We start from the raw sequence: 57,671 nt of genomic DNA, 5'->3' as shown, positions 1-57,671 counted from the left end.
TGAACCAGCAGCCGGTTCAGTCAATCCGAAAGCCCCAATTTTTTCACCTTTTGCTTGTGGAACAAGATACTTTTCCTTTTGTTCTTCATTTCCCCATTGTAATAGTGTCATACTATTTAAACCTGTATGAACAGAAACGGCTGTTCTAAAAGCTGTATCTCCACGTTCCAATTCTTCACAAACTATGGCGAGTGAATTATAATCCATACCACTACCACCGTATTTTTCAGGAATACAAACTCCCATTAGTCCAAGCTCTGCTAAACGATCCAAAATGGCCAATGGAAACTCACCTCGACGATCCCAGTCTGAAATATATGGCATAATTTCTTTATCAACAAAATGCCTTACTGTTTTCCGCAACATGTTTTGCTCTTCGCTAAATTCAAAATTCATTCCGCATTCTCCTTTTCAATTTCATTTATTATTTCTTGAAAAATTTCATCATGATGCTCGCCAACTTCTGGTGGATGATAGCGAACTGAAACGGGTGTCCGTGATAATTTTAAAGGACTTCCAATCATACGAATGGTTCCTGCTACTGGATGGTCATGTTCAATAAACATGTTCCTTACTTGTAGCTGCGGATCATTCATTAATTGTTCTAAATTCTGGATCGGCCCACATGGGATTTGTTTCTCTTCACAAGCCTTAAGCCAGTATGAGGTTGATTTTTTTATAAAGATATTTTCTAATAATGGTATCAATTGTTCGCGGTATTGCACTCGATTAGGATTCGTCTTAAAGCGCTCATCTTTCATAAGCTCAGGCATTTCTAGGATGTGACATAAATCAGCAAATTGCCGATCATTTCCAACGGCGATGACGATATAACCGTCTTTAGTTTGAAATGTTTGATACGGTACAATATTCGCATGTTGATTCCCTAGTCGTTTCGGTATTTTCCCTGACATTAAATAATTACTCCCGATATTAACTAATGAACTAACTGCCGAGTCATATAATGAAATATCGAGCTTTTGTCCTTTCCCTGAAATTGTTCGTTCTAACAGTGCTGCCTGAATACCAATACATGCATAAAGCCCTGTTAGTATATCGGTAATCGCAACACCGAGTTTCTGGGGACCAGATTCTTCTGTACCTGTAATACTCATTAATCCACTCATCGCTTGAATGATAAAATCATAACCAGGTTTATCTTTATATGGTCCTGTTTCGCCAAAACCTGTAATTGAACAATAGACGAGTCTTGGGTTTATTTCTTGTAAAATATGATAATCTAACCCAAAGCGTTCCATTGTTCCTGTTTTAAAATTATGAATGAGAACATCGCTTTCTTGCACGAGTTGTTTGATTTGTTCAATCCCTTTATTTGACTTTAAATCTATCGTGACACTTCTTTTATTACGGTTCGCACAGAGATAATAAGCACTGACTCCATTTTGAAAAGGCGGTCCCCATTTTCTTGTATCATCACTTCCACCTGGTGCCTCGACTTTGATAATATCTGCCCCTAAATCACCAAGAATCATCGTACAAAAAGGTCCAGCTAAAACACGTGATAGATCTAATACACGAATATGTTCTAATGCACCACTCATGTTATGTACCCCCTTTCTAAATCGTATGCTTCTATTTTGAAAGTATTAGAATCCCGCTCGAAACGAATAAAAAAAGCCAGTTCAAATCGTATTGCAAGCATACTGCAAGAACGATTTTGAACTGGCTCATATCTGTTACGTGCGTCTGGCGTTGACGTCAAACAGATTAGGCAGTTAAGCGAACGATTCGATTGTCATTTTAACAAAAGAAATCTTACAAAAATCAACGTTTCGAACAAGATTCTTTAATGTTATTATAAATGATTCGCACAAATTTGTAAACGCTTTCTTTATAGAGAATGCTATTACTTGTATTTTACCGTTTATGTATGATTGTTGATTAATACAATTTCAACTATAATAAAGTGCAAAAGGAGGAGGTAAAGTGACATACCGAATGTATCTTTATATGACATCGATTGCTTTGCTTATTTTAGGATTACCGATTGTTGGTTATATTGTATTTAAAGATATCAGTCATCCAGTCGCTTATGTTGGTGTTATCTCTTATGTCATCATGCTAGCTCTCTTTTTATTCTTTAGTTTCATTTTATTTATGAAACGGTTAAAACATATATCGGCTGAAGATACAAAGAAAATCATAAAGCAATTTATCATTTTGTTTATCTTATTAAGTGTTGTTAATATCATGATTACATATTTGTTTAGTGACGAGAAAGTTCATTTTTTAAAACATTTAATCATGCCTTTTGCTATTTCTGCTGGCCTAACATTTTATGAAATATTTTCCCTTCAAGAAAACAAATAAATTAAAGAGGAGAAAACATTTTAGTTTTCTCCTCTTTAACGGCACACGTAGCCAATTATTTCAATAAATACTATTTAGCAGACTTTTCAAGTTTACTAATCATGCCAACTGCACGCCCTGTTCCAATTGCGACTGCTTCTGAAGGATTAGGTGCTAAATTGACAGGGACTAATAATTCATTAGATAACCATTCTTGCATCCCGTGCAGTAATGAACCACCACCGGTTAAAACAACACCTCTATCAACTATATCCCCACTTAATTCTGGTGGACAGTTTTCTAATGTTGCTTTAATGGCATCTAAAATCTGCTCGAGTGATTCCTTAAGCGCTTCGTATACTTCTCCCGATGTAATGGTAATTGTTTTTGGCAGTCCTGTTACGAGATCTCGTCCACGCACTTCCATGTTTACTTTTTTATGATTAGGGTGAGCATAGCCAATCTCCATCTTAACTTGTTCAGCTGTACGTTCTCCGATTAGGACATTATATTTTTTACGAATTGATTGAATAATTTCTTCATCAAAACGGTCACCACCGACACGAATAGATGTTGAAGATACGACCCCACCAAAAGAAATAATACCAACTTCCGATGTTCCGCCACCAATATCAACAACGACGTTTGCAATCGGTTCTTCAACTGGTAAGTCAGCACCAATAGCAGCAGCTACAGGCTCTTCAATAATGTGGACGGACTTAACACCAGAACTTGCAATTGCGTTATGGATGGCACGACGTTCTACTTCTGTACTTCCAGTAGGTGTACAAACCACAACAACCGGCTTTCTCAGAGACATACCGACTTTTTTACTTACCTTTTTCATAAACGCTTTTAACATTTGTGTTGTTACATCGAAATCAGCTATAACACCTTCTCGTAAAGGACGGATGGGGGTGATGTTTTTTGGTGTTTTACCGATCATTTCTTTCGCTTCTGTACCAACAGCAATGACTTCTTTTGTATCTATATCAATCGCCACTACAGCGGGCTCATTTAAAACAATGCCTTTTGAGTTGGCATAAATAAGAATATTTGCTGTTCCAAGGTCGATCCCAATTTCTGCATTTGAAAACATAATGATTTCCTCCAATGATAGTTTTAACGTTCGTTAAACGATTAAAATCCCAATATATATCATAACACACGTACTATTAAGATAAGAAAAAAATCAACAAAAGACAAGTAACAATTACTTTACAAAATATATGATTTTGTAACATTTGCACGCTGTTTTTCACCTTGTCAATCATAAATTGCTGCCAACTTCAACCAATGTATTAAAATTATCCCTATCTTTCCTAGTTATTGTAAGCGTGAAAGGCATATAAAATAAGGCATTTATTAAGTCATGTAGTTCGTTTTTATTATTGGAAAATCATGCCTTAAATATTACAAAAATAGCATGGTATATTTATTTTGCGACAAGCAAACGAAAAAAAATAAAAGGAGCGTGTTTTATACATGTTAAAAAAAGCGACCAGAGTGACTGCGTTATCAGCCGCTATCTTATTTGGAGGTCATTTAGGAGTAGCAGATGCATCCATTTCATCTCCTGAACAAGCTAAACAACAAACATATACAAAAGTATACTATACATTTAATGGTAAATGGCAACCTGTTAACGGTCAATATAGAACAATTATTAAAAAATATTTTCCAAATATCCAATGGGAAAAAGCAACATCAGAGAATAAAACTGACAAAATAAGCCATAACAACTCAAAAGACAATCAAGTTCAACAGCCACAACAAACAGAAAATACAAAACCATCAGCAACTGAAGAAAAACAACAAACTGAATCAAATAAAGGTGATACTCTCAACCAATATGAACAAGAAGTCGTTCAATTAACGAACCAAGAACGTACGAAACAAGGTCTAAAACCATTTAAAGTTAATGATGAACTCAGTCGTGTTGCTCGTGAAAAATCACGCGATATGGCAGTAAACGGCTACTTTTCACATCAGAGTCCAACATATGGTTCACCATTTGACATGATGAAAAAATGGGGTATTACTTATCGTACAGCTGGTGAAAACATTGCTAAAGGCCAACGTTCACCAAAAGAAGTCGTTCAAGCTTGGATGAATAGCGATGGCCACCGTAAAAATATTTTAAATCCAAACTTTACTGAAATAGGTGTCGGCTATATTGAACAAGGAAATGTTTGGACACAACAATTCATTGGTCGATAAGCCATATAAATAAATAGAATGAAATGATGAAAGACTGGGACATACCCTAGTAATCATTAAAAAAGTGCCTGAAATCAAGATTTGTACATTTGAATTCGGGCACTTTTGCTTTATGAAATAAGCATGTATGATAGTTTTTCTACTTAACGTGCGCAAGTTTTTTAGTAGTGTTAAAGTTCTAGCTTAAAGCAAGCTAAGTAGAGACGTTTAAGCCACCATTTTCGAATATTTCTCCAAAGTTATTGAACCGTATATTTCCGTCTATCTCTATTACAGGGACGATAAAAGCTGAAACGGCTTTGTTCTTTTCAGATACAGAATAAAGCTGTATTTATTATTTTCAGCACTTATTTAATAGTAGGCAGTTCATATGTTGTCCTAGGCTTTTAGATTAAATCGTAAAACATGATAAATTAGTGAACTTCCGTCGATATTCGACAAAAAACATCATTTTTCATATATAATCTAAAAGCGAGGAGGAAAATGCATGATTCGAACAATTAGAATCTATATATATGCAACAATCTATGTAATCGGCAGTTATTTTAGACTATTACAGGTAAAAAAACTAGCTCAGCAGTCCCATCTTCCCCACATTCAGGAAGAAATATTTAAAACGCCCAGTGTCGTATCACAAAAAGTGATTGAAAAGACAAATACAAAAGTATATGTTGAAGGAGAAAACTATTTACCAGACGGACCTGCTTTATACGTAGCCAATCATCAAGGTTTATTTGATATTTTAGCTTTGCTCGGTTATTTAGGTAAACCGGTCGGATTTATCGCTAAAATAGAAATTAAAAAAATCCCGATTATCCGCTCATGGATGAAATTACTTCATTGTGTGTTCATTGATCGCCAAGATCGTAGACAGTCTGTACGTGCGATACAACAAGGGACAAAGAATATTAAAAAAGGCTTTTCAATGGTTATTTTTCCAGAAGGTACGCGAAGTAAAGACGGTGAATTAAATCGTTTTAAAGCAGGGAGCTTTCGCTTAGGTACGAAGGCGAAAGTACCTATTGTCCCCGTTACAATAGATGGAACACGTGAAATATATGAACAAAACAATCATCGTATCCAGCCATCTACAATAAAAATTGTAATTGGACAACCGATTACACCAGAAGAATATAGTAATATGACTGGAAAAGAACTCGCCGAATATACTGAGAACATCATCGCCAAAGATCTAGAGAATATTAGAAAACAAGATTCAAATTCATCTCCGTTAAAAGAGTTACCAATAGAAGTTTAATGTAAAAATCAGGGTAAAATGATAACCCTGATTTTTACATTTTTATTTTTTCAATCGGATGAAAGATAGGTTCTTTCTCTGTAAAAGTTGTTATGTAATTAAAACCAATTTCCTTTAATACATTTAATACGGCAGGAAATTGATAACCTAGTGTCATTTCAGAGTGTGAATCAGACCCTAGTGTAATAATTTCTCCACCTAATTTTTTATAAAGCTTTAAAATATCAATGCTTGGCATCACAGTATCCATACCATAGCGAAAACTAGACGTATTTATTTCGATTCCTTTTCCTTTTGGAATAATTTCCTTAAAAATACTTTCAATCAACGGATGAAAGTGATTCGTGACAACCTCTGACGTATATCGCTTTACCAAATCAAGATGTCCAAGAACAGAATAATAATCAAAGTGTTTTACACAGTATAAAAGTTCTTCGTAATATTGCTGAAAACCTTCCTCAGTCGTCCTATCTTTAAATAGATTCCCATAGTGTAATGTTTTCCTATCCGTCGTATGCATTGAACATATAATAAAGTCAAATGATTCTTTCGTTAATAAATCCTCATATTGTTTCAACAGATGTGGTTGAATGCCTATTTCAATGCCCTTCTTAATTTTAATCTTTTGTCCATAATTATCTTGCATTGCTTTTATTTTTCGGTCATAAGATTTTAAATCAAAATCAAATGTTATGGTAGGATCCGGATAATCATAATCAATATGATCAGTAAAACAAATCTCCGAAAATCCTTTTTCAATCGCTGTTTCAATCGTTTTTTCCATAGGTGTATCACAATCTGCTGAAAAATCACTATGAATATGATAATCAAACATAAAAAAGTCCTCCTTAAAGTTGACATCTATCAATCTATCTATTAGAATACTATATAACTTCATGACAGTGAAGTGATAAAGTGATAAAGTTAAAGGAGAATATTAAGATGTACCAATCCAATATGAATGACGTGCTCAAAGCAAATACTCTGACGTGTGAAAAGAAAGAGAGCATCATCAAGACGGCAAGACAGCTCTTTTATACATATGGATATGATGAAATTGAGACGGCGATTTTTGAACCATATGATCTATATTCTTCTGTAGATGGGATGATTTTACAGGATGATATGGTAAAAGTCATTGGACCATCGGGAAAAGTACTCGTCTTACGTCCAGATGTAACAATCCCAGTTGCACGCCTCGTAACTAAACATGTTGGACATAACGAGAAGATCAAAAGATATTTTTATATTATGGATGTTTTCAGACAAGCTGCCAATCGTGTATTGGCACATAAGCAAATAGGGGTAGAGCTTTTCGGAGATGATTCAACAGAGAGTGATACGGAAGTATTAGCATTAGCTTATGAATTATTAGCCAACTTACCTGTTACTCATTTTACCATCGAAGTTGGACATGCTGGTTTTGTCCAACAAATTTTAGAAGAAACGAACTTACCATATAGTGAACGACAACTTCTAAAACAATATATTCAATCCAAAAACAAAACTGATTTACAAACTTTTTTAATCGAGCATCAAGTTAGTCAGCCATTACAACGAGTTATTTTACAAATAGTTGATTTATATGGCCCTCCAGGACACGTCATAGAACGAGCAAGAACTTTATCACTAAATAAAGAAATGAATCAAGCGATTGATCATCTTGAAAGGATGCATCAGTTACTAGATTTATATGGCATGACTGAAAATATTGTCTTTAACTTAGGTTTAATTAATCATATGGACTATTATTCAGATGTTATTTTTCAAGGTTTTATAGCGCGTGTGGGGGAACCCGTTTTAATGGGTGGTAGATACGATACATTAACTGAAAAGATTGGCATCATGATACCTGCTGTCGGTTTTGGTTGTGATATTCAATTATTGATAGACGGTTTAAAGAAAGAACAACATACAATTAATCGACAGGAAGACATTGTTATCTATTATACGCCTACCAGAATAAGAGAAGCTTATCAATTGATGAGACAATTAAGACATAGATCAAAGCGGGTATTAATCAATCATAAGGAAATAAATGTTACTCATTCAGCTCGTGCTATTTATTTACAAGAACAGCATATTACTGTTTTCAATGGAAGAGAAAAGCGTGTCTATCCGAATATAGACTCCTTTTTGACACAATACCAATTATAAAAGTGAAAGGAGGCTCATGCTTATGCTTACAATTGCACTTGCTAAAGGAAGAACAGCAAAAGATTCAATCGCTTTGTTAGAACAAGCGGGAATTCGGTTCAATAACTTTCATGAAGAGAGTCGGAAACTCATTTTCTATGATCAGACGAAACAAGTTAAAATGCTTTTTGTTAAAGCGGTTGATGTTCCTACGTATGTTGAACAAGGTGCGGCTGATTTAGGTATTGTTGGAAAGGATAATATTTTAGAATCAAATGGTCACTTTTATGAACTGTTAGATTTAAAGTTTGGACAATGTAAGATGGTTGTTGCTGGTTTAAAAGAAAAGCCGTTAAGAACAACTTCCCATCTAACGATTGCTTCTAAGTACCCAGTCATTGCAGAGAAGTACTTTTTAGAAAAAGATATACAGATTGAAACCATTAAATTAAATGGATCTGTTGAATTAGCACCGTTAATTGGATTATCAGATGTGATTGTTGATATTGTCGAAACGGGACGTACATTAAGAGAAAATGGTTTAGTTATTTTTGATGAAATTGAGGCTATTAGTACACGTTTAATTGTAAATAAAGCTAGTTTTGCTCTTAAGCATGACTTGATGACACCATTTATTAACCAAATTAAAACTGTTCTTGAGGTGAAACAATGAAAATCATGACATTATCGGCATTTATAAAAGAAAAGGCAGCTGTTATGAAAAAAAATGATGACCGGAAATTGGATGATGATGTTTTAAATATTATACAAACAGTTAGACGAGAGGGGGACCGTGCGCTATTAAATTATACCCGACAATTCGATCGTGTTGACCTACAAACATTTACTGTTACAGAAGAAGAAATGGCATTAGCAAAACAAGAAATAACAAGTGAATTTCTTGAAGCTTTAAATGGGGCTAAACAACAAATTATTCATTTCCATAAAAACCAATTAGAAAAATCATGGTTTATAGAAGGAGAAGACGGGACATTACTCGGACAAAAAGTAACACCACTTGAATCTGCTGGTGTTTATATTCCAGGTGGTAAAGCCGCTTATCCGTCGACTGTTTTAATGAATGTCTTACCAGCAAAAATTGCCGGTGTTAAACAAATTATTATGGTAACCCCACCAGATGAAGATGGACGCATTCGTTCTGAAGTTCTAGTTGCTGCACATATCGCTGGTGTAGATCAAATATACAAAGTTGGCGGTGCTCAAGCTATTGCCGCACTAGCCTATGGCACAGAGACAATCCAGAAGGTAAATAAAATTGTTGGACCGGGTAACCGTTATGTCGCTCGAGCAAAAAAATGGGTATATGGTGATGTTGCAATAGATATGATAGCTGGCCCAAGTGAAGTTGTTATTGTTGCTGATGATACCGCACCACCGCACTATGTCGCAGCTGACTTATTAGCACAAGCAGAGCATGATGAAGATGCAACCGCTATTTTAATCACTTATAGTAAAAAAATAGCTTTAACAGTTCAAAAAGAAGTTGAAAAACAACTTCAATTATTAGAAAGAAAAGCAATGATCAATGAGTCGCTTGAGAAAAATGGACGAATTATTGTAGTCGATTCGTTGAAAGAGGCCTTGCAATTAGTAAATAAAATCGCACCAGAACATTTACAACTGATGATTGAAAATCCAATGGAAAAGCTACCCCTTGTTAAACATGCAGGTGCTATTTTTCTTGGGAACGACTCACCAGAAGCTTTAGGTGATTATTATGCAGGACCGAATCACACGCTACCAACAAGTGGGACAGCCGTCTTCTCGTCCCCACTCGGTGTCTATGACTTTTTGAAAAAATCAAGTGTCATCTATTATTCAGAAGCAGCACTTAATAAAAGCATCGATTCGATTGTGACACTTGCTAAAGCTGAGGGGTTGACGGCTCATGCAAAATCGATACAGGTGAGGAGGAAAGAAAATGGTAAGAAAAAGTAAACAGATACGAAAAACAAATGAAACAGCGATTAATCTTGAATTAATGATTGATGGAACAGGAAAAGCGACACTTGATACAGGTGTTGGCTTCTTTAATCATATGCTTGATGCTTTTACACGACATGGGTTATTTAATCTTAATGTGACATGTCAAGGTGATTTACATGTTGATGATCATCATACAGTAGAAGATGTTGGAATTGTTTTAGGGCGTGCGTTTCGCGAAGCTTTAGGAGATATGAGCGGAATGACAAGATATGCAACTGTTTCAATACCGATGGATGAGGCGATTGCTCACGTTTCAGTTGATATTAGTGGTCGACCATATCTTGTGTTTCAAGTTGACGGCTTGAAAGAAAAGATTGGGACATTTGATACGGAGTTAGTGGAGGAATTTTTCCGCGGATTTGTTAACCATGCCGGGATTACTTTACACATACAAGTTCCTTATGGGAAAAATAGCCATCATATTGTAGAAGCAATTTTTAAAGGTGTTGGTCGTTCTCTTCGTTATGCAACTGAAATAGATCGTCGTGTCGTCGGTATACCGTCGACAAAGGGGACGTTATCATTTTCTAATCAAGGGGGACAATGATGATGATTTTATTTCCAGCAATTGATCTTTTAGATGGGCGTTGTGTTCGTTTACAACAAGGCCAATATGATAAACAAACCATTTATAGTGAGTCACCTGTTCAGATGGCTAAATATTGGGAGAATAAAGGCGCACCATATTTACATGTCGTTGATCTTGATGCAGCCCGAACGAATGAAATGAAAAATAAACCATATATAAAGAAAATAGCCCAAACCGTGCAAATTCCACTTCAAGTCGGTGGTGGTATTCGCTCTTTGGAGCGCATTAAGATGTATCTTGACGCTGGTGTTACACGCGTCATTATCGGAACAGCAGCGATTACAGATCCGAATTTTTTAAAGAACGCTGTCGATCGTTATGGTGATAAAATCGTCGTGTCAATTGATGCTAAAAATGGTTATGTTGCAACAGAGGGCTGGGAAGCAACGAGTGGTGTTAAAGCAATAAAGCTCGGTTATCAATTGCAAAATATGGGTGTAAAAACAATCGTTTATACAGATATAGCAAAAGATGGTATGCTTCAAGGACCAAATTTTAACGAACTAAAACAAATCAATGAACAAACAAATCTAAAAGTGATTGCTTCAGGTGGTATAACTACACCTAAAGATATAAAAAAATTAAAGCAGCTAAATGTATATGGAGCGATTGTTGGTAAAGCTTTATATGATGGGACAGTCACATTGGAATCATTATTGGAGGTTGTCTAATATGGAAACAAAGACAAAGCGCATTATTCCTTGTCTAGATGTTGATCACGGTAGAGTTGTGAAAGGAAAGAAGTTTAAAGGTTTAAAAGATATAGCCGACCCTATAGAACTTGCTCGAAAGTATGAACAACAAGGTGCGGATGAGCTTGTTTTTTATGATATTACAGCGACGACTGAAAAGCGGGGTATTATTCTAGATATTGTTAAACAAGTGCAATCAGCTATTACGATACCGCTTACTGTCGGTGGCGGTATTCGTACAGTGAAAGATATTGAAGCGGTTCTCCAAGCGGGTGCAGATAAAGTATCCATTAATAGTGCAGCAGTAAAAAACCCAGACCTTATTACAGAGGCAGCAAGTCATTTCGGAAATAATCGAATCGTTTTATCAATTGATGTGAAACAAGTCGGTGAAAAGGAATGGAAAATTTTTACCGATGGTGGTTCCACAGAAACTGAATTAAATGCCATTGATTGGGCAAAAGAAGGAGAAAAGCGTGGAGCTGGAGAAATCGTCGTAAATTGTATGGATGAAGATGGGGTTAGAAATGGTTATGACATACAATTGACTGAAACAATATCCAACGCTGTTGATATCCCAGTTATCGCAAGTGGCGGGGCGGGAGAGATGGAGCACTTCAAAGAGGTTTTTGAACACGGTATTTCAGGTGCTCTCGCAGCATCAGTGTTTCATTATGATGACATTAAGATACCAGATTTAAAGTTATATTTAGCAGATATTCACTTTCCAGCAGATGGGCTTCTTCCAGCGATTGTTCAGGACGTAGAAACAAAACAAGTTTTAATGCTCGCTTATATGAATGAAACAGCTCTAAAAAAGACCATTGAAACGAAAGAAGCGTGGTTTTATAGTCGTTCACGTCAAGAGCTATGGCATAAAGGTGCAACATCAGGAAATAAACAGCTTGTACGTGGCATTCAGTATGATTGCGATGGCGATGCAATTTTATTACAAGTTAAACGATTAGGACCTGCCTGCCATACGGGAGAAGAATCATGTTTTTTTAATTCTCTTATTCAAGGTTCGGAAGGATTAAAGGAAGAAGCGGTTCTTTCACAGCTCATGACAACGATTAAAAAGCGACGAAATAAACAACAAAGTCGTTCTTATACAGCCTATCTATTCCGCGAGGGCTTAGATAAAATATTAAAGAAAATCGGTGAAGAATCTAGTGAAGTCATCATAGGAGCAAAAAATCGTAATAAGCAGGAAGTTATTTGGGAAATAGCTGATTTAGTTTATCATCTGCTTGTCTTGATGACGTATTTAAATATTGATTTGAGTGATATTGAACGAGAATTAAAGAAACGGCATGTTAAAAGAGAGGAATAGTGTGATGCAGACATTTTGGAGTACAATGGCTAAGCGTGCGACACCTTATGTACCTGGTGAACAACTGAATGATCAAAATGTACTAAAACTAAATACAAATGAAAATCCATATCCACCATCACCATCTGTTATACAAGCGATTAGAGATGCGGCAAATGTGGATTTACGTCGATACCCTAGTCCAGATTTAGAACAATTACGTGAAATAATCGGTAAAACATATGATTTAACGAAAGACCAAGTGTTTATCGGGAATGGTTCAGACGAAGTCCTTGCTTTTTCCTTTATGGCATTCTTTGAACCCGGAAAAACGATTCGATTTCCAGAAATCACTTATAGTTTCTATCCTGTTTATGCTCAGCTTTTTGACATTCCATATGAAACAATCCCGATGAAAGCTGATTTTACTTTAGACATTGAACGCTTTTATCATTCTGAGGGTGGCGTTATTTTTCCTAATCCGAATGCACCAACGAGTATAGCAATTGGCATAGATGATATTAGAAAAATATTAGAACATAATCCAACACGTATCGTCATTGTAGATGAAGCTTATGTTGATTTTTCCACTCAATCAGCTGTTTCACTAATTAATAAATATCCAAATCTACTTATTGTTCAAACGACATCAAAATCCCGTTCTTTAGCTGGACTTAGAGTCGGCTATGCTCTAGGAAATGAAGGGTTAATTCAGGCGTTAATTCGGATTAAGAATTCGATTAATTCATATACATTAGATCGTTTAGCGATTGCTGGAGCGATTGCTTCATTTCAAGATTGGAAGTCAACGAAGGAAAATATTAACAAGATTATACAAACGCGTACATGGGTGAGTGAGAAAATGAGAGATTATGGATTTTTTGTCCTTCCATCTGAAACAAACTTTATCTTTGTGACTCATCCTGATTTTTCAGCAAAACAATTATATAAACTTTTAAAACAACGACATGTTCTCGTTCGTTATTTTAATCAGCCGCCGATTAATCAATATTTACGTATATCGATTGGTACGGATAAAGAAATGGAACAGTTTTTTAATTGCTTATCTGAAGTGATGGCATCATGTCACTCATTGAGTTAAACATGCTATAATCAATCATAAAGATGCCAAGAGGCGAGGTGGAAATTGTGTGTGGTCGTTTTACTTTGTTAGCTGATGAAGTTGATATTTTATCACAATTCGGCTTGGAGAATCCGCTACCTAATTATCAACCGAGCTATAATATCGCACCAGGGCAAAATGTACTAGCAATTATTCATGATGGAAAAAACAAACGCGCTGGATACTTGCAATGGGGGCTTATTCCTTCATGGGCTAAAGATGAGAAAGTTGGTTATAAAATGATTAATGCCCGTAGTGAAACAGCACATATTAAACCAAGTTTTAAATCATTGTTAGCGAAAAAGCGTTGTTTAATCATAGCGGATAGCTTTTATGAGTGGCAAACAATTGGAAAGGCTAAGCAACCGAAGCGGATTCAATTAAGGGATAGGGAATTATTCGCATTTGCTGGATTATGGGATAAGTGGGAACGTGGAAATGAAAAGCGTTTTACATGTACGATGTTAACGAAAGATGCCAACGCATTTATGAAAGATATTCATCACCGCATGCCAATTATCTTGCCAAAAGAAATGGAAGATGAATGGATTAAACCACAAGTCTTTGATCCAAATAAATTAAAACAATGGCTCGATGATATTGAAGTCGAACCAATGAAGGCCTATGATGTGTCAACCTATGTTAATAAAGCAAGTCATAATGATGAACAATGTATTGAACCTATCATTTTATAAAAACTATTTGCAGGGAGCTGTCTAATAAGTTTTTTTGACTTTTGACGATTTTTCTTTCTCATGATGCGCTTTTTCTATTAATGAATAATCAATATAAAAAACGAAGCGAAGAAAAAGGATAGCTATTTCTTCGCTTTATGTTATTCATCTTATATAAAACAGCAAAAATCTTCAGTTTTTAAGCAGCATTTGCCTTTTTAGCCTTCTTTTCAGCTTCTCTTTCTTTTCTCGCTACTTTTAAAAATTTATTTGTTTCATGGACGACAACGCCAGATAATCCGAGTAAGCCGATTAAGTTCGGGAAGGCCATTAAGGCGTTCATAATATCAGAAATGTTCCATACGAGGTCTAATTTTTGTACAGCGCCAAACATAATTGCTATAACAAAAACAGCGCGATAGTACGGTACAGCTTTATCTCCGAATAAGTATGAGAAACTTTTTTCACCGTAATAAGACCAACCAATTAACGTTGAAAAAGCAAAAAACACAATTCCAATTGTAACGATAAGCCCACCTACATCACCTAAATAATGTGAAAACGCAGCAGCCGTTAAATCGCCGCCCTTTGGTCCCGTTCCAGCTAATCCTGACATAACAATGGTGATTCCTGTTATAGAACAAACGATAATTGTATCAATAAATACTTGCGTCATAGATACGAGTGCTTGTCTTCCAGGATAGTCCGTTTTTGCAGCAGCAGCAGCAATAGGTGCAGAACCAAGCCCAGCTTCGTTAGAGAATACACCGCGTGCTACCCCGTAGCGAATAACGGTTCCTAACACTCCGCCACCAATAGCTTGACCAGTGAAAGCATCAGTAAAAATAAGTTTAATAACACCCGGTACGATATCGAGATTCATAATCATGATGACGAGTCCACCTGAGACATAAATAATCGCCATGATAGGTACGAAAAATGCTGTCACTTTTCCAATCGATTTAATACCACCAAGAATGACAAGCCCAGCTAAGACTGTCAATGTTATCCCTGTTACCCATTCAGGTATACTAAAAGAACGAGCAACAGCTTCAGAGACAGAGTTGGATTGGACCATGTTTCCAATCCCAAATGCTGCAATAGATGCGAAAATCGCAAAAAGGACCCCGAGCGATTTAGATTTTAAACCACGTTCTAAATAGTACATTGGCCCACCAGACATCTCACCTTTTTCATTGACGACACGATATTTAACAGCAAGCAATGCTTCCGCGTATTTTGTTGCCATACCAACTAATGCTGAAATCCACATCCAAAGAATGGCCCCTGGACCACCAAGTGCGACTGCTGTTGCTACACCGACGATGTTTCCCGTACCAATAGTAGCTGCCATCGCTGTTGTTAATGCTTGGTAATGAGTGATATCTCCTTTTGATTTTTTATCTTGGCCACTAGGACTAAAAGCAAGTTTTAAAGCATATGGTAATGTGCGAAATTGCAGAAATCCGAGTCGTAATGTTAAGAATAGTCCCGTTCCAATGATTAATAATAAAGTAATCGGTCCCCATACGATTTTATTTATCTCTTGAATAAAGTCGTCCAATTTCATCAAACCCTCTCTCCTGTTATATAATAGTTTTGATATGTCTATTTTCTAGATATATTGTCAGTTTGTCAAGGTATTTTTTGAAAAATTTTAATAAATTATTTTCGCTTTCTTGTATATATGTATGAAATTCATAGAAATAAATGAAATTTATTTACCAATAGGGCGTAAATTCGCTATACTATTGATAGTAGGAATAATAGGTGGTGTCATTAGTGGTTCGTGTATTGTTTGTCTGTTTAGGAAATATTTGTCGCTCGCCAATGGCAGAAGCAATTTTTCGGAAAATAGTAGATGATGAGAATTTGTCAGATAAGATTCATGTTGATTCAGCGGGAACGGGGTCTTGGCATGTCGGTGCTCCACCACATGAAGGGACACGTCACATTCTTGATGAAAAAAACATATCGTATGAAGGACAGATAGCTAGACAAGTCCATGTTGGTGATTGGGATACATTTGATTATATTATTGCTATGGATGACCAAAATATGAAAGACTTAAATAAAATCCAGCAAGAAGACAAACACGTCGTTGTTAGAAAATTGATGGATTTTGTCGAACATCCAAAAGAAATTAATGTTCCTGATCCGTATTTTACGGGTGATTTTAATTATACATATGAATTAGTTTCTAATGGATGTCAACATTTATTACAACATATTAAAGAACAACATCATTTGAATTAAAGGAGAGATTATAAATGGGTAAGCGTAAATTTTGGACAGGAATTATTGGTGGAGCAGTTGTAGGTGGTATTGTTGCGCTATTTGATAAAGAAGCACGTCACTACGCCAAAGAAAGATGCACTATTGTTAAAGAGACATCTAGCCAAATGATTAAAAATCCATCATCTAGTATTCGCCAATTACAAACAGCTCTTGAACAAATGAGCGAGAAAGTCAATGTTCAAGCAGAAAACGCGATAAATGCAATTGAACAAGTTGAAGATACCATTGTGAAAGTAACTGGTAAAGGAAAAAGTGAATAAATGATTTATATCCGCTCTTTTTACTAGAAATAGCCGACAAGCCGACCGGATGTGTCTGCTCTGTCGGCATTTATTATATACGGCGTTTTTTTTCTAATATATGACTGGAGATCTTATAGAAGAGAAGAGCGTGTTAAGTATACGAATATTTGTCGCAATACATTTAATGTAGTTATGTCTGTCATTAATGCGGCATGTACAAAATGGTGATGATTAGCTTTGAATAATGTTAACGTTATCGCGCAAAAGGAATGAAGCTATATGAAACAGGTGATTCGTTTTTTAACATACTTGTATGAAAGGATCATGGATGGCGATGTTTTTGGCTTAGCTGCTCAATTAGCTTATTTTTTTCTATTATCATTGTTTCCGTTATTAATCTTAGTTATGACTTTAATCGGTTATCTCCCGTTAGATGAGCAGTCTATTTTAGATGCTTTAAGTTCTGTTATCCCTAGTGAGAGTATGGCTTTTATCGAAGCTAATATTCGAATGTTATTGAATCAACAAAATACAGGATTGTTATCAATCGGTATATTAGGTACATTATGGTCGGCTTCAAACGGTGTTAACGCAATTATCCGAGCCTTAAATCGTGCTTACCAAGTTGAAGAAACACGTCCATTTCTTGTTTCTCGTTTTGTCGCGATCATTTTAATGTTTGCTATGATAGCTGTCATTGTAGTTGCTTTATTACTGCCTGTATTAGGACGGATGATCGGCGTTTATATTTTTTCGTTTTTCGGTTTGTCAGATGATTTTATTCAGTTTTGGAACACTTTCCGTTGGGTTATTTCAGCTATTGTATTTTTTATCGTCTTTTTAGCACTATATCGTTTAGCACCAAGTAGAAACATTCACCTCAAAAATGTCGTGCCTGGTGCTCTATTTACGACATTAAGTTGGCAATTAACTTCATTAGCATTTTCATATTATGTAGAAACAATCGGTGATTATTCTGCTACTTATGGGAGTTTAGGAGCAGTTATCGTTTTAATGATATGGTTTTACATGTCAGGAATCATTATTATCATTGGTGGTACGATTAATGCGGTAACTGAAGAATGGTTCGAAATGAAAGAAGAAGATTAAAAGTAGAGGATTTTATCAAATATGCATTAATCAAGATATGTCAATGAGTTCATACATAGTAATGCTCTTCCGTTTTTTGTAAGTTTCATTCATTATGAGAATCCACACAGATTCTATTAGCCCATATCTTCTACGAAAATAGTAGTATATGGTGATTAACATTGTTAATATTTTATACTTTAAAACTAAACAAGCTGAGAAAAGACTAAGTTTTCTCAGCTTGTTGTATCACATATAAAATCATGATCTGAGCAACCGTAACCCATTAAGGATAACTAAAATCGTACTTCCTTCATGGCCAACGACACCAAGTGGTAAATCAATCACTTGTAGGAAGTTAGAAACGATTAATACAACGATGACAGATAAAGAGAAAACAATATTTTGCTTCACGATTCGATTCATTCGTTTGGATAAATCGATGGTATTCGTAATCTTTTCTAAATCATTTTTCATTAAAACAACATCAGCCGTTTCAAGCGCGACATCAGTACCTTCTCCCATAGCAATACCTGTGTTAGCAGTAGCTAAAGCAGGTGCATCATTAATTCCGTCGCCAACCATAGCGACGTTTCCATACTTTTCCTTCAAATCTTTAACATGATGAACCTTTTCTTCAGGTAAACAGTTAGCGATATAGTGATCAATACCCGCTTCATCAGCAATGACTTTAGCGGTTAACTCATTATCACCAGTTAAGATAACAGGATGAATGCCTTTATTCTTTAACATTTGAATGGCGTCTTTAGTATTATCACGAATTGTGTCCTTTAAAGCAAATACAGCAACAATTGTATCACCAGCAAGGGCACAAACGATTGTTTTTCCTTCACTAGCTAATTTTCCAGCAATTCCGCCATGAAACTGATTGACGAGTTCTTTACCGGCGAAATCAATATTTCCTACTTTCCATGTGACACCATCAACAACGGCTGTAACCCCTTTTCCACTTACTGTTCGCATATCATCAATAGGTGGATTGTGACGCTCTAAAGCTTCACGTCCATATGCTTTAATTGCATTGGCAAGCGGATGCGTTGATTCTTCTTCAATTGCAGCAATCGTTGCTAGCACTTTATCTTCATCTGTTCCATCTGCATAATAAGCATCTGTTACAACAGGTTTTCCATTCGTTAATGTTCCAGTTTTATCAAAAGCAATCGCTTTGATTTGGCTTAAATTTTCAATATGAACGCCACCTTTAAAGAGAACCCCATGTTTTGCACTGTTAGAAATCGCTGATAAAGTAGCTGGCATGATTGAAGCAACTAAAGCACATGGTGACGCAACAACAAGAAGAACCATCGCTCGATAAATACTCTCAGATAATGACCATCCAAAAAGGAGGTACGGTAAAAACATCATCACTGCCACGACAATTAAAACGACTTTCACATACGTACCTTCAAACCGTTCGATAAATAATTGGGATGGTGATTTCTCATCTTGTGCTGATTGCACCATATTAATTATTTTCTGGAATAATGTTTCACTTGCAGGCTTGGTAATTTCCATCATTATTGTTCCATCAAGTGCAACTGTACTAGCATAAACTTCTTCATTAACTTGTCTTTGTACAGGAATGGATTCACCTGTAATCGCTTGTTCATCAACAGAAGAAGACCCACGAATAATGACACCATCAGCTGGGATACGTTCACTTGCACGAACTAATACGATGTCACCTACTTGTAATTCACTTGCTGGAACAACTTTTTCGTTTCCATCTATAATGACTGTCGCTTCTTCAGGTTGTAAATCCATTAATGAAGAGATTTCTTTATTACTTTTATTTAATGTATACGTCTCTAATGCACCAGATAAGGCGAAAATAAAGATGAGAACGGCTCCTTCTGTCCAATACCCTATCATGGCAGAGCCGATCGCTGCAAAAATCATTAATAATTCAACATTTAATTCTTTGTACTTAATCGTATCTTCAATACCTTCTTTAGCTTTAGCAAACCCACCAATAATAAATGCTGTTATATGCAGAATGACAAATAAAGAATGTGGAATTGAATCTTTATAAATCCATGCCAATAATACGATAGCACCGCTTAATAAAGCGGCAATTAATTCTAAGTGTGGTTTTAATTTATGAAAGAATGATTGTTTCCTTTCTTCCTTCTTTTTCTCGTTAGGTACAAACTCACATGTTTTGATATCCATTATCAATACCTCCGTTTTAAATGAGAATAATAATTGTTATCATTTAGCGTATTTTTTGTCATTAAACACTGATAATACAGGTTTTATCTAATTGATAAAGATTATCGTTTAGATTATAATAATTATAAACTACTACTTGTTATTATAAAGGTTTAATTTTTAATGTCAAGCAGAATTTACTTTGCTAATGAATGATTTTATTGCTACAATACATAGGATTGAATAAACGGAAGGATGTTTTTTATGAAAAAAATCATACTCGCATTATGTCTCATGTTATTGCTCGCATCATGTGGCAATAAACAGACATCTGAAGAAAAACATGTTAAAAATGATGATCCGATTTGGGAAAAGGTACAGAAAGATGGGGTCTTGGTCGTTGGAACATCTGGAACATTAATAGCTGCTTCTTACTATGAAGGAGAAGGTGAGAAGAAAGATAAACTTACTGGCTATGATGTTGAGGTCATTAAAGAAGTTGCCAAACGTTTAAATGTAGATGTAACGTTTGAGATAATGGGAATTGATTCCATGTTACCAGCGATAAAAAGCGGCCGAATAGATGTTGCAGTAAATGATATAGAAGTAACAGATAAACGAAAACAGCAATTTGCCTTTAGTCAACCATATAAGTATTCCTATGCAACGATGGTTGTTAGAAAGAAAGATAATTCTGGAATCGAAAGTTTAGACGATTTAAAAGGAAAAAAGGCAGGTGGTGGGGCAACAACGATTTATAGTCAAATTGCTGAACATTTTGGTGCAGAAATCGTTACATATGGCAATGCTCCAAATGAGGCATATTTACGTGATGTTCATAATGGACGAACTGATGTCATTATTAATGATTATTTTTTAAGCAAATTTGGAGTAGATGCATTTCCGAATTTTGACATCCATCTCCATCCAAATTTGAAATTTCATCCATCGGAGCAAGCGGTTATTATGCCGAAGAATGCTCATAAGTTAAAGAAAGAAATAAATCATGCATTAGAAGCTATGCGAGAGGATGGAACATTATCCGAGTTAGCTAAAACATTTTATCTAGAAGATGCATCACAGAAACCTGAAGGAGAGTTTACGCCAATTGAAGGATTGGATTTATAATTGACGAATAAAGGTAGATCATCGATGATGAGGTAGTGAAAGCACATGCTATACATAACATATTATTTCGGCGAATTATTTGACGTGAAATTAGCATGGGAGAGCTTGCCATTTGTTTTGAGTGGTTTACCAATGACTTTACTCGTGTCCATTGTCAGTATGTTAATTGGTCTTATGTTAGGAATGTTTTTAGCTCTTGCAAGGACATCGAAAAACATCGTCATAAATATCCCAGCACGTATCTATATTTCTTTTATGCGTGGAACGCCGATTTTAGTCTTTTTATTTATATTATATTTCGGATTACCTGTTTTCGGTATTAAGTTATCTGCTCTTGTGGCAGCTTGTCTTGGTTTTGGTTTAAATAGTGCTGCTTATATTGCTGAAATTAATCGTTCGGCCTTAAATAGTGTTGACCAAGGTCAATGGGAGGCAGCGCGTGCATTAAGCTTGTCGAAACAGCAAACATTGATTGGAATTATTTTTCCACAAGCTGCCCGCATCGCTGTACCACCGTTAACAAACGTTTTCTTGGATATTGTTAAAGCGACATCTTTAGCAGCTGTTATCACTGTGCCTGAATTATTTCAAAAAGCACAAATTGTTGCAGGTAGAGAGTATGACAGTATGACATTATATATTTTAGTTGCGCTTATTTATTGGCCAATTTGTTCTATGATTGAATGGTTACAAGAAAAGTTAGAGAAGAGATTAAGTCAATTCGTCTAAGGGAGCCTTATGGTTCCCTTTTATTGTAAGGCAATACATAAATAGATATAATTTTAGAAATACACTTAAAATCTTGAGGTGATTTCATGGAGTTTAAAATGTCTGAAAATGGTATGGATGTCGACTTAGAATACGGTACATTACACATATCAGGAAAAAGTGAATTCGGATTTCGTCCATTTCAATTATTAGTCGCATCAATTTCATCATGCAGTGCAATGGTTTTTCGTAAGATACTTGAAAAACAACGAATAACAATTGATGATTTACGTGTAAAAGCAAATGTTACACGTAATCCAGATAAGGTAAATCGTATTGAAAAAATTGAACTTCACTTTATTGTGATTGGTAAAAATCTTAATGAGAACAAATTAATAAAAAATCTTCACTTAGCTCGAAAAAATTGTGCCATGGTACGTTCGGTAGAAGATAGTATTAACATCGAAGAATCACTTGAATGTGTTCATGTATAAAATTTGCTTAGTCGAAAAAAATAAAGGCAAAAAGAGAGGACTGTTTATATGAAGACATTATTTCGTAGCACTCTTTTTGTTGCTTTATTAATCGTTTTTGCACCTATGATATGTAGTGAAGCAAAAGAGAAAAATAGTAAGAAGCAAGACAATGAATTCAGTGTTCCAAACCACGTTCTCAATATTTCTAAAGAAAATACATTTCCTAATACCCATGAAGAACAAGAAATGATGGAGCCAAGTGAATCAACGAAAGAACTTTTGGAAGAAACGAATATACCGATTGAAAATCCAGAATTAATTAAAATGTTAAATGAAACAACAGTTAATCCATCGCCAGTTGGTATTGGCTATCGTGGGATGATTTTTCTAGGTAGGTGGGCGTTACACTATGAATCAATAGATACAACAATTAATTGGGAATATCAAAAGATAAATACGAATGAATTGAATAATCATGGAAGTGATGCAGTCCAAAAGCTTAGTTATCATCAAGAAAATCAAAAAGAAGTTAAAGGTGCATTGACTAATAAGATTGCTCAGCCTGAACAAGTAAAAAGCATGATTTTAATGAAAACAAAAGCTAAAACAAAACTTCCACTATCCTATCAAACCGTTATTGGCAGTGGAACAAAACAAGAACAAATCTATCATGTACCCGTAGATAAAACAGGTTATCTTCATGCTTTTACTCCTGCAGTAAGTGAAAAAGGGCAGATTACTTTTGGTGAAGTATATCTTCAGCTTAAAGGATGGAACAAGAAAATCGTTATTAAAAACATAACAAAGCAAGGGATAGGTGCTTGGTTACCTATCCAGGATCATGTCGCTTTTAGTTTTCAATTACAATAAATATTAAAGAGTGTCTTAGCCTATGTGCTTAGATGCTCTTTTAATTTTCTTCCGTATTGCAGTGTACTACATTCATATGAATTGTGAGATATTTGCCCAGTGCTCGAGATATATTGATATCACATTAAAGCGTTTGAGGCTAGATAACTTGTGGCGTAAGAGAACGATTGTTTTTTTACATTGAATCTTTGAACTTGAGTTAAATCTGGAAGGAAAGAAAAGTCGTCTTATTTATCATTGAATATTTAATACATATAAAAATACCGATATAGATGGGTATCATTTGCGTTAATACCCCTTTCTTAAGTATTTATTAATTACTACATAATCTTTAATAAAAGATTGATTTGAACAACAGTAATTACATAGCATCGTCTCTGAACCTACCCTTTTTGAAATTTTACACAAAAATACTTAATAGAGAAATGACATGCAAACTTGACAAAAATACTTTAATGCTTTATTATAATAAAGTATTGAAGGTGAACAGTTTTGACAGGGGAGAAACGAAATGGAATGGGTTGTTATTGTATCTGTTTTAGTTATGACAATATTAAGTTTATTACGTGTTAATGTTATCATTGCAATCATTATTGCTGCACTTACAGCAGGCGTTATGTCTGACCTTTCAATTGTTGAATCGATTGATATGCTTGTTGAGGGAATGGGTGGACAAGCAAATACAGCTCTCAGTTATATTTTACTAGGTGCATTTGCTGTTGCCATTAGTTATACAGGAATTACAGCCGTGTTAGTTAATTATTTAATTAAAGTTCTGACAGGTAAAAAGACAATGCTCGTATTAACGATAGCTGGGGTCGCATCTCTATCACAAAACTTAGTTCCAGTTCATATTGCTTTTATTCCAATTTTAATTCCACCATTATTAAAGTTATTTGATGAGATGCGTTTAGATCGCCGAGCAGTAGCAACGGCCTTAACGTTTGGCCTTAAGACACCGTATATGGTCGTTCCAGCAGGATTTGGTCTTATATTCCACGAAACGATTGTCAATGGAATGATCCAAAATGGTGCTGAATTAACAATGAAAGAGGCAGCTTTATCGATGATTATTCCTGGATTAGGAATGGTTTTAGGACTTTTGATCGCAATATTTATAACATATCGTAAAGAGAGAGAGGCAATTCCTGGAGCGGGTGGTACTGGTAGTATAATAAATGTTCCAGATACGACAGACATGACCTTTAATCGCCAACATGCCTTAACATTAGTCGCTATTGTTGCGGCTTTAATCGTTCAAATAATGACGAAAAATTTAATTGCTGGCGCTTTAACAGGACTTATATTAATGTTTGTCTTCTTAGTTGTACCATATAAGAATGGAGATAAGATCGTCGCTGAAGGCGTATCCATGATGGGAACCATTGCATTCGTTATGTTAGTCGCAAGCGGTTTTGGAAATGTTTTACAACAAACGGGAGCTGTAGATGCTTTAGTTGAAGCTTCATCTGGATTGCTTAGTAGTAGTAAACTCATGATTGCATTTGTATTATTATTAGTTGGGCTCGTTATTACGATGGGAATTGGTTCTTCATTCGGTACCATTCCAATTATAGCTGCTTTATTTGTACCTATATTAACAACAGCAGGATTTTCTCCATTAGCAACGGCTTCACTTATCGGAACTGCTGGAGCTCTTGGTGATGCAGGATCACCAGCATCAGACAGTACGCTCGGACCAACTTCAGGACTAAATGCCGATGGTAAACATAACCATATATGGGATACGTGCGTACCAACGTTTATACACTTTAATATTCCATTATTTATTTTTGGATTAATAGCTGCAATGGTATTATAAATTTAAAAAATCACTTTCTCGTTGTATATAGAGGAAGTGATTTTTGTATATTTTTTGTCTAAATATAAGAGTTCTGACAAGTCGAGACTATTTAATGATAAAAAAGTAAAAACCCTAACTTCTTACCTATTGACAAATATCAGAAAATATTATACTTTAAAATCAGGTCATCTGATGACTATAAAACTATTAACGACACGCTTTATGAAAACGCTTTAAAAATGAATAGCAGAGGGGATAGGAGACGATGTTATTACTTGTTGCATTAAGTGCAATAATTGCACCATTTCTGTTTCTTGTTATTATGCGAATGCCTGCAGTTAAAGGAATGCTGTACAGTGCAATAATTGTCATTGTATTAGCCTTTCTAGTTTGGGGAATGGAAGTAAATGTTATTTCGGCATCAGTTTTGCAAGGTGTCCACAAAGCATTAACAATTTTACTTATTTTATTCGGTGCTATCGTGTTATTGAACACACTTACACACACCGGAGCCGTGGATCGAATTAATCAAGGGTTTCGTAATATTTCGGGTGATATGCGTGTCCAAGCAATCATTGTTGCTTTTCTGTTCGGTTCACTCATTGAGGGAGCTGCTGGATTTGGTACGCCTGCAGCAGTGACAGGTCCACTCTTAGTTGCATTAGGATTTAATCCAATGGCAGCAGCTGCTTTAGCACTTATTTCAGATAGCACATCTGTTTCATTCGGTGCTGTTGGTACACCCGTCCAGGTTGGGTTAAGTAATATTCCAGGGGCGGATTTAGCGTTTTTTAAAGAAATCGGAATTAAAATAACGACAATTGATTTATTTGCTGGAACGTTTATTCCGTTTATTTTAATTATTATATTGACGCAATTTTTTGGTAAAAAGAAAAGCTTTTCCGATGCGTTAGCACTTCTGCCGTGGTCATTATTGATAGGTCTTGTATACACTGGATCAGCTTTTCTTTATGCAACATTATTTGGCCATGAATTTGTCTCAATTTTGGCTTCACTTACAGGGCTTGCAATTGCTACTTGGACGGCTAAAAAAGGTATTCTCTTACCAGAAGAGGCGTGGACAGACGCATTAAAAGATGATTTTGAAATCAGTGAAAAGAAAGCAGATATGAGCTTAATGAAAGCATGGTCGCCATATTTAGTCGTTGTTGGACTACTTCTTTTAACAAGGATTGTGCCACCTGTTAAAGAATTTGCTTTAACTGCTATTGATCTAACCTGGACAAATATTTTGGGAGTCGAAGGGATTACATCAGCTTGGGAGATCTTATATTCACCTGGTACAGTCCTTATTATCGCAGCCCTTAGTGCGGTCTTAATTCAGGGTAAATCACTTACAAATTTTACTAAGGCATCTAAGGAAGCATTAACATCGATAAAAAATGCTGGTCTTGCTCTTATTTCAACTTTAGCACTTGTTCAAGTGTTTACTAATTCAGGTATGAATGTCAATGAGTTAATTAGTATGCCACAATATATTGCAAATGCGTTGGCAAATACGTTTGGCTCAATGTGGGTTTTTGCAGCACCATTTTTAGGTGAATTAGGTGCATTTATTACAGGAAGTGCGACAGTATCAACGTTAACTTTTTCACCGATTCAGTTTAATATCGCCAATGAAACGGGTATTAATTCCGATGTTATTTTAGCACTACAAGTCATTGGAGGTTCAGCAGGAAACATGATTTGTGTGCATAATGTTGTAGCAGCTTCAGCTGTTGTTGGTCTATCTGGTAAAGAGGGAGACATCATTCGTAAGACATTAATTCCAGCACTTTTATATGGTGTACTAGCAGGTATTGGCGGATTTATATTACTTCAATTTTTATAAATGAATGATCATTGGAAGGATATAACCCCTTTTCACTTAGATTTTTATCCTATAAAATAATAAATACGTCTTATAAATGGAGGAGAAGGGGTTATATGGTATATGAACCGATTCGCTCAAAAAAAATTTATGAAAAAGTTTCAGATACGATTATTGAAAAAATAAAATTAGGAGAACTTAAACCTGGAGAAAAGCTCGATTCTGTTGAACGATTAGCAAATCAGTTTCATGTTAGTCGTTCAGCTATTCGAGAAGCATTAAGTGGTTTAAGAGCTGTAGGAATTGTTGAGATAAAACACGGAGAAGGAACATTTATAACTGAATTTGATCCATCTAAATTTTCCTTACCAATTACAACTGCATTAATAGAAAAAGTAGAAGACATAAAAGAACTATCCGAAGTACGAAAAATATTAGAAGTTGGTGCTGCATCATCTGCTGCATTGAACCATAAAAAAGAAGATTTAATTTTACTGGAAAAATCACTTCGTGCGATGGAACAAGCAAAAGGAAAAGGTGAACTTGGAGAAAAAGCAGATTTAGAATTTCATATTGCTATTGCGAAAGCAACACATAATAAAATGTTAATGAATTTAATGAAAAGTGTGTCTGGTTTTATGATTGAATCCATGCGTGAAACGAGACGGCTTATACTTTATTCAGAACAAAGAAATGAACTTCTTGTGCAAGAACATTATCGGATTTTTCAAGCGATAAAAAATAGAGATGAATACGAAGCGCGTCAAGCTATGTTCGATCATCTCGTTGAAGTTGAAAAAGTATTAGCAAATCATCTCGATTAAAATGAGGTGTAGTAACCAACAGACGCAATTGGAGGCGAAGTAGATGAAAGTTTCGCTATTTATTACATGCATGTGTGACATCTTTTCTCCACATGTTGGTAAACATACAGTCGAATTATTAGAACGTTTTGGGTGTGAAGTTGATTTCCCTAGTCAACAAACATGTTGTGGACAACCAGCTTTTAACAGTGGCTATTTAACAGAATCAAAAGTAGCAATGAAACAAATGATGCGTGCTTTTAAAGATGCGGAATATGTTGTAGGTCCATCTGGTTCTTGTGTTGGCATGATAAGAGAATATCCTAAAATATTTGCCCATGATCCTGAGTGGAGGGAAGAAGCAGAAAAACTAGCGAGTAAGTCCTATGAAATAACACAGTTTCTAGTCAATGTTTTAGGTGTGAAAGATGTTGGATCAACTTTTGAAGGAAAGGTGACGTACCATCCATCTTGCCATATGACTCGGATTTTAGGTGTGAAAAACGAACCAATCACATTGTTAAAACACATTAAAGGCATTGAGCTGAAGGAGCTACCGATTAAAGAGGATTGTTGCGGATTTGGTGGAACTTTTGCTGTGAAAAACTCAGTAATTTCTAGTGAGATGGCTAGTGAAAAATCAGAACATGTATCTGAAACTGAAGCAGAATATCTGGTTGGTGGAGACATGGCCTGTTTAATGAATATAGGTGGTCGGATGCAACGTGAAGGAAAAAAGGTGAAAACCCTTCATATTACTGAAATACTTAACCACCGTGAATAACCATTCGACTTAAATAAAAAAATTACGATAATAATACGAATGGAGGTCGGCCGTCAATGACATTAAAAATAAGTGATTTATCTTATGAAGAACGTGTACAAGAAGGGATAGAGAATGATTTCATGCGACAAGCCGTCGCTTCTGCTCAAGGACGTTTTCGTAGTGGAAGAGAGACACGAGCTGAAGAAATTGGAAATTGGGAGGATTGGCGTGCATTAGGTGAAGAAATTAGGCGCCATACATTAAATAATCTTGACTATTATTTAGAACAATTAAGTGATGAAGTCTCAAAACGAGGTGGACATGTTTTTTTTGCTGAGAAAGCTGAAGATGCGAATGCGTATATACAAGATATTGTGAAAAAGAAAAAAGCAAAAAAAGTTGTAAAATCAAAATCGATGGTGACAGAGGAAATTGGTTTGAATCAAGCATTAGAAGAAGTCGGGGCTGATGTTGTTGAATCGGATTTAGGTGAATGGATTTTACAATTAGATGATGATCCACCATCACATATTGTGACACCTGCTCTTCATAAAAATAAGGAACAAATCCGTGAGACATTTGCAAAAAAACGTGGCTACACAAAATCGGAGAAACCTGAAGAACTTGCTCTATTCGCAAGAGAGCAATTACGTGAAGAATTTTTATCATGTGATATTGGAATTACTGGTTGTAATTTCGCTGTTGCAGAATCGGGTGCCATAACATTTGTAACGAACGAAGGAAATGCTCGAATGGTGACGACAATTCCTGACACGCAAATTACCGTCATGGGGATGGAAAGAATTGTACCAACATGGGAAGAGCTTGATATATTAGTTAGTCTACTAACACGCGCAGCTGTTGGGCAGAAAATAACTAGTTACGTTACTGCGATTACTGGAACACGCTTGGCTGGAGAAACGGATGGGCCAGAAGAATTCCATCTAGTTATTGTTGACAATGGGCGGTCTAAAATATTAGGAACCGAATTTCAATCAACACTTCATTGTATTCGTTGTGCAGCATGTATTAACGTCTGTCCAGTTTATCGTCATATTGGGGGCCACGCTTACAATTCGATTTATCCTGGTCCAATTGGTGCTGTTTTATCACCTTTATTAGATGGTTACGAATCACATCAAGAATTACCATATGCTTCAACATTATGTGGGGCATGTACTGAAGTGTGTCCTGTAAAAATCCCACTTCATGAACTATTAATTCTACATCGGAAAAAAATGGTTGAAGAAGAGAAAATGAGCCCTAAACTAGAGCAACTAGCGATGAAAGGTTATGCAAAATGGGCTTCGAATGCTGCGGCTTATAAAATGGGAGCAGCTCTTGCAAGACCAGCTCTGAAGCCATGGATTAGACAGGAAACGATTAAGAAAGGTCCCGGTCCATTAAAGGAATGGACTGTGAATCGTGATTTCCCTGCACCAGCTAAAGAAACATTTCGTGCGTGGTTTAAAAAGCGGAATAAGGAGGCGCCACATCATGACGAAGATTTATAATCGTGATGCCTTTTTAGAAAATATTGCACGTCATTTAGGTAGAAAACGTCAAACGAAAAAAGTAGAACGTCCCAATTGGCATGTTTCACCTCAGCACAGCGTTCTTCGAGGGTTAAGTCAAGATGAACTTGTTGATATATTAGAAAAGCAATGCCAAGAAATTCATACAGCATTTAAACGGACAAATATAGAAAATTTACCAAAGACATTGCATGATGTATTATCAACTTATAAGACAAAATCGATGGTTGTTGCAAATGATTCACGTCTTAAAAGATTCGGTTTAATCCCCTTATTTAATTCGCTAAAAGATGAAATAAATATACATTTATGGGAAGAAGCAAATGGAAAGAAGAATCAATTAATAGCCGAACAAGCCGATGTTGGTATTTCGTTTAGTGAGATAACATTAGCTGAATCAGGTACCGTAACATTGTTTATTAATAAAAATCACGGCCGTTCCATTAGTTTGATGCCTAAATCTTATATCGCTCTCATACCTAAAAGTACACTCGTACCACGGTTAACTCAAGCAACTGAACGGATTCATAATCAAGTGAAGAACGGTGAACAAGTGCCTTCATGTATTAGTTTTGTAACAGGACCAAGTAATAGTGCTGACATTGAAATGAATTTAATTGTCGGTGTTCATGGTCCAATGCATGCCACGTATATTGTGATAGAAGATGCCTAATATGTTAAGGGTGGGGAATGCTTATGCTTAATCAAGAAATAGTTAGGAAGTTTTATGATATTGTAGAGAAAGAGAATGTCGTAATAGATGAAGCGAGTTTACTAGCTTATTCATATGATTCAACACCACAGTATCAAGCAATGCCAGATGCGGTTATATCGCCAAGAAACACGCAGGAAGTTGCTGATATCGTTTCAGTTTGTAATCAATATAAGATCCCGATTGTACCACGTGGATCTGGAACGAATTTATGTGCAGGTACAACACCAACTAATGGTGGGATCGTCTTATTATTTAAACATATGAATCAAATATTAGAAATCGATGAAGAAAATTTAACAATAACTGTCCAACCAGGTGTGTTTACAAAAGAAATTAATGATCGTGTTCAAGAAGTTGGCTTATTTTATCCACCAGATCCAGGTTCTATGCATATTTCACAAATCGGTGGCAATATTAGCGAAAACTCGGGTGGATTACGTGGTTTAAAATATGGTGTCACACGAGACTATGTGATGGGGTTAGAAGTTGTTTTAGCTAATGGTGACATCATAAGAACTGGTGGAAAACTAGCAAAAGACGTGGCTGGTTATGATTTAACCCGTTTAATTGTTGGATCAGAAGGTACATTAGGAATAATAACTGAAGCAACACTCAAATTAATTCCAAAACCAGAAACAAAGAAGACAATGCTTGCTTTATATTCTGATTTAGAATCTGCAGCTGAATCCGTTTCAGCAATTATTGCAAATAGAATTATTCCAGCTACTTTAGAGTTTTTAGATCAAGCGACATTAAAAGTCGTTGAAGATTTTGCCAAAATAGGATTACCGACAGAAGCGAAGGCTGTTTTACTTATTGAACAAGACGGTGCGCCAGAAATAGTAGAACGTGATATGAAGAAAATTGCCAAACTTTGTCGAGAAAATGGCGCATTTGACGTATCAGTTGCTAAGACGGAAAAAGAAGCAGAGGAATTAACAGCTGCTAGACGAACAGCTTTATCGGCATTATCACGTCTTAAGCCAACGACGATTCTTGAAGATGCAACTGTTCCACGCTCGGAAATTGCGAATATGGTTCGATCTATTACTGAAATAGCAGATAAGTATCAATTAACAATTTGTACATTCGGTCATGCAGGTGATGGCAATTTGCATCCGACTTGTTTAACAGATGCACGTCATCAAGAAGAAATTGAGCGCGTTGATAAAGCTTTCGCAGAAATATTTGAAAAGGCAATTGAATTGGGTGGTACCATTACAGGAGAACATGGTGTCGGTGTGATGAAACTGCCATATTTACATTTAAAAGTCGGAAAAGCAGGTATTGACGTGATGCGCCAGATTAAAAAGGCACTTGATCCGAATAACATATTAAATCCTGGGAAAATATTCGTCCAAGAACCTAAAGTAGAAAGTCGGGTGAGTGAACAATAATGGATGTATTAGAAAAAGAACGGATTCAACAAGCGTTCAAAGAGAAAATGGATTACGACGAACTTATGAATTGTACGCGCTGTGGTTTTTGCTTACCTAGTTGTCCTACATATATAGAAACGGGGCAAGATGAAGTCCATTCACCGCGTGGACGTATAGCGTTAATGAAAGGTCTCGTTGATGGGAAAATAGAACCTAGTGAAGAAGTGAAAGCCTCGATTGATTTATGTTTAGGTTGTCGTGCTTGTGAAACAGTTTGTCCATCAGGTGTTAAGTTTGGTAGACTTTTAGAACAGGCAAGAGATGCGATTTATCAAGCGAATAAACAATCATTTTTAGAAAAATTTATGCGCCACGCCTTTTTAAGAAATGTATTTCCATATCATAACCGTATGATTGGTTTAACTGGATTATTGAGATTTTACCAACGTTCGGGAGCGCAAACATTAGCTCGTGCGACTGGAATTATGAAATTGTTTCCTGAACATATGCGTGTTATGGAACGTGTCTTACCAGAAGTTCCAAAACGAAAAGAAATGAAAAATCGTCCACATCATCTTATGCCACTAATAGAGAAGAAAACGAAAAAAGTCGCTTTCTTTTCTGGTTGCTTAATGGATACGATGTTTATGCCGACAAATGATGCAACGACGAAGCTTCTCCAATATGCTGGTTGTGAAATCGTTATTCCAGAAACACAAAATTGTTGTGGTGCATTACATGGTCATAGTGGAGAAGTAGAAGATGCAAGAGAATTGGCAAAGCGAAATATTGAAGCATTCGAGCAAGCAGAAGTAGATTATATTATTACAAATGCAGGTGGTTGTGGTGCTTTTCTCGTTGAATACGGTTATTTGTTAAAAGATGATCCACAATGGCATGCTCGTGCAAAAGCATTTTCAAACAAAATAAAAGATATTACGAGTGTATTAGTTGAATTGGATTTCCATAAACGACCACTTCAGTTAGAAGAGCAAGTTGTGACATATCAAGATTCATGTCACTTAAAAAATGGTCAACAAACATTTATCGAACCACGTGAATTATTAAAAGCAATTGATGGTGTTCAATATGTAGAAATGAAAGATGCTGATCGTTGTTGTGGTTCAGCAGGAATTTATAATCTCGTTGAAGCAGAAATGTCTATGCAAATTTTAGATTATAAGATGAAGCAAGCTCAGAAGACAAAAGCGAAGACGATTGTCACAGCCAATCCAGGCTGTCTTTTACAGATGAAACTCGGGATTGAAAGAGAAGGCTTAAGTGAAGAGATGCAGGCCGTTCACATTGTAGATTTCTTACTAGAAGCTTATGAAAAAGCGAATAAATAAATACATTTAATAGCATATTTCATGTTTCTTAGGGGAACATAAGGAAAAAAAGGATTGATTTAATTGCGCACTTTATGCCTTTTGTTCTTCAGTTTTATATTAATCATTAGCTTCCCGATTGAACAAGTAAGCGGTTATGGTTGGGGTTACAAGAAAAATAACGAAAATAAACTGCCTGATGTTGGAAAATATGGTGAAATGATACAGCCATATGATGCATATTATGCTGATTTATCAGGTGAAAAGTATATTTACCTAACATTTGATAACGGCTATGAACAAGGCTATACAGCTGATATTTTAGATGTATTAAAAAAAGAAAAAGTTCCAGCTACCTTTTTTGTAACTGGACATTATGTCAAAACAGCATCAGACTTAATTAAACGAATGGTAAAAGAAGGGCATATTATTGGGAACCATTCGTATACACATCCAGATTTTACAATCATGTCTAAAATGGAAATGGCTTATGAATTAATTAAGCTAGACAAAGCTGTTAATGAGATAACTGGTACAAAACATGCACTTAACTACCTTCGTCCTCCAAGAGGTACTTTTAATGAGCGTACATTGAAATGGGCGACTGAACTCGGTTATATTCATGTGTTTTGGTCGGTAGCTTTTCGCGATTGGAATCTTAATGAACAAAAGGGATGGCGCTATGCCTATGATGAGGTTATGAAGCAAATCCATCCAGGAGCAATTGTTTTATTACATGCAGTTTCCTCTGACAATGCTAAAGCGTTGTCGAAAATGATAAAAGAATTAAAAAAACAAGGTTATACATTTAAAAGTTTAGACGACTTATTAATGAAAGATTTGCTGCCTCATTTTATCCTTGGGTTAGAATGAAAAAGTATTATTGTTTATAAATTTTTTTCAGGGTTTAGTTTCGTTATCAAACGATCCTTCGTATTCTTTAGATAGATGACATATATATGTGGTTAAAGGGAAATTCGTGATAAATTTCATGAATTTCTCTTTTTTGTAGATACGGAAAAGTAAATGACTTTTGAATAAAAATAAAGAAAATCACGAAAGCTGTTTCATAAAATTTAAATGTTTACTACCAGTTCATCAAATCATCCTATAAAAGATTTTCAATCAACAAATATAAAATACATGAAACAAACCGCTTTAAATATTAACAATATTTGATATAATGAAATAAAAAAAGGAGTGAACAAATTGAATCAAATAAATTTAGTAGCACCAGACTCGTATAATATGACAATTGAAATTGAGAAACATGCTGAAAACCCGAAAAAGAAAGCATTGATTTGGTTAGACGATGAAGGCAATAAAAAAGAGATCACATATCAAGAACTCATAAAAAATGTGAACAGAATTGGTAACGTTTTCATTGAAAGTGGATTAGAAAAAGGCGATAAAGTCCTTGTAATGGTTCCACGGATTATTGACGCTTATGAAATTTACTTAGCAGCTTTAAAACTTGGAATTATCATTATACCGAGTTCCGAAATGTTAAAGACAAGTGATTTACAATATCGTATTCGCCATGGAGAAGTGCGAGGTGTTGTCAGTTACTATCCCTATGTCGATCAGTTTAAGGATGTAGATGAATATGACAGTCTAATCAAATTAGTTGTTGGTCGAGATATGGCTGATTGGATTTTTTTAGACGAATTAAAGGAACTAGCTTCTGACCAGTTATCTGGCGGAAGAACAACAAAAGACGATATCGCTTTTTTACCGTACACTTCTGGAACGACGAGCCATCCGAAAGGCGTTGTACATACGCATGCATGGGGATATGCTCATCTTCGGACAGTTGCAAAAAGCTGGTTAGGAATTGATAAAGACGATATTGTATGGGCAACAGCTAGCCCAGGCTGGCAAAAATGGATATGGAGTCCATTCCTAGCAGTCTTAGGTTCAGGTGCAACAGGTTTCGTTTATAACGGTCGTTTTGATGCAGAGAAATATTTACAAATTCTTGAAGATGAAAAGATTCAAGTTCTATGTTGTACACCTACCGAGTACCGTTTAATGGCAAAAGTCAATGATTTAGAGAAATATAACTTAACGGCATTACGTAGCGCCGTATCAGCTGGTGAGCCACTTAACGTTGAGGTGATTGAAACGTTTAAAAAACACTTTAATATCGATGTTCGTGATGGTTATGGTCAAACGGAAAACACATTACTTATAGGTATTACTGAAGATATGGAGTTAAAGCCTGGATCTATGGGAAAGCCAACACCAGGAAATAATGTCGACATTATTGATGACTTAGGACAAGTGGTAGATGTCGGGGTTGTAGGTGATATCGCGGTAAAACTAGATAGTCCAGCACTTTTTCAGGAATATTATAAAGATCCGGAACGTACTCTTATGTCAAGACGTGGAGATTACTATGTAACGGGAGACCGCGCGTATAAAGATGAAGATGGTTACTTTTGGTTTGAAGGCAGGGCTGATGATATTATTATTAGTTCTGGATATACGATAGGACCATTTGAAGTAGAAGATGCATTAGTAAGACACCCAGCTGTACAGGAATGCGCTGTTGTTGCAAGTCCAGATGAAGTTCGAGGATCAGTAGTAAAAGCATTTATTGTCTTAAAAGAAGGTAAAACATATGATAAAGAACAACTAAAAAAAGAACTGCAACAATTTGTTAAAGAGCAGACGGCACCATATAAATACCCACGTAAGATTGAGTTTATTAAGGAATTACCAAAAACAACTTCGGGTAAAATTCGCCGTGTAGCATTAAGAAACAAAGAAAAAGCAAAGTCGAAATTTTAATTAGAACGTAGGAGTAGTTGTAAATGATTTTAATTAATGAAGCGGAGAAAATGTGATTGTTTTCTTCGATTTTTTTTTGCCCATGTTTTTAATTTCAATGCTAAAGATATATTTGTGATTGAATGCACTGTATCACCTTCATATATTCTCTTGAGAGCTCAGATTGGTGTTCAACGTTCTCTCTCGCATGAAGAACATGAATTGAGACATGACATTGAGAGTATCAACGTATTCTCTCACGTGAAGAATATAAATTGAGACCTCACATTGTACTTTAACGTGTTCTCTCTTATGAAAAATTACCTTGAGATATTGCGATGAAATCAACACGCATAAAATTTCGTCTCTTACATTGTATATTATTAAATTGAAACCTCATTATTTCCCGAACGATACGCATAAATAAGATAATAAGTTTTTTAAGCAAACGACTTGAAAGTCAAAGAAGGTCAGAGTATAATATAGTCAGAAGGTCAAAGATAGTCAAAGTCAAAAGCAGATAAATTTAGTCAATAGTTGTTAGTTAAAGTCAAACGTATAATGAGCAGTCAATAGAATAAAAAAATTTACAAGGAGGAGTATATTTATGAAATGTCAAAAATGTGGAGTTAATGAAGCGAATGTCAATGTTACAATGCAATTGAATCACCAACGTACGGATTTACGTCTATGTCAAACATGCTTTAAAGAAATTCAAGGAAAGATGGTTAATCCGACATCGTTTTTCTCTGATTCATTATTTGGAAATGCTGATGATTTCGCAAATCAATTCTTTCAAGGTCATGGACCTAGTAAAGGTGCGGGAACACGTACTCGAGAACAAACAAATCATGGCAATGGATTATTAGATCAACTTGGTAAAAACTTAACTGACGAAGCACGGAAAAATCAAATTGATCCCGTTATTGGACGCGATAAAGAAGTTAAGCGTGTGATTGAGACATTAAATAGAAGAAATAAAAATAATCCTGTCTTGATTGGTGAACCAGGTGTAGGTAAGACAGCAATCGCTGAAGGATTAGCTTTAAAAATTGTTCAAGGTGACGTCCCTGCTAAACTGATTAATAAAGAAGTATACTTACTCGATGTTGCTTCTTTAGTTGCAAACACAGGGATTCGTGGTCAGTTTGAAGAACGGATGAAACAACTTATTCAAGAGTTGCAATCTCGAAAAGATGTGATTTTATTTGTTGATGAAATCCATCTTTTAGTCGGTGCAGGTACAGCAGAAGGTTCACAAATGGATGCTGGAAACATCTTAAAACCAGCTCTTGCTCGCGGTGAGATGCAATTAATTGGTGCAACGACATTAAAAGAGTATCGACAAATTGAAAAAGATGCTGCTCTTGAACGACGTTTTCAACCAATTATTGTAGAGGAGCCGACGATTGAAGAAGCCATTCAAATTTTAAATGGTATTAAGGACCGTTATGAAGCATTCCATGAAGTCCGTTACTCTGATGAAGCTATACGTGCCTTTGTAACTTTATCAGCTCGCTACATTCAAGATCGCTTCTTACCTGATAAAGCCATTGATTTAATGGATGAAGTCGGCTCACGCTTGAACTTAGAAAATGCTAGTAAAGATTCTGGACAAATTGAAAGTCGGCTAGCTGAAATTAAGAAGGAAAAAGAAGCAGCGGCTGAAAGAGAAGATTATGAACGCGCAGCGAATCTTAGATATCAAGAAATTCAATTAGAAAAGCAACTTGAAAAAGCTAAAGGAAAAGAGCAAGTCATTCATGTTGATATTTCCGATATTCAACTATTAGTAGAGGAAAAAACAGGCATACCTGTTACGAAACTACAAGCAGATGAACAAGAACAGATGAAGAACTTAGCAGCAAATCTTGGTAAAAAAGTTATTGGTCAAGAAGAAGCAGTTGAAAAAATTGCTAAAGCAATCCGTCGAAGTCGTGCTGGATTAAAGGCAAAAGATCGTCCAACTGGATCATTCTTATTCGTTGGACCAACAGGTGTAGGTAAAACAGAATTAACAAAAGTGCTTGCTGAAGAGTTATTTGGTTCACGTGATGCGATGATTAGACTTGATATGAGTGAATATATGGAGAAACACTCTGTTTCAAAAATTATTGGCTCTCCTCCAGGTTATGTAGGTCATGAGGAAGCAGGTCAATTAACCGAACAAGTGCGCCGAAATCCTTATTCAATTATCTTACTAGACGAAATTGAAAAGGCACATCCAGATGTGCAAAATATGTTCCTACAAATCATGGAAGACGGTCATTTAACAGATTCACAAGGTCGAACAGTGAGCTTTAAGGATACCGTTATGATTATGACAAGTAATGCTGGTACTGGAGTGAAAGAAGTGAATGTCGGTTTTAATAATGAGGGCCATGAATCGATTTCAACCCTTGAAAGTTTAAGTGACTACTTCAAACCAGAGTTTTTAAACCGTTTCGATTCGATAATTGAATTTAATACCCTTGAAGAAGAACATCTTGTACAAATAGTCGATTTGATGCTTGATGATTTGCAAGATAGAATTGAAGATCAAAACATCACATTTACCATTACAGATGAAGCGAAGAAAAAGCTCGCACAACTCGGTTATGACAAACGCTTTGGAGCAAGACCACTTCGTCGTGTCATTCAAGATAAGATTGAAGATCCATTAACAGATTTAATACTTGAATACGGCACGATTGAAAATGTCCATATCGATGTAAAAAACGATGAAATTCAAGTGCATAGAGTATAGATTAAATCATAACAGAAAGAACGTTCAAAAAGTCATTTTGACTATTGAACGTTCTTTTTTTATCTTCTATTCGAATATTAAAATGTAATTCATTATTCTACATATGCTTGATCAGATGGGCCAATATGATTAATTAATGATTTATGGTTAAATCAATTGATCATTCACATTTATTTTTTATAGAAGTAAACGGTGTATCCGCGAGAATTTAGGATTTACACACTTACTAGTAGGAAAATGAACGCTTAAAAAATAATAAAAAACGCAGAAACAATTAGTTATTCTACGATTTTTTTTGATTGGAAGAAAGTGATAGAACCGATTAATAAAAGAAGACTCGCAGCAATTGTTATAATTGCACTCATTATCAAATCGGTACTGATATGATTTGTAAGTAACATATCCTCAATATGTTGGGATAGTTGACTAGGACTCCAGTTAAAATATTTCCCTAATACACTTGTTAATAAATTTAAAGCCATCACAACTACGATTGTTAAGAAGAGGATGATCCCTTGACTTTTAACTATTGTATTAAAAAAGATAGATAAGCTAATGATAAACATAAACCATAAGCTATAAAAGGCAAATACTTTTAATAAATCAATAAAATTCAAATCACCAAATAGGAGATTCGTATAGTACCAAGAGCCAATGAGACCGACAAAAAGTGAAGCTAAGCTAATAAGGATAAAACTCGCCCATTTAGCAGTGACGTAATTGGAATAACTCACTGGTTTTACCAAAATGATTTCAGATACGCCACTTTTTATTTCACCAGTAATCGTCTGCATGGACATTAAGATGATGACTAATACACCTAATGTATTTAATTGTGATAAACTCATCATGATGGATTCGACAGGACTTGGTGTTGGCATTTTAAAGACAGCTCCCTCTGGAAGATTACCGACTGCATCTAATATTTCAGGCATATAATAAGTTGTAATCGGGTCCATAATTGATAATAGTAAAATGACGAGTGGAACCCATACCCACTTAAAATTTCGCCAATTTTCAAGCATTTCTTTTTGAAAAATGGTGTACCACTGTCTCATTTTGTCATCACCTTCATAAACAAATCTTCCAACGTCGAATGATTCATAGTCAATTGTGTAATCGGCCATAATTCAAGAGCGGCTTTCTGTATCACTTCATCACGTGCTTGTTCAACATCTGTGACAGAAATATGAAGTACATCCCGTTTATTGATGACATTTGTTACAGAAGGTAGTTCCAATAATTTTTGTTCATACAAGGCTATATCTCCAGTAAACTGTAGTTCAATCATTGCCGTTTGATATTTTTTTCGTAAATCATTAATTGGACCTGATTCAAGTAAATGTCCCTGCTTTAATAATAGTAATTCATCACTTATTTCATCAGCGTCTGATAAAATATGTGTAGAAAATAAGATTGTCATGTTCTCCTTTAGCTCTTCCATTAAGGTTAATACATCTCGGCGTCCAATCGGGTCTAATGAAGATACGGGTTCGTCAAGCATAAGAAGTTTTGGCTGATGAATAATTGCTTGAGCAATGCCTAGCCGTTGTTTCATGCCACCTGAATACGTGTGAATCCGTTTATGACGCGCTTCATATATACCCGTCTTCTTTAGCAAAAGGTCGGCTTTTTCCAGTGCTTCCTTTTTTGAAAGAGAATGAAGTTGCCCACTATAAATTAAAAATTCTCTTCCTGTCATCCAAGAGTGAAATGCAGGATATTGTGGAAGGTAGCCAATTTCTTTTCGAATATCTTGATTTGGTTTATAACCAGAAAAAGTAATCGACCCTGTGCTCGGAGCTAATAAACCAGCGAGCATTCTTAAAATCGTTGTTTTTCCTGCTCCATTTGGACCAAGAAGTGCGATACATTTGCCTTTTGTTAATTCAAAGCTAACATGTTTAACAGCGGTGTGACTGCCATATGTTTTCGTTAAATCTTTAACGGCTAATAAAGTCATTTAATCGTCACGCCTTCCAAAGATAAAGTAGAAGATAGGACCAAGTGTCGTTACGAAAATAATGATAAGTAACCATAACCATTTTGGACCATTTGTCACTTCCCTTTTAGACCAATCAACAAGCGCAATAACCATTAAGATAAGCTGAATGACTATAAGCGGTGCAATAATCCCCCAATTGATTTGTTCTAAGCCTTCGAACATCTCTTAACCTCCTCGTAAAAATTTATTTAATCACTAAAATTAATATAATTGGCACTAAGATAATAATAAGAAAGATGATCCATGAAGCGGGATGTCCCCAGTTATTCGTCCATCCTATACCGAATCGTTTTTCAATAAAAATACTCGGATCGTTTCGATTTACATAAAAGATACCCCATTTCCAATGTTTATCATCATCTCGATGAATGACATGACCATCTTTATGTGATAAATTACCAGAGGTTGTATTTTTTAGACGGCTGCCACCTTGACCAGTTGTAAAGGATAGAAAGAGCGCCCAAATGATGACAATCGTAATGAAAATAATAAGCATCATCGCAACAAGCTGTTGATTAATAGGAATCATTAAAGCAAGTTGTAAGAGGGTTAATAAGACGATAAGTCCTGTTCCGTTTATTATCGTAAACAATGACCATCTTTTTCGAAAAGTGATATTTCGTTGTAAGGATGTTTCCGGTTCAGTATGTTCCACTTGTTGTTTAGCATTTTTTATAACGGTGTTTATAAAAAGGAATAGTAGCGTCATATAAATTTGTAAAATAGGCAAAAGGAGGGCAGAACGATATGTTTTAGGTACAGTTTCTAATATGTCCCCATTAAAGTCATATCTCGTTGGTATATCATTAGGAAGATAATCATATCCAATCAAGGTTACAACAATTGTTATAAAAGAGATAGTAAAAGCAAGAATAAACCATTTATTAGAATAGGTAAGTTTGTTTTTACGAAACGATGTATCAACTGTTATAATATTTGACTTAGTGTGCCATTCAGGTTGAGCTTCTTTAAGTTCACGCATTTTTTGAAAAAAGGGTAAATAAATAAACGCATTACCGACGATATAGAGAATGATAAGCATAGGGTATAAAATGCCAGCTGTTAACTCATCGCCAATAAAAGAAGCAACAAGAAAGGCAACTGTGACAAATAAGGCAAAAATACTCGAAATAAGGACATAACTTTTCCGCATCTTTTTAATCTCAGGATGATCATATGCATTTCTTGGTATCGTTACTCCGAAACTAACTGTTTTTCGTGTCCAAAACGGCATACAAACAATAGCAATAAAAATAGGAATCATCGTTAATAATAATGTAAGACTAAGTGTTAACTTCATGATGTGTTATCTCCTTTCTTGTGTAATGACAAATATATTTCTTGACATATAGTAGTGAATTGTTCATAGGCAATACCGCGACATTTCGCTTCAGCAATTATTGGCTTTAAAACATTTGTAAGTTCATGCAAGTAACGATCATCTGCTTTTGGCACGCCTCCAGGATGAATAAGTGCTCCCTTTTGTCGTTGTATGATAAGAAAACCTTCCTGTTCTAACTGTTTATATGCTTTATTAACCGTATGCAAATTAATTCCAATGTCTTGGGCTAATGTCCGTACTGATGGAAGTGCATCACCTGGTTTAAGTTGATATGAAGCAATCCCCTCTACTATTTGATTTCTAAGTTGTGTATATAGTGGCTCTTTAGACTCCATATCGAGTTGAATTAACATATCCGTCATCCTTTTGCTCCGTAATAACTGTTATATATAATATATAACAGACATATAAAAAATACAACATTTTAAAAAAGACCTTTATGAGCCCTTAATAATGTTGTCATTATCTTTCTTATGTATGCATGAATTATTCTAAGATTTTTAATCCAATAGCTCCTGAAATAATTAAAAGTAAAAAAACAAGCCGTTTCCAGTCAGCTGATTCACGAAAAAATACAATACCTATTAAGACAGCGCCTGCTGCACCTAATCCTGTCCATACAGCATAAGCTGTTCCTAATGGGATTCCATTCATAGCTAATTTTAAAAATAAAAAACCGAAACTAAATGTTATTACGACAAGGAAAAGACGGCTCCACGATTTTTTTTGTAAATATAAGTTGATACTTGCTACTCCGAATATTTCACCAAAGCTCGCTATCACTAAATAAATCCAATACATTCGTTATTCAGCCCCTGTGACGTGTTCTTTTTCAGAATCCTTTTCATCAGAAGTCAGTTTAATACCGATGACACCAACAATAATAAGCATAATAAAAAATAATTGATAAAATGAGAATGTGGCCTTGAAAAAAATAATATCTATACATACAATTGCAGCAGCGCCTGAACCTGTAAATACAGCGTACACTGTACCTGAAGGAAGTTCTTCACAAGCTTTGATAATAAAATAGAAACTCAAAATAATAGCGATAATTGTTCCACCCCAGTGAATGAGACTTTCCGAAAATCGAAGACCAAGCACCCAAACGACCTCAATAATCGCAGCAAACAAAACATAAATCCAACCCACATTCATACACTCCTATCATATGAATCATCGACTTTATTGTATCTTAAACAGCCTTAAATAACACGATATTTAAAAAGTATATAAAAATAAAAAACCAGATTTATATCTGGTTTACACTTGTTCTATTTCATCGATTAAATCAGCGAGAAGTCGATGAATGGATATTTGTTTTTGGATAGGTAAATTTTTCAAACGTAAGATTTGTTTTTTTAATTCAGGGTGTGTCATGATATAGCTAATTAATTCAGCAACTTCATCATCAAAAGACTGATTCTTAGATCCATATACACGTTTAAATTCCTTCAGTAATTCGTTATGGTATGTGTCTGTACCGACTAAATGATCGAGTGTAATACCAAAAATATTACTTAATTTAACTAAAGAATTAATGTCAGGTGTCCCAACCTTCGTTTCCCATTTTGTAATCGTTGATCTTGAAACATGCATTTTATCTGCCAATGTTTGCTGTGACCAATTTTGTTGTTCGCGAAATATTTTAATATTATGTGCTATCCGTTCGACTATCATTTAGTATCACACTCTAATATAGTTTTTGTTAGAAATTGTATTATATTTCATGGTAACATGTGGAAATCTCAGCCTTTGTTCTAAAGGGGAACATATGTTAAAATGTAACCAAACAGAACATAAGGGGAGTGGAAGCATGTATGATTAGTTGTTTAGTGTTATACCATCCATCGGTAACAGTCCTTACAAAATCAAAGATATTGAGAATGATGTTTTGCGATTTTGACTTTTCAATTCATGTTGGTAAGATGCAGACAGTCACAATATTTATAAAAGATATAGAAATAGAAAATATTTGGCAAGCGGCGGCTCTTTTCGGATCGACTAATATTTTAACTGGCTATGGCTTTGGTAAATCTGAAAAAGAAGCAGAAATAAAAGCGTGGCAAATTATTTTGAAATTAGTCGAAGATAGATAATAAATATTTATTCACAGGGTTACACACAAATTTATATTAGATAATGACATAAATATAAACATATTAAAGATCATATCCACAATATCCACAAGCAAAAACAACTTATCAACAAGAAGGATGTGAATAAAGATAACACTGATGTGTCTCTTAAGCAAATAAAAACAGAGTTCTAAGCTTTCATTCATGATACTTAAAACTCTGCTTCTCATTTATTTCCTACGAACTTACCCAAATGTAAACATCCTCTTTTAATTTTTCAAATATGTGAAAAACTGACTATCTACTACACATTAGCATTAGTTTGCTCTTACCTGTGAATGAGTTATTTGTGTCATTTGCTGATAAGCGAAATAACCTTCTTTATGAATAACAAACAAATCATACACATATTCTGATTGGGCATTTATTTGTTCATATTGTACTGGATATAGAAAGTTGGCCTTTTCAACATATGGTAATTTTTGTACGGCGCGTAATGACCGAGCATTCGTATGACGAACTTTTAATAAAATTTTTTGAATATGTGTTTCACTAAATACTTCATTAAAGAACTGTGTCTTAGCAAGTCCGTTATATCCTTTACCGAAATAAGGTCGACCAATCCAAGTTGCTAGAAAACCGTAATCGTTCGCAATATCAAATAGGTTAATTGTTCCTATCGGTTGGTACTGTTCATCGAGAATAGTCCGCGAAATGAGTTCCCCCCTTTCTTCTGCTTCAATTGTTTGTTTGGTGATGAAATAAAATTCATCAGCTGTTGTTGCCTTCTGTCTCACATAAGGGAAAACCTCTGGATGAGACATTAACTCAAATAATACCGGTACTTCGTGAAGATCACGTTTTTTCAGCATAAAAAAACCCTCCCTTATTTTTAGCGGGTGGGTTTGCAACGTTATTGTAGGGAAACAGTAGGCAATCCCACACCGCGAATTTTTATTAAACTTCAAACAAAAATTCGGGGTAGGAATCGAACCTACTAGAACCAGTCAAACTGGTGGCGCACCATTTGCCTTCCCAATAAACAAACGACTTTGACGTCCGTCTGTAAAATGTTTCTCATCAAGCTATATAATTTTAGGTTGATTAGCGTATTTATAAAACCTCTTTTCTGAATTATATTTTACAATGTTTTATTCAAAAAGGGAATCCTTTTTTACAAAAAATAATGTACAAAAATTGAATTGTTCATGAACGTGTGCACTGAGTTGTTTTTTAGCATAAGAACTTTATTAAAATGGTCGTTTAATATCGTATTCATATGACATTGAAGAAGCCTGTAAACTTTGTGTTTATTTCCTTAGATTCGACATCATAAATCATACATGCAATGACATGAAAAACCCACCCCTAAGCATAAGAGGTGGTTCATGATCTTAATCGCTGGTAAACGATTGCTTCCTTTTTAACAAATGATTTAAAGCGTCTTCTAAGTGTGGGTATATAAACTTAAATTGATGTTCCATCGCTTTTTTAGGTAGTACGTATTGCCCTTCTAGTATGAGAAAGCTCATTTTTCCAGTTGCAGCACGAAATAAAAAAGCGGGCGTATGCAACCAATAGGGACGTTTCAAAACATCGGCTAATGTTCTCATAAAATCTTTATGTCGAACGGGATTTGGTGCGGTTACATTAATTGGTCCACGAATACTTTCATCATTAATGATGTGCATCATAAGACGAGCGGCATCTTCAACATGAATCCATGATAACCATTGTTGACCGTTTCCAATATTACCACCGAGACCGAATTTCACTGGAAGAGCCATGAGGGGAAGTGCACCTTCTTTGCCAAGTACGATACCAAAACGTGTGAAAACAGTACGGACGCCGAACGTTTCTGCTTGTTGGGCAGTTTGTTCCCATTCTTTAACGACCTTTGCTAAAAAATCATTACCAGCATCAGTCGTGTTTTCTGTAAACATATCATCATCTGATGTTCCATAATAACCGATAGCTGATCCGTTTATAAGTAGCTTTGGTGCTTCATCTAACTGCTTAATGAATGTGATAACCCATTCAGTCGTTTCTATCCGACTCCTTATAATTTTTTCTTGTTTATCTTTCGTCCAATAACCGAATAATGATTCTCCGGCTAAGTTAATGATGACATCAACTTTGTTTAATTGCTCATGTGCGTCATCATAAGATAAGTACGTAGCTAAAGAATGATTATGATATTGATACGGTGTTCTCGTTAGAACATACGTGTGATACCTTTCTTTATGCAGGTGTTTCATCAGCTGGGTTCCGATAAAACCCGTTCCACCAGTTAATAAAATCTTCAATTGAAACCCCTCCAAAATTAACAAATCAAAGCATCTTATTATTCTTATCATAACATAACCATGTTATGATAAATAGAAGAAGGAAAGGAAGATAATATGTTTAAAATTTCACGTATTTCTGTCCAGAAAAAGAATGCATCTCGCTACAATATTTTTCTTACAGACGGTGAAAGAGAAAGGTATGGCTTTAGTGTTGATGAAGATGTGCTCGTCTCACATCGATTACATAAAGGTAAACAATTAACTGATGCGACCATTGCTCTTCTAAAAGAGCAAGATGATGTTTCAAAGTCTTATCATCTGGCGATTCGGTATTTAAGTTATCGTATGCGGACAAAGAAAGAAATAGAAGATTATTTAAAGAAGAAGGAAGTAAATCCTGAGCATATCGATCTCGTAATGGAACAATTAAAGCAAGAACGATTAATTGATGATCTCAAGTTTGCAGAAAGTTATATTCGCACAAAAGTGAAAACAAGTATGAAAGGTCCGCTCTTACTAAAACAAGAATTGATTCAAAAAGGTGTTTCAGAAGCAGAAGTGATGACTGCAATGAAGGAATATCCGAAAGAACAACAAATCGAACAAGCAATGAAATGGGCTCAAAAAACATTCGCTCGTACTGGGAAGCGTTCATATCGGATGGAATTAAACAGAATTAAAGCAGGTTTAATGCAAAAAGGCTTTTCAAAAGACATTATTTCAGAAGCAACACGATATTTATCAGAAGAACAAGATGAGAAAAATGAGTGGAGCGCATTAGTTTATCAAGGTGAAAAATTATGGAAGAAGCAAGAGCGAAAATATGATGGCTATGAATTAAAAAATAAAGTAAAAGCAGGATTATATCGTAAAGGATTTTCTTTTGATATGATTGAACAATTCGTTGATAATTATTCTGATTATGATGAATGAAGTGAGTAAAAATTCATTTAAATTGTCCAATTGATTGATTCACTTTAAAATATATATAAAGGAGATGCAATGAATGAAACCAATAAAAATTAGATATAGTGATTACACAGTTGAACAATTACGAGAAATAGTCGGTGAGTTAAAAGAAAAATTGCAAAAAGCAGAGCAGTTTGGTCATATTAGTGAAGTACAAATTCTTGAACGTAAAATGCAAGTGGCTTTAGCCTATATGATGAATCCAGATGACTATAAACCAAAGGAAACGTATGAAATGAACGGTGATCCAGGGCATCATTTTCGGATAGATTATATTGACGGTGTTTTTGCTTGGGGAAAACGGATTAATCTACTAGGTGAAGAATATGAAGAACAAGAAGCAGTCCCTATTTCACTTTTAGGTAAAAAAATAACAAAATAGAAGAAAGCAGCAGAATAATCGTCTGCTGCTCTTTTACATTTATAACAAAGGGTCACCGATATAAAGTTTTCTTTGTAATTTATGCTCTGAGAAAATCCAGCCTGTATATGAGCTCATAATCTTCATATCTTTATTAATTTGCACGACAGCAACAAAAGGGTAATACGATTTAGAGCGATAACGTAAATCAATAAAACGAACCTCTGTATAATCTTCCATCTCGTTCAATTCCCAACGATAAACTGGTGAAAAAGAGAGAAAGGCTGCGATGTTCTTATCTTTTTTAGCAATATTAATGAATGGTGAGTTAGGTAAAGATGCTCTAACAAACTCATCAATAATTTCAACATGACCATTGCTAACTGTTCCTACAAAAAAACGGTCAGTAGTCGTAATAGCAACACGCCATTCATTATGTTTAATCGTAGGTGAAGTAGCGATGTCGATCGTATTCGGAATATGTTTTTTAATAATATGAACGATTTCTCGTTTATCCATATATCGCTTGATATAATAGAGAATGAGAATCGTATAGATTATGAACCATGTATATCCAGGATGTGCACCAAGGATCCAAGCGATAATTCCGATTATGTGCAAACCAAAAATATACGGGTCAAATGTATTAATGAAACCAAATGCAATCCATTTATTAGAAATAGGACGCAATGCTTGTGTGCCATAGGCATTGAATAAATCAACAAACACGTGAATACATACGGCTAAAAATGTCCAAAACAATAAGTGCCAATAGGACACTTCTGGTACAAACGCATATATAAGAGAACTGACGAGTACTCCCCAAAAAGCAATGGCAGGGAGTGAATGTGACAGACCACGATGATGGCGAATATACGTTGCGTTGTTTCGTAATTTTAATACCGTATCGAAATCTGGTGCGTGTGAGCCAATAACCGTTCCAGCGAAGACAGCATGAAATAGAGTGGGATCGTTTTGTATAGCAGGGTCAAATGTTGCTAATCCAGCTAATGCCACGCCCATAACGATATGGGTGCCAGTATCCATTTAAATAATTTCCTCCTCAGGAATGACGCATTAATATTTAGTAAGAATAGCTAAAAAGACGATGTTCAATAGTATTATTGTATCACAAAGGGTGACAAATTATGATAGAAAAGCTTATAGAAGGTTTTGATACAACTCGATTCCAAATTGATTTAATAGAGTGGTATAACAAGTATAAAAGGGATCTTCCATGGCGTAAAGATCAAGACCCGTATAAGATTTGGGTATCAGAGATTATGCTTCAACAAACACAAGTAGATACAGTTATCCCATATTTTCAGCGATTCATTGAACAATTTCCAACCCCTAAAGCACTTGCAGAAGCAGATGAACAAGATGTCTTAAAAGCTTGGGAAGGTTTAGGATATTATTCTCGAGCCCGTAACCTACATACAGCGGTTAAAGATGTCGTTATTCGTTATAATGGACGTGTACCAAATGACGGTAAACAGCTGCTAACATTAAAGGGAATAGGCCCATATACACGTGGAGCTATTATGTCGATTGCTTTTAATGAGCCATATCCGGCCGTAGATGGAAATGTTATGCGTGTATTCTCACGTGTTTTAAAGATAGAAGACGATATTGCACAAGCAAAAACAAGACGTTTATTTGAAAAGGTTGTAGGTAAAATTATTTCAAAGGAAAATCCATCTGCTTTTAACCAAGGAATAATGGATTTAGGTGCAACAATATGTACGCCAAAATCACCACAATGTTTATTATGTCCTGTACAATCACATTGTCGCGCCTATGCAGAAGGGATAGAACAATGGCTTCCAGTAAAATCAAAAGCAAAAAAGAAAAAACGTATATCATATATTTCTTTATTAATTCAAGATGAACATGGTCAAATTATGATTGAAAAAAGACCGAACGAAGGTTTATTAGCTAATTTATGGCAATTTCCAATGATACCGATAAAAGAAGTGTGTCTAAAACATTTACCAAAATATGTTTATGAAAAATATGGCATACATATACGTTTAGAGAATAAGCAAGGTGAATTACGTCACGTGTTTACACATCTTATTTGGGATATTGAGATTTTTCAAGCAAAAACGACTGATAAAGTAGAGAATGACCGTTTGAAACAAGTTTCTCAAGAAGCATTAGCTGACTATCCGTTTCCTGTTCCGCATCAAAAGATGATGCAATATATTTAAGGGGTAAACGTCTTTTTACCTCCAGCAAAAAAAGTGGATAACATTTTATTAAATGGACAGATTAGAACATGTGGAGGTGAAAAAAGGATGGCTAACAAATCAAAAAAGTCGAAAGCAGGCACAAATGTACAAAAGGTGAAACAACAAAACCAACAAGCAGCACAAGGACAATCTCAAGGACAGTTTGGCACTGAATTTGCCTCTGAAACAGATGTACAAAATGTAAAGAAGCAAAACCAAAAGTCACAGCAAAACAAACAATAGTCTCCCCAATCCACATTTTAAAGGGCTTTCTTCCCACTAGAAAGCCCTTTTTCAATTTAAGATTTCTAAAAGTCGTTCAAGTGGAAGAAAAAGATATATTTCGTTATGATATGATAAACACCTGTTAGTTAGGAAGGGTGACCTCATTATGAATGCGCCAAAAATCGGGTCATGGGTTGAAGTTCAAAGTTATAAACATAATGGTACATTACATCGTGTTTGGGAAGAAACGATGATTTTACAATCGACAAAGAAGTTTTATATCGGTGTTAATGACAAAACAAAAGTAACCGAATATGATGGTTACACATGGAGAACAAAGGAACCAGCAGTATGTTATTTTCATTCGAATTACTGGTTTAATGTCATTGGTACTGTTCGAACGGATGGTGTTCATTACTATTGCAATATGAGTTCACCAATATTATATGATCAAGGTGCTTTAAAATATATTGATTATGATCTTGATATAAAAGTATACCCTGATATGACAATTAAATTATTAGATGAAGATGAATATGAACTCCATAAAGAACAGATGAATTATCCTGAAATCATTGAACGAATTTTATTTGAGCAAATCGATATTTTAAAACAAATGATCTATCAGAAAAAAGGACCGTTCGTTCCGGGATTTCTTGACTATTGGTATGAACGATTTTTGACTTACCGATCATAAGAGTTATTTCATGATATAATGACATATATATCACAAAAACATCAATTCCTTGTTACATAACTTGTAGCAAGGCTTTCTTATTGTAAGAATAAAGTGAAGAGAGGGAAGAATACTTTATATGAATAGTGTTAAACAATATTTGCAATTCGTTAAACCATATAAATGGCGCATTTTTTGGACGATAATAATAGGAATTATCAAATTCGCTATTCCACTTTTGTTACCACTCATATTGAAATATGTGATTGATGATATTATTGGGGCTGAAGCCTTAAACCATGCAGATAAGCTATCTCGACTTGCTTGGGTGATGGGATCAGCATTCATTATTTTTCTTGTGTTACGTCCACCAGTAGAGTATGCACGTCAATATTTAGCGCAATGGGTAGGCAATCGAATCTTATTTGATATACGTGATAAACTATTTGATCATATACAGCGTCTAAGTTTGTCGTTTTATTCTCGAACAAAGACAGGCGAAATCATTTCCCGGGTAATAAATGATGTCGAACAAACGAAGAACTTTGTTGTAACAGGTCTAATGAATGTTTGGCTTGATCTTATTACGATATTAATCGCTATTTTTATTATGTTGAAGATGAATGTTAGTCTAACAATCGTAGCTATTGCACTGTTTCCGTTATATGGCTTTGCTGTTAAATATTTCTTCTCTAAATTAAGAAAGGCAACACGAGAGCGTTCACAGGCTTTAGCTGAAGTACAGGGACATTTACATGAGCGTGTCCAAGGTATATCAGTAACACGAAGCTTTGCTTTAGAAGATTACGAACAAGAGCAATTTGCTGAACGAAACGAACACTTCTGGCAAAAATCGATGAACCAAATTAATTGGAATGCAAGAACATTTGCTGTTACAAATACAATTACCGATTTAGCACCGTTATTAGTCATTGCTTTTGCGAGTTATCAAGTCATTTCAGGAGATTTAAGCCTTGGTACAATGGTCGCTTTTGTTGGCTTTATGGATCGTGTTTATAGTCCACTTCGTCGATTAATTAATTCTTCAACGGTTTTAACACAGTCCATTGCTTCAATTGACCGTGTGCACGAACTGTTAAACGAACCGTATGACATCGTAGATAAAGATGATGCTGAACCGTTGAATGAAGTTAAAGGTGATATTGAGTTCGATCAAGTTCATTTTTACTATGAATCAGAAGAACAAGAAGTCTTAAAAGGAATAAATCTTAATGTGAAAGCAGGCGAAACAATTGCACTCGTCGGCATGAGTGGGGGTGGAAAATCAACGATTGTTAGTTTGATACCCCGTTTTTATGATGTGACAGGTGGTGCCATTCGTATTGATGGGAAAGATATTCGAGATGTAAAAGTCCGTACATTAAGAGATAAAATAGGAATGGTTTTACAAGATAATATTTTATTTAGTGAATCTATTGCTATGAATATCCGCATGGGAAATCCAAGCGCAACAGACGAAGAGGTCATTGCTGCTGCTAAAGCAGCGAATGCCCATGACTTTATTATGAATCTACCACATGGTTATCAAACATTGGTCGGTGAAAGAGGAGTAAAGTTATCTGGTGGACAAAGGCAACGTGTAGCCATTGCACGTGTCTTTTTAAAAAATCCTCCGATTCTTATTTTCGATGAAGCAACATCTGCGTTAGATTTAGAAAGTGAACATATGATTCAAGAAGCGATGGAGAAGTTAGCTTCCAATCGGACGACTTTTATCGTTGCTCACCGTTTAGCGACGATAACCCACGCTGATCGAATTGTTGTTATAGAGAATGGAGAGATAGTTGAAGTCGGTTCACATGAACAACTAATGGAAAAACGTGGTAGTTATTACGATTTATATCAAGTTCAAAATTTAAAGAACGAAGCAACGGTACCCGTTCATCATGTTTAAGAAAAAAGACATACAAATTGATTGTTACGGCATGTTTTACGCTGTATGAATGCTAATATTTAAAATGACATGTTGGCGTTTTTAAATATTACAAAACGAGACAAGTACATTACGATTCTTAAACAATGAATAAAAGGAGTGAAACAACTTATTTAATTGATTCAATCCTTTTCTGTGATACTTTAAAATACTGTTACTAAGATATTTAATAACAAAAAACGGTTTTAGCTCTTTTATATTGAGCTAAAACCGTTTTAATTAATCACTTTGGTTACAAGACACTTGTTGATTATTTAGAAAAGACTGATATGAACCAATTCCAAACCGCTTTAAAGAAGTTGACGATCGCGTCTATTATACCTTTACCCTCTTCGCTTGATACGAAATCATCCCATTTGTCTTTAGCTGATTTCAATGTATCGTTTACTTTATTCCAATCGATATTTAAGTCTTTTATTTTTTTAAATAGCTCAACAAGTTTGTCTAATAGTTGGTCATCTAATGTAATACCTAATTCTTTCGCGACTTCTTGAATAATTGTCCGAATATCTTGATCAGATTTTGGATTTTCTTCAGAAATTCTTTCCTTTACTTTTCTAAAAAATTCCGTAGCGTTTTCCTCATCAACACCGTCTTTCACGAGGTCTGATGTTAATACCATTTCTTCATTTGCTATTAATTTTTGCTCTTCATCAATCTTTTCACCACTTTGAACTTCATAAGCCTTGATGATGCCTGTTAATGCTCCCGTACCTGAAACTTGGAAAGGTGCTGAAATTTGAATTTTGGCATCTTCTATCCCAGCAGTTGCAAGAGCATTAACGTACATATCATTTGAAATATATGTGATGTTTTTAGTCTCAACGACAATTCCATCACCTTTATTTCCTATTGTAATTTTAGCGGATGAAATAGCATTCGAACCTATTTGACTGGCGGGAATAAATTCACCTAAATATTTATGTTCTTCTTCATTTGTAACGTAAACGATGTCCACATCATTTTCAGAAATACCGAATTCATCTAACATTTTTTGCTTATCGCTTGGTGATAAATCTTCACCTAAAGTGATAATCTCTTCTCCAGCAATTAAATCAGCTGATGCAGTTATTGGAAAAAGTAATAATGCTACAAGTAAGATAAGCCAGAAACGTCTTTTTCTCATTAACAAAACCTCTTTTCTTGTATCATGGTGATACGTTTTGAACAAGCGTTGTTATTCAATTTTATTTTATCATACCTTATTGCTTTAAAAAAATAAACAATTGATCGTTATACTTATTCCATATTGAGTGGGCATGTCCGTCTTTAATGATATTATGTCATTTTTCTAGGAAATAGAACATGAATACGTTATGCTTTAATTAGATAAGATATGGAGGGATTCATGATGACACTTGAAGTAGGTAAACAAGCACCTGACTTTTCTTTATTAAACCAAAACGAAGAAAGAGTAAGCCTGTCACAATTTAAAGGAAAAAACATCATACTATATTTTTATCCAAAAGATATGACCCCAGGATGTACAACACAGGCGTGTGATTTTCGCGATCACTTCAAGGAATTTAAAGAAAGCGATACAGTCATTATCGGTGTAAGTCCAGATCCAGTTGAGCGTCACCAAAAGTTCATAGCAAAACATGATTTACCGTTTATACTTTTAGCGGATGAAGATCATGAAGTTGCAGAGTTGTATGGTGTCTGGAAATTGAAGAAAATGTTCGGACGCGAATATTACGGTATTGAACGTTCAACTTTCATTATTGATAAAGAAGGTACTCTAAAAAAGGAATATCGCAAAGTCAAAGTGAAGGACCATGTCAAAGAGGCACTCCAATATGTAAAGGAACACCTATCATAACATTAACAACGAAACAGCTCTTTAATGGAGCTGTTTTATTATATGGATCATAGTTGTCCATTTTATGTAAACATGCCAGAATATAAGAAAGAAAAAATGATAATGATTGAAAAGGGAGATGAAGCAAAATGATTTTAATAACCGCAAAGATTTCCGAAAAACATCATCGTCATCTCATACAAACATTCCCGAATGAAACGTTTATATTTTGTGATGATATATCTAAAGCTGTATCTGATTTGCCACAAGCTGAAATTATCGTTACATTCGGGGAAGACTTAACGAATGATTATATTGAGATGGCGAGTCAGTTGAAGTGGATTATGGTTTTATCGGCGGGTGTTGATAAATTACCACATGAAGCAATAAAAAAACAGAACATTCTCGTTACAAATGTTCGTGGTATTCATAAAATCCCGATGGCTGAATATGTAATAGCAATGTTATTACAAGTTTATCGCCAAGCAAAAACATTAATCACAAATCAAATGAAAACAACATGGGATCGTTCAATTAAAATGCAAGAGATAAGTGGGCGAACAATGGTAATATTAGGAACAGGTGCGATCGGACAAGAAGTCGCTCGATTGGCTAAAGCTTTTCACATGAAAACAATAGGAATTTCAAGAAGTGGAAAACGCGTAGATTTTTTTGATGAGACATATCGAACTTCAGAACTAAATCAGCAATTACCATATGCTGATTTTGTTATCTCAGTTTTACCTAGTACACCAGATACGAAATATTTATTAACAGACGAATCGTTCCGTCTATTACCAAACCATGCAGTATTTTTAAATATGGGAAGAGGAGATTTGGTGAAGAGCGACGTCCTTCTTCAAGCAGTACGAAATAAAGAAATTGCTCATGCTATACTAGATGTATTTGAAGAAGAACCATTACCAGAACACCATCCATTTTGGAAAGAGGAAAACATTACAATAACACCACATTTGTCAGGTATATCACCACAATATGTGCCACGAGCCTTAGATATATTTAAAGATAATTTGAAGAAGTATCGCTCAAAGGATCAACCTTTACTAAATGAAGTAGATGTGACAAGGGGATATTAACAATAATATTATTATATAGATTACAATATATTATTTAGTAATAATTATTATCACTTATAAACAAGATAATTGACAGAAATACAGTTTCTTAGGTAAACTATTTATAAGGATTATAATATAATAAATATAATTAGGAATTATAAGTGAAAGCGAGGTGCATGACGGTGGCAGAAAACAAATTACAAGAATCTATAGCAACATTAAAAAAAGCTGGTGTCCGTATAACACCACAACGTCATGCGGTGCTTGATTATTTGCTAAATTCAATGACACACCCAACTGCTGATGACATTTATAAAGCACTCGAAGGTAAATTCCCTAACATGAGTGTTGCGACTGTTTACAACAATTTACGTGTATTAAAGGAAGTCGGGTTAGTGCGTGAATTGACATACGGGGATTCTTCAAGTCGATTTGATTGCAACACATCCGAACATTACCATATTATTTGTGAAAAATGCAACAAGATTGAGGATTTCCATTATCCATCACTTGATGAAGTAGAGAAGTTAGCAGCACAAGTAACCGGCTATGATGTGTCGCATCATCGACTAGAAGTCTATGGGATTTGCCAAGAATGCCAGCAACTTGATAAAGAAAAGCAATAATTTCTATGAAAAAATCTCGATTAGATAGATGGACTAATCGAGATTTTTTATTTATAATTATTCTTTTATGTTTTGTTCCTTCGACTTTTTTACTTCTTTTAAGTATGTCCGTTTATTATATCGTTCATCAAACTCTAGACCTTCTAAGTCTTTATCTAATGTAAGTGGTTGTTTACAATGCATACAAGCATCAACACGTCCTAACATTTTAGTCGGCTTTTCGCAAGTTGGACAAATGATTGGAACGGCTTTAAGTGAAAGCATACCAATCCATAAATAAATAACCACACTTAAAATAACACTTATAACACCTAATACAAAAAATGTAAGCATAAGCCATTCTGTCTTCTTAAAAAGAATACCAATATACATCAGAATAATTCCAGCGAAGATAAGAATCAAGGCAAAAGTTCTTATTTTATTTATTTTACTTGAATAGACGAGCTTTGACATGTCAGAAGTCCTCCTAATTTTATATAGCTATAGCATAAATATATTATCAATTGTTACTAACTCATGTTATATCCTACATCTATTTGTACCTTAATGTAAATAGATTTACTTTATCTTTGTTATTTATAGAGACGTATTTTTATATTTTTCATAATTAAATAGGATTATTGATGAACATATCTATAATGTAAGGGAGTTATAAAACAAAATGTTTGGAAGAGCGATGTAGAAAATAAAAAAGCTGTTGACTTTCCATTTCAATCATGATAAAGTCTTATTTGTCGCCAAAAAAAGCGAATTATAAATTAAAAATAAAAATGCTTTTAAAAAACTCTTGACTTTGCTCAGTGAAGTATGCTATTATATAAGAGTCGCGCTTTTAGAGCGAGAAGAAATTGCACTTTGAAAACTGAACAGAACAACCAGTAATGTCAAGAAAAACAACCCTGTTTTTCTTTAATTAAATTGCTAAGATAAACGTTTATACGTTTAAAATAACTCTTTTTTTGGAGAGTTTGATCTTGGCTCAGGACGAACGCTGGCGGCGTGCCTAATACATGCAAGTCGAGCGCGGGAAGCAGAAAGATTCCTTCGGGA

Annotated in this window: 58 protein-coding genes and 1 rRNA gene (1 of these 59 running past the window's edge); 40 read left to right on the top strand and 19 right to left on the bottom strand. The window is 35.1% G+C overall.

Annotated elements, in window-relative coordinates; translation table 11 throughout:
• Both HNQ35_RS09210 and HNQ35_RS09205 read right to left on the bottom strand, forming a co-directional pair.
• Positions 1-396 carry the start of an acyl-CoA dehydrogenase family protein gene (locus HNQ35_RS09210; protein WP_146937480.1) on the bottom strand. Its footprint begins 810 nt before the window's first position, so the window shows 396 of its 1,206 coding nt (coding positions 1-396); it begins with the start codon at positions 394-396; its stop codon lies beyond the left edge, outside the window.
• On the bottom strand, positions 393-1,562 hold the full coding sequence (locus tag HNQ35_RS09205) for a CaiB/BaiF CoA transferase family protein (protein WP_146937478.1): 1,170 nt from the start codon (positions 1,560-1,562) through the stop codon (positions 393-395). The genes HNQ35_RS09210 and HNQ35_RS09205 overlap by 4 nt, the downstream gene beginning before the upstream one ends.
• A 385-nt stretch (positions 1,563-1,947) precedes the next feature.
• On the opposite strand from HNQ35_RS09205, the gene HNQ35_RS09200 reads away from it, so the two are divergent.
• Positions 1,948-2,331: a hypothetical protein gene (locus HNQ35_RS09200; protein ID WP_146937476.1), complete on the top strand. Its 384-nt coding sequence runs from the start codon at positions 1,948-1,950 to the stop codon at positions 2,329-2,331.
• 70 nt (positions 2,332-2,401) lie between these two features.
• On the opposite strand, the gene mreBH is transcribed toward HNQ35_RS09200, so the two are convergent.
• Positions 2,402-3,409, bottom strand: a complete 1,008-nt coding sequence (mreBH, locus tag HNQ35_RS09195; protein WP_146937474.1) for a rod-share determining protein MreBH — start codon at positions 3,407-3,409, stop codon at positions 2,402-2,404.
• A 386-nt stretch (positions 3,410-3,795) separates the two neighbouring features.
• Here mreBH and HNQ35_RS09190 point away from each other — a divergent pair, with 386 nt between their 5' ends.
• Together HNQ35_RS09190 and HNQ35_RS09185 are read left to right on the top strand one after the other, a co-directional pair.
• Complete coding sequence (locus tag HNQ35_RS09190; RefSeq protein WP_146937472.1) at positions 3,796-4,530, top strand: CAP domain-containing protein; 735 nt, start codon at positions 3,796-3,798, stop codon at positions 4,528-4,530.
• Positions 4,531-5,017: 487 nt separating this feature from the next.
• Positions 5,018-5,788, top strand: a complete 771-nt coding sequence (locus HNQ35_RS09185) for a lysophospholipid acyltransferase family protein (RefSeq protein WP_146937470.1) — start codon at positions 5,018-5,020, stop codon at positions 5,786-5,788.
• Between the two features lie 34 nt (positions 5,789-5,822).
• On the opposite strand, the gene HNQ35_RS09180 is transcribed toward HNQ35_RS09185, so the two are convergent.
• Positions 5,823-6,623 (bottom strand): histidinol-phosphatase HisJ family protein, encoded by an 801-nt coding sequence (locus HNQ35_RS09180; protein ID WP_146937468.1) that lies wholly within the window; start codon positions 6,621-6,623, stop codon positions 5,823-5,825.
• A 107-nt stretch (positions 6,624-6,730) separates the two neighbouring features.
• Here HNQ35_RS09180 and hisZ point away from each other — a divergent pair, with 107 nt between their 5' ends.
• From hisZ to HNQ35_RS09140, 8 genes are read left to right on the top strand one after another with little or no spacing between them, the layout of a single operon-like run.
• Positions 6,731-7,945, top strand: a complete 1,215-nt coding sequence (hisZ, locus tag HNQ35_RS09175) for an ATP phosphoribosyltransferase regulatory subunit (protein WP_146937465.1) — start codon at positions 6,731-6,733, stop codon at positions 7,943-7,945.
• Positions 7,946-7,967: 22 nt separating this feature from the next.
• Positions 7,968-8,597 carry an ATP phosphoribosyltransferase gene (gene hisG, locus HNQ35_RS09170; RefSeq protein ID WP_307724223.1) on the top strand — a complete coding sequence of 210 codons (630 nt, stop codon included), beginning with the start codon at positions 7,968-7,970 and terminating at the stop codon, positions 8,595-8,597.
• Complete coding sequence (hisD, locus tag HNQ35_RS09165; RefSeq protein ID WP_146937461.1) at positions 8,594-9,883, top strand: histidinol dehydrogenase; 1,290 nt, start codon at positions 8,594-8,596, stop codon at positions 9,881-9,883. The genes hisG and hisD overlap by 4 nt, the downstream gene beginning before the upstream one ends.
• Positions 9,867-10,478, top strand: coding sequence for an imidazoleglycerol-phosphate dehydratase HisB (hisB, locus tag HNQ35_RS09160; protein ID WP_146937458.1), 612 nt, complete (start codon positions 9,867-9,869; stop codon positions 10,476-10,478). The genes hisD and hisB overlap by 17 nt, the downstream gene beginning before the upstream one ends.
• Before the next feature lie 2 nt (positions 10,479-10,480).
• Positions 10,481-11,191, top strand: coding sequence for a 1-(5-phosphoribosyl)-5-[(5-phosphoribosylamino)methylideneamino]imidazole-4-carboxamide isomerase (gene hisA, locus HNQ35_RS09155; RefSeq protein ID WP_146937506.1), 711 nt, complete (start codon positions 10,481-10,483; stop codon positions 11,189-11,191).
• Position 11,192: 1 nt separating this feature from the next.
• A complete protein-coding gene (gene hisF / locus HNQ35_RS14425) occupies positions 11,193-12,545 on the top strand; it encodes an imidazole glycerol phosphate synthase subunit HisF (protein ID WP_170226652.1) in 1,353 nt (450 codons plus the stop codon).
• Positions 12,546-12,549: 4 nt separating this feature from the next.
• Positions 12,550-13,626, top strand: a complete 1,077-nt coding sequence (gene hisC / locus HNQ35_RS09145; RefSeq protein WP_146937454.1) for a histidinol-phosphate transaminase — start codon at positions 12,550-12,552, stop codon at positions 13,624-13,626.
• Positions 13,627-13,673: 47 nt separating this feature from the next.
• Positions 13,674-14,342: an SOS response-associated peptidase gene (locus HNQ35_RS09140; RefSeq protein ID WP_146937504.1), complete on the top strand. Its 669-nt coding sequence runs from the start codon at positions 13,674-13,676 to the stop codon at positions 14,340-14,342.
• Between the two features lie 178 nt (positions 14,343-14,520).
• Here HNQ35_RS09140 and HNQ35_RS09135 read toward each other — a convergent pair whose 3' ends face one another.
• Complete coding sequence (locus HNQ35_RS09135; protein ID WP_246118072.1) at positions 14,521-15,891, bottom strand: alanine/glycine:cation symporter family protein; 1,371 nt, start codon at positions 15,889-15,891, stop codon at positions 14,521-14,523.
• 212 nt (positions 15,892-16,103) lie between these two features.
• On the opposite strand from HNQ35_RS09135, the gene HNQ35_RS09130 reads away from it, so the two are divergent.
• From HNQ35_RS09130 to HNQ35_RS09120, 3 genes are all read left to right on the top strand, one after another.
• Positions 16,104-16,577: a low molecular weight protein-tyrosine-phosphatase gene (locus HNQ35_RS09130; protein ID WP_146937452.1), complete on the top strand. Its 474-nt coding sequence runs from the start codon at positions 16,104-16,106 to the stop codon at positions 16,575-16,577.
• A gap of 14 nt (positions 16,578-16,591) precedes the next feature.
• Positions 16,592-16,879: a YtxH domain-containing protein gene (locus tag HNQ35_RS09125; protein ID WP_146937451.1), complete on the top strand. Its 288-nt coding sequence runs from the start codon at positions 16,592-16,594 to the stop codon at positions 16,877-16,879.
• 261 nt (positions 16,880-17,140) lie between these two features.
• Positions 17,141-17,971, top strand: a complete 831-nt coding sequence (locus HNQ35_RS09120; protein WP_146937449.1) for a YihY/virulence factor BrkB family protein — start codon at positions 17,141-17,143, stop codon at positions 17,969-17,971.
• A 240-nt stretch (positions 17,972-18,211) separates the two neighbouring features.
• On the opposite strand, the gene HNQ35_RS09115 is transcribed toward HNQ35_RS09120, so the two are convergent.
• A complete protein-coding gene (locus HNQ35_RS09115; RefSeq protein WP_146937447.1) occupies positions 18,212-20,143 on the bottom strand; it encodes a heavy metal translocating P-type ATPase in 1,932 nt (643 codons plus the stop codon).
• A gap of 243 nt (positions 20,144-20,386) precedes the next feature.
• Here HNQ35_RS09115 and HNQ35_RS09110 point away from each other — a divergent pair, with 243 nt between their 5' ends.
• The 15 genes from HNQ35_RS09110 (at position 20,387) to HNQ35_RS09040 (ending at position 38,983) form a co-directional block, all read left to right on the top strand.
• A complete protein-coding gene (locus tag HNQ35_RS09110; RefSeq protein ID WP_146937445.1) occupies positions 20,387-21,250 on the top strand; it encodes a transporter substrate-binding domain-containing protein in 864 nt (287 codons plus the stop codon).
• 45 nt (positions 21,251-21,295) lie between these two features.
• Entirely contained in the window at positions 21,296-21,979 is a 684-nt protein-coding gene (locus HNQ35_RS09105) for an amino acid ABC transporter permease (protein WP_146937443.1), read from the top strand.
• Positions 21,980-22,065: 86 nt separating this feature from the next.
• Positions 22,066-22,452, top strand: a complete 387-nt coding sequence (locus HNQ35_RS09100; RefSeq protein ID WP_146937441.1) for an OsmC family protein — start codon at positions 22,066-22,068, stop codon at positions 22,450-22,452.
• A 48-nt stretch (positions 22,453-22,500) separates the two neighbouring features.
• A complete protein-coding gene (locus tag HNQ35_RS09095; RefSeq protein ID WP_146937439.1) occupies positions 22,501-23,304 on the top strand; it encodes a YfkD famly protein in 804 nt (267 codons plus the stop codon).
• A 511-nt stretch (positions 23,305-23,815) separates the two neighbouring features.
• The gene (locus HNQ35_RS09090; protein WP_146937437.1) at positions 23,816-25,126 is read left to right on the top strand and encodes a Na+/H+ antiporter family protein; all 1,311 of its coding nucleotides are present in this window, start codon (positions 23,816-23,818) and stop codon (positions 25,124-25,126) included.
• Positions 25,127-25,373: 247 nt separating this feature from the next.
• Positions 25,374-26,960 (top strand): L-lactate permease, encoded by a 1,587-nt coding sequence (locus HNQ35_RS09085; protein ID WP_146937435.1) that lies wholly within the window; start codon positions 25,374-25,376, stop codon positions 26,958-26,960.
• A gap of 95 nt (positions 26,961-27,055) precedes the next feature.
• A complete protein-coding gene (locus HNQ35_RS09080) occupies positions 27,056-27,763 on the top strand; it encodes a FadR/GntR family transcriptional regulator (protein ID WP_146937433.1) in 708 nt (235 codons plus the stop codon).
• A 43-nt stretch (positions 27,764-27,806) separates the two neighbouring features.
• Positions 27,807-28,526 carry a (Fe-S)-binding protein gene (locus HNQ35_RS09075; protein WP_146937431.1) on the top strand — a complete coding sequence of 240 codons (720 nt, stop codon included), beginning with the start codon at positions 27,807-27,809 and terminating at the stop codon, positions 28,524-28,526.
• A gap of 56 nt (positions 28,527-28,582) precedes the next feature.
• Positions 28,583-30,022: a LutB/LldF family L-lactate oxidation iron-sulfur protein gene (locus HNQ35_RS09070; RefSeq protein ID WP_146937429.1), complete on the top strand. Its 1,440-nt coding sequence runs from the start codon at positions 28,583-28,585 to the stop codon at positions 30,020-30,022.
• A complete protein-coding gene (locus HNQ35_RS09065) occupies positions 30,006-30,716 on the top strand; it encodes a LutC/YkgG family protein (protein WP_146937427.1) in 711 nt (236 codons plus the stop codon). The genes HNQ35_RS09070 and HNQ35_RS09065 overlap by 17 nt, the downstream gene beginning before the upstream one ends.
• A gap of 23 nt (positions 30,717-30,739) precedes the next feature.
• Positions 30,740-32,155, top strand: coding sequence for a glycolate oxidase subunit GlcD (gene glcD / locus HNQ35_RS09060; protein ID WP_146937425.1), 1,416 nt, complete (start codon positions 30,740-30,742; stop codon positions 32,153-32,155).
• Entirely contained in the window at positions 32,155-33,486 is a 1,332-nt protein-coding gene (locus tag HNQ35_RS09055; protein ID WP_146937423.1) for a (Fe-S)-binding protein, read from the top strand. The genes glcD and HNQ35_RS09055 overlap by 1 nt, the downstream gene beginning before the upstream one ends.
• 63 nt (positions 33,487-33,549) lie before the next feature.
• Complete coding sequence (gene pdaA, locus HNQ35_RS09050; protein ID WP_146937421.1) at positions 33,550-34,338, top strand: delta-lactam-biosynthetic de-N-acetylase; 789 nt, start codon at positions 33,550-33,552, stop codon at positions 34,336-34,338.
• Positions 34,339-34,674: 336 nt separating this feature from the next.
• Complete coding sequence (gene mbcS / locus HNQ35_RS09045) at positions 34,675-36,258, top strand: acyl-CoA synthetase MbcS (RefSeq protein WP_146937419.1); 1,584 nt, start codon at positions 34,675-34,677, stop codon at positions 36,256-36,258.
• 586 nt (positions 36,259-36,844) lie between these two features.
• Positions 36,845-38,983, top strand: a complete 2,139-nt coding sequence (locus HNQ35_RS09040) for an ATP-dependent Clp protease ATP-binding subunit (RefSeq protein WP_146937417.1) — start codon at positions 36,845-36,847, stop codon at positions 38,981-38,983.
• Between the two features lie 278 nt (positions 38,984-39,261).
• Here the strand turns inward: HNQ35_RS09040 and HNQ35_RS09035 are convergent, their stop codons facing one another.
• The 8 genes from HNQ35_RS09035 to HNQ35_RS09000 all read right to left on the bottom strand — a co-directional run bounded on the left by HNQ35_RS09035 (position 39,262) and on the right by HNQ35_RS09000 (position 44,010).
• Positions 39,262-40,041, bottom strand: a complete 780-nt coding sequence (locus tag HNQ35_RS09035; RefSeq protein ID WP_146937415.1) for an ABC transporter permease — start codon at positions 40,039-40,041, stop codon at positions 39,262-39,264.
• On the bottom strand, positions 40,038-40,946 hold the full coding sequence (locus HNQ35_RS09030) for an ABC transporter ATP-binding protein (RefSeq protein WP_146937413.1): 909 nt from the start codon (positions 40,944-40,946) through the stop codon (positions 40,038-40,040). Before HNQ35_RS09030 ends, HNQ35_RS09035 begins: the two co-directional genes overlap by 4 nt.
• A complete protein-coding gene (locus HNQ35_RS09025) occupies positions 40,947-41,150 on the bottom strand; it encodes a PLD nuclease N-terminal domain-containing protein (RefSeq protein WP_146937411.1) in 204 nt (67 codons plus the stop codon).
• 22 nt (positions 41,151-41,172) lie between these two features.
• Positions 41,173-42,288, bottom strand: a complete 1,116-nt coding sequence (locus HNQ35_RS09020) for a DUF1648 domain-containing protein (RefSeq protein WP_146937408.1) — start codon at positions 42,286-42,288, stop codon at positions 41,173-41,175.
• On the bottom strand, positions 42,285-42,683 hold the full coding sequence (locus HNQ35_RS09015) for a GntR family transcriptional regulator (RefSeq protein ID WP_146937500.1): 399 nt from the start codon (positions 42,681-42,683) through the stop codon (positions 42,285-42,287). Before HNQ35_RS09015 ends, HNQ35_RS09020 begins: the two co-directional genes overlap by 4 nt.
• Positions 42,684-42,816: 133 nt before the next feature.
• On the bottom strand, positions 42,817-43,131 hold the full coding sequence (locus HNQ35_RS09010; RefSeq protein ID WP_146937406.1) for a DMT family transporter: 315 nt from the start codon (positions 43,129-43,131) through the stop codon (positions 42,817-42,819).
• 3 nt (positions 43,132-43,134) lie between these two features.
• Positions 43,135-43,482, bottom strand: coding sequence for a DMT family transporter (locus HNQ35_RS09005; protein WP_174771668.1), 348 nt, complete (start codon positions 43,480-43,482; stop codon positions 43,135-43,137).
• Positions 43,483-43,593: 111 nt separating this feature from the next.
• Positions 43,594-44,010: a helix-turn-helix domain-containing protein gene (locus tag HNQ35_RS09000; RefSeq protein WP_146937402.1), complete on the bottom strand. Its 417-nt coding sequence runs from the start codon at positions 44,008-44,010 to the stop codon at positions 43,594-43,596.
• A 140-nt stretch (positions 44,011-44,150) separates the two neighbouring features.
• Between HNQ35_RS09000 and HNQ35_RS08995 the strand changes: the two genes are divergently transcribed.
• On the top strand, positions 44,151-44,429 hold the full coding sequence (locus HNQ35_RS08995) for a hypothetical protein (protein WP_146937400.1): 279 nt from the start codon (positions 44,151-44,153) through the stop codon (positions 44,427-44,429).
• A gap of 296 nt (positions 44,430-44,725) precedes the next feature.
• Here the strand turns inward: HNQ35_RS08995 and HNQ35_RS08990 are convergent, their stop codons facing one another.
• Positions 44,726-45,280 (bottom strand): GNAT family N-acetyltransferase, encoded by a 555-nt coding sequence (locus tag HNQ35_RS08990; RefSeq protein WP_146937398.1) that lies wholly within the window; start codon positions 45,278-45,280, stop codon positions 44,726-44,728.
• A 522-nt stretch (positions 45,281-45,802) separates the two neighbouring features.
• Entirely contained in the window at positions 45,803-46,714 is a 912-nt protein-coding gene (locus HNQ35_RS08985; protein WP_146937396.1) for a TIGR01777 family oxidoreductase, read from the bottom strand.
• Between the two features lie 96 nt (positions 46,715-46,810).
• On the opposite strand from HNQ35_RS08985, the gene recX reads away from it, so the two are divergent.
• Positions 46,811-47,629 (top strand): recombination regulator RecX, encoded by an 819-nt coding sequence (gene recX, locus HNQ35_RS08980; protein WP_146937394.1) that lies wholly within the window; start codon positions 46,811-46,813, stop codon positions 47,627-47,629.
• A gap of 82 nt (positions 47,630-47,711) precedes the next feature.
• Positions 47,712-48,047, top strand: a complete 336-nt coding sequence (locus tag HNQ35_RS08975) for a YfhH family protein (protein WP_146937498.1) — start codon at positions 47,712-47,714, stop codon at positions 48,045-48,047.
• Positions 48,048-48,086: 39 nt separating this feature from the next.
• Here the strand turns inward: HNQ35_RS08975 and HNQ35_RS08970 are convergent, their stop codons facing one another.
• Entirely contained in the window at positions 48,087-49,073 is a 987-nt protein-coding gene (locus tag HNQ35_RS08970) for a metal-dependent hydrolase (protein WP_146937392.1), read from the bottom strand.
• A 101-nt stretch (positions 49,074-49,174) separates the two neighbouring features.
• Here HNQ35_RS08970 and mutY point away from each other — a divergent pair, with 101 nt between their 5' ends.
• The 4 genes from mutY (at position 49,175) to HNQ35_RS08950 (ending at position 53,076) form a co-directional block, all read left to right on the top strand.
• Positions 49,175-50,239 carry an A/G-specific adenine glycosylase gene (mutY, locus tag HNQ35_RS08965; protein ID WP_146937390.1) on the top strand — a complete coding sequence of 355 codons (1,065 nt, stop codon included), beginning with the start codon at positions 49,175-49,177 and terminating at the stop codon, positions 50,237-50,239.
• Between the two features lie 87 nt (positions 50,240-50,326).
• The gene (locus HNQ35_RS08960; protein ID WP_146937388.1) at positions 50,327-50,503 is read left to right on the top strand and encodes a gamma-type small acid-soluble spore protein; all 177 of its coding nucleotides are present in this window, start codon (positions 50,327-50,329) and stop codon (positions 50,501-50,503) included.
• Between the two features lie 148 nt (positions 50,504-50,651).
• The gene (locus HNQ35_RS08955) at positions 50,652-51,182 is read left to right on the top strand and encodes a DUF402 domain-containing protein (protein WP_146937386.1); all 531 of its coding nucleotides are present in this window, start codon (positions 50,652-50,654) and stop codon (positions 51,180-51,182) included.
• 118 nt (positions 51,183-51,300) lie between these two features.
• A complete protein-coding gene (locus HNQ35_RS08950) occupies positions 51,301-53,076 on the top strand; it encodes an ABC transporter ATP-binding protein (RefSeq protein WP_146937384.1) in 1,776 nt (591 codons plus the stop codon).
• A gap of 289 nt (positions 53,077-53,365) precedes the next feature.
• Here the strand turns inward: HNQ35_RS08950 and HNQ35_RS08945 are convergent, their stop codons facing one another.
• Positions 53,366-54,241 (bottom strand): DUF1002 domain-containing protein, encoded by an 876-nt coding sequence (locus HNQ35_RS08945; protein WP_146937383.1) that lies wholly within the window; start codon positions 54,239-54,241, stop codon positions 53,366-53,368.
• A 225-nt stretch (positions 54,242-54,466) separates the two neighbouring features.
• Between HNQ35_RS08945 and bcp the strand changes: the two genes are divergently transcribed.
• The 3 genes from bcp to perR all read left to right on the top strand — a co-directional run bounded on the left by bcp (position 54,467) and on the right by perR (position 56,621).
• Positions 54,467-54,937, top strand: coding sequence for a thioredoxin-dependent thiol peroxidase (gene bcp / locus HNQ35_RS08940; RefSeq protein ID WP_146937381.1), 471 nt, complete (start codon positions 54,467-54,469; stop codon positions 54,935-54,937).
• 128 nt (positions 54,938-55,065) lie between these two features.
• Entirely contained in the window at positions 55,066-56,013 is a 948-nt protein-coding gene (locus HNQ35_RS08935) for a D-2-hydroxyacid dehydrogenase (protein ID WP_146937379.1), read from the top strand.
• Positions 56,014-56,171: 158 nt separating this feature from the next.
• Positions 56,172-56,621, top strand: a complete 450-nt coding sequence (gene perR, locus HNQ35_RS08930; RefSeq protein WP_146937377.1) for a peroxide-responsive transcriptional repressor PerR — start codon at positions 56,172-56,174, stop codon at positions 56,619-56,621.
• Positions 56,622-56,678: 57 nt separating this feature from the next.
• Here perR and HNQ35_RS08925 read toward each other — a convergent pair whose 3' ends face one another.
• Positions 56,679-57,074 carry a YgzB family protein gene (locus HNQ35_RS08925; protein WP_146937375.1) on the bottom strand — a complete coding sequence of 132 codons (396 nt, stop codon included), beginning with the start codon at positions 57,072-57,074 and terminating at the stop codon, positions 56,679-56,681.
• 503 nt (positions 57,075-57,577) lie between these two features.
• Here HNQ35_RS08925 and HNQ35_RS08920 point away from each other — a divergent pair.
• Positions 57,578-57,671, top strand: a 16S ribosomal RNA gene (locus HNQ35_RS08920); the annotation flags it as partial.

The sequence above is a fragment of the Cerasibacillus quisquiliarum genome (genome assembly GCF_014202495.1).
Taxonomy (GTDB): domain Bacteria; phylum Bacillota; class Bacilli; order Bacillales; family Amphibacillaceae; genus Cerasibacillus; species Cerasibacillus quisquiliarum.
Note: the sequence above shows the minus strand (reverse complement) of the source record. Positions and strands in the feature narration are given on the sequence as shown.

Excerpts from the sequence above, each read along its gene's own strand:
- HNQ35_RS08935 (WP_146937379.1), top strand. The coding sequence starts at position 55,066 with ATGATTTTAATAACCGCAAAGATTTCCGAAAAACATCATCGTCATCTC.
- mutY (WP_146937390.1), top strand. The coding sequence starts at position 49,175 with ATGATAGAAAAGCTTATAGAAGGTTTTGATACAACTCGATTCCAAATT.
- HNQ35_RS09065 (WP_146937427.1), top strand. The coding sequence starts at position 30,006 with ATGACGAAGATTTATAATCGTGATGCCTTTTTAGAAAATATTGCACGT.
- HNQ35_RS09205 (WP_146937478.1), bottom strand. The coding sequence starts at position 1,562 with ATGAGTGGTGCATTAGAACATATTCGTGTATTAGATCTATCACGTGTT.
- HNQ35_RS08990 (WP_146937398.1), bottom strand. The coding sequence starts at position 45,280 with ATGCTGAAAAAACGTGATCTTCACGAAGTACCGGTATTATTTGAGTTA.
- HNQ35_RS09105 (WP_146937443.1), top strand. The coding sequence starts at position 21,296 with ATGCTATACATAACATATTATTTCGGCGAATTATTTGACGTGAAATTA.
- HNQ35_RS09010 (WP_146937406.1), bottom strand. The coding sequence starts at position 43,131 with ATGTATTGGATTTATTTAGTGATAGCGAGCTTTGGTGAAATATTCGGA.
- HNQ35_RS08945 (WP_146937383.1), bottom strand. The coding sequence starts at position 54,241 with ATGAGAAAAAGACGTTTCTGGCTTATCTTACTTGTAGCATTATTACTT.
- HNQ35_RS08955 (WP_146937386.1), top strand. The coding sequence starts at position 50,652 with ATGAATGCGCCAAAAATCGGGTCATGGGTTGAAGTTCAAAGTTATAAA.
- HNQ35_RS09035 (WP_146937415.1), bottom strand. The coding sequence starts at position 40,041 with ATGAGACAGTGGTACACCATTTTTCAAAAAGAAATGCTTGAAAATTGG.
- HNQ35_RS09025 (WP_146937411.1), bottom strand. The coding sequence starts at position 41,150 with ATGTTCGAAGGCTTAGAACAAATCAATTGGGGGATTATTGCACCGCTT.
- HNQ35_RS08995 (WP_146937400.1), top strand. The coding sequence starts at position 44,151 with ATGATTAGTTGTTTAGTGTTATACCATCCATCGGTAACAGTCCTTACA.
- HNQ35_RS09120 (WP_146937449.1), top strand. The coding sequence starts at position 17,141 with ATGAAACAGGTGATTCGTTTTTTAACATACTTGTATGAAAGGATCATG.
- HNQ35_RS09100 (WP_146937441.1), top strand. The coding sequence starts at position 22,066 with ATGGAGTTTAAAATGTCTGAAAATGGTATGGATGTCGACTTAGAATAC.
- HNQ35_RS09110 (WP_146937445.1), top strand. The coding sequence starts at position 20,387 with ATGAAAAAAATCATACTCGCATTATGTCTCATGTTATTGCTCGCATCA.
- HNQ35_RS09115 (WP_146937447.1), bottom strand. The coding sequence starts at position 20,143 with ATGGATATCAAAACATGTGAGTTTGTACCTAACGAGAAAAAGAAGGAA.
- HNQ35_RS09055 (WP_146937423.1), top strand. The coding sequence starts at position 32,155 with ATGGATGTATTAGAAAAAGAACGGATTCAACAAGCGTTCAAAGAGAAA.
- hisB (WP_146937458.1), top strand. The coding sequence starts at position 9,867 with ATGGTAAGAAAAAGTAAACAGATACGAAAAACAAATGAAACAGCGATT.
- HNQ35_RS09185 (WP_146937470.1), top strand. The coding sequence starts at position 5,018 with ATGATTCGAACAATTAGAATCTATATATATGCAACAATCTATGTAATC.
- HNQ35_RS09000 (WP_146937402.1), bottom strand. The coding sequence starts at position 44,010 with ATGATAGTCGAACGGATAGCACATAATATTAAAATATTTCGCGAACAA.
- HNQ35_RS09190 (WP_146937472.1), top strand. The coding sequence starts at position 3,796 with ATGTTAAAAAAAGCGACCAGAGTGACTGCGTTATCAGCCGCTATCTTA.
- HNQ35_RS08950 (WP_146937384.1), top strand. The coding sequence starts at position 51,301 with ATGAATAGTGTTAAACAATATTTGCAATTCGTTAAACCATATAAATGG.
- recX (WP_146937394.1), top strand. The coding sequence starts at position 46,811 with ATGTTTAAAATTTCACGTATTTCTGTCCAGAAAAAGAATGCATCTCGC.
- hisA (WP_146937506.1), top strand. The coding sequence starts at position 10,481 with ATGATTTTATTTCCAGCAATTGATCTTTTAGATGGGCGTTGTGTTCGT.
- hisC (WP_146937454.1), top strand. The coding sequence starts at position 12,550 with ATGCAGACATTTTGGAGTACAATGGCTAAGCGTGCGACACCTTATGTA.
- HNQ35_RS09030 (WP_146937413.1), bottom strand. The coding sequence starts at position 40,946 with ATGACTTTATTAGCCGTTAAAGATTTAACGAAAACATATGGCAGTCAC.
- HNQ35_RS08925 (WP_146937375.1), bottom strand. The coding sequence starts at position 57,074 with ATGTCAAAGCTCGTCTATTCAAGTAAAATAAATAAAATAAGAACTTTT.
- HNQ35_RS09015 (WP_146937500.1), bottom strand. The coding sequence starts at position 42,683 with ATGTTAATTCAACTCGATATGGAGTCTAAAGAGCCACTATATACACAA.
- HNQ35_RS08960 (WP_146937388.1), top strand. The coding sequence starts at position 50,327 with ATGGCTAACAAATCAAAAAAGTCGAAAGCAGGCACAAATGTACAAAAG.
- HNQ35_RS09040 (WP_146937417.1), top strand. The coding sequence starts at position 36,845 with ATGAAATGTCAAAAATGTGGAGTTAATGAAGCGAATGTCAATGTTACA.
- glcD (WP_146937425.1), top strand. The coding sequence starts at position 30,740 with ATGCTTAATCAAGAAATAGTTAGGAAGTTTTATGATATTGTAGAGAAA.
- HNQ35_RS08970 (WP_146937392.1), bottom strand. The coding sequence starts at position 49,073 with ATGGATACTGGCACCCATATCGTTATGGGCGTGGCATTAGCTGGATTA.
- mreBH (WP_146937474.1), bottom strand. The coding sequence starts at position 3,409 with ATGTTTTCAAATGCAGAAATTGGGATCGACCTTGGAACAGCAAATATT.
- HNQ35_RS09020 (WP_146937408.1), bottom strand. The coding sequence starts at position 42,288 with ATGAAGTTAACACTTAGTCTTACATTATTATTAACGATGATTCCTATT.
- HNQ35_RS09095 (WP_146937439.1), top strand. The coding sequence starts at position 22,501 with ATGAAGACATTATTTCGTAGCACTCTTTTTGTTGCTTTATTAATCGTT.
- HNQ35_RS09070 (WP_146937429.1), top strand. The coding sequence starts at position 28,583 with ATGACATTAAAAATAAGTGATTTATCTTATGAAGAACGTGTACAAGAA.
- HNQ35_RS09085 (WP_146937435.1), top strand. The coding sequence starts at position 25,374 with ATGTTATTACTTGTTGCATTAAGTGCAATAATTGCACCATTTCTGTTT.
- HNQ35_RS09180 (WP_146937468.1), bottom strand. The coding sequence starts at position 6,623 with ATGTTTGATTATCATATTCATAGTGATTTTTCAGCAGATTGTGATACA.
- perR (WP_146937377.1), top strand. The coding sequence starts at position 56,172 with ATGACGGTGGCAGAAAACAAATTACAAGAATCTATAGCAACATTAAAA.
- hisZ (WP_146937465.1), top strand. The coding sequence starts at position 6,731 with ATGTACCAATCCAATATGAATGACGTGCTCAAAGCAAATACTCTGACG.
- bcp (WP_146937381.1), top strand. The coding sequence starts at position 54,467 with ATGACACTTGAAGTAGGTAAACAAGCACCTGACTTTTCTTTATTAAAC.
- hisG (WP_307724223.1), top strand. The coding sequence starts at position 7,968 with ATGCTTACAATTGCACTTGCTAAAGGAAGAACAGCAAAAGATTCAATC.
- HNQ35_RS09075 (WP_146937431.1), top strand. The coding sequence starts at position 27,807 with ATGAAAGTTTCGCTATTTATTACATGCATGTGTGACATCTTTTCTCCA.
- hisF (WP_170226652.1), top strand. The coding sequence starts at position 11,193 with ATGGAAACAAAGACAAAGCGCATTATTCCTTGTCTAGATGTTGATCAC.
- HNQ35_RS09125 (WP_146937451.1), top strand. The coding sequence starts at position 16,592 with ATGGGTAAGCGTAAATTTTGGACAGGAATTATTGGTGGAGCAGTTGTA.
- HNQ35_RS09090 (WP_146937437.1), top strand. The coding sequence starts at position 23,816 with ATGGAATGGGTTGTTATTGTATCTGTTTTAGTTATGACAATATTAAGT.
- HNQ35_RS09135 (WP_246118072.1), bottom strand. The coding sequence starts at position 15,891 with ATGAAATTGGACGACTTTATTCAAGAGATAAATAAAATCGTATGGGGA.
- HNQ35_RS09080 (WP_146937433.1), top strand. The coding sequence starts at position 27,056 with ATGGTATATGAACCGATTCGCTCAAAAAAAATTTATGAAAAAGTTTCA.
- hisD (WP_146937461.1), top strand. The coding sequence starts at position 8,594 with ATGAAAATCATGACATTATCGGCATTTATAAAAGAAAAGGCAGCTGTT.